53 protein-coding genes and 1 pseudogene (2 of these 54 running past the window's edge) are annotated in these 55,617 nt (G+C 70.4%); 20 read left to right on the forward strand and 34 right to left on the reverse strand.

Annotation, left to right across the window (positions count from 1 at the left end; all coding sequences use genetic code 11):
* Positions 1–99, forward strand: partial view of a helix-turn-helix transcriptional regulator gene (locus ACH4FH_RS28860; RefSeq protein WP_398558863.1) — the 3' end only. The gene continues 792 nt to the left of window position 1, outside the view; only the last 99 of its 891 coding nucleotides appear in the window; its start codon lies beyond the left edge, outside the window; the stop codon is at positions 97–99.
* A gap of 90 nt (positions 100–189) precedes the next feature.
* Positions 190–651, forward strand: coding sequence for a hypothetical protein (locus tag ACH4FH_RS28865; RefSeq protein ID WP_398558864.1), 462 nt, complete (start codon positions 190–192; stop codon positions 649–651).
* A 55-nt stretch (positions 652–706) separates the two neighbouring features.
* Here ACH4FH_RS28865 and ACH4FH_RS28870 read toward each other — a convergent pair whose 3' ends face one another.
* Both ACH4FH_RS28870 and ACH4FH_RS28875 read right to left on the reverse strand, forming a co-directional pair.
* Positions 707–1,096, reverse strand: a complete 390-nt coding sequence (locus ACH4FH_RS28870; protein WP_398558865.1) for a VOC family protein — start codon at positions 1,094–1,096, stop codon at positions 707–709.
* A gap of 162 nt (positions 1,097–1,258) precedes the next feature.
* The gene (locus ACH4FH_RS28875; RefSeq protein WP_398558866.1) at positions 1,259–1,870 is read right to left on the reverse strand and encodes a short chain dehydrogenase; all 612 of its coding nucleotides are present in this window, start codon (positions 1,868–1,870) and stop codon (positions 1,259–1,261) included.
* A gap of 70 nt (positions 1,871–1,940) precedes the next feature.
* Between ACH4FH_RS28875 and ACH4FH_RS28880 the strand changes: the two genes are divergently transcribed.
* On the forward strand, positions 1,941–2,831 hold the full coding sequence (locus ACH4FH_RS28880) for a LysR family transcriptional regulator (protein ID WP_398558867.1): 891 nt from the start codon (positions 1,941–1,943) through the stop codon (positions 2,829–2,831).
* Positions 2,832–2,921: 90 nt separating this feature from the next.
* Here the strand turns inward: ACH4FH_RS28880 and ACH4FH_RS28885 are convergent, their stop codons facing one another.
* The gene (locus tag ACH4FH_RS28885) at positions 2,922–4,535 is read right to left on the reverse strand and encodes an FAD-binding oxidoreductase (RefSeq protein ID WP_398558868.1); all 1,614 of its coding nucleotides are present in this window, start codon (positions 4,533–4,535) and stop codon (positions 2,922–2,924) included.
* Between the two features lie 64 nt (positions 4,536–4,599).
* Between ACH4FH_RS28885 and ACH4FH_RS28890 the strand changes: the two genes are divergently transcribed.
* Entirely contained in the window at positions 4,600–5,241 is a 642-nt protein-coding gene (locus ACH4FH_RS28890) for a TetR/AcrR family transcriptional regulator (RefSeq protein WP_398558869.1), read from the forward strand.
* Positions 5,242–5,307: 66 nt separating this feature from the next.
* On the opposite strand, the gene ACH4FH_RS28895 is transcribed toward ACH4FH_RS28890, so the two are convergent.
* Positions 5,308–6,228: a LysR family transcriptional regulator gene (locus ACH4FH_RS28895; RefSeq protein ID WP_398558870.1), complete on the reverse strand. Its 921-nt coding sequence runs from the start codon at positions 6,226–6,228 to the stop codon at positions 5,308–5,310.
* A 624-nt stretch (positions 6,229–6,852) separates the two neighbouring features.
* On the opposite strand from ACH4FH_RS28895, the gene ACH4FH_RS28900 reads away from it, so the two are divergent.
* The 3 genes from ACH4FH_RS28900 to ACH4FH_RS28910 all read left to right on the forward strand — a co-directional run bounded on the left by ACH4FH_RS28900 (position 6,853) and on the right by ACH4FH_RS28910 (position 8,959).
* Entirely contained in the window at positions 6,853–7,473 is a 621-nt protein-coding gene (locus ACH4FH_RS28900) for a LysE family translocator (RefSeq protein ID WP_398558871.1), read from the forward strand.
* Between the two features lie 138 nt (positions 7,474–7,611).
* Positions 7,612–8,598: a DUF1648 domain-containing protein gene (locus ACH4FH_RS28905; RefSeq protein ID WP_398558872.1), complete on the forward strand. Its 987-nt coding sequence runs from the start codon at positions 7,612–7,614 to the stop codon at positions 8,596–8,598.
* A gap of 1 nt (position 8,599) precedes the next feature.
* The gene (locus ACH4FH_RS28910; RefSeq protein ID WP_398558873.1) at positions 8,600–8,959 is read left to right on the forward strand and encodes a GntR family transcriptional regulator; all 360 of its coding nucleotides are present in this window, start codon (positions 8,600–8,602) and stop codon (positions 8,957–8,959) included.
* Between the two features lie 255 nt (positions 8,960–9,214).
* On the opposite strand, the gene ACH4FH_RS28915 is transcribed toward ACH4FH_RS28910, so the two are convergent.
* Complete coding sequence (locus tag ACH4FH_RS28915) at positions 9,215–10,144, reverse strand: LysR family transcriptional regulator (protein WP_398558874.1); 930 nt, start codon at positions 10,142–10,144, stop codon at positions 9,215–9,217.
* A gap of 141 nt (positions 10,145–10,285) precedes the next feature.
* Here ACH4FH_RS28915 and ACH4FH_RS28920 point away from each other — a divergent pair, with 141 nt between their 5' ends.
* Entirely contained in the window at positions 10,286–11,338 is a 1,053-nt protein-coding gene (locus ACH4FH_RS28920) for a YncE family protein (protein WP_398558875.1), read from the forward strand.
* Between the two features lie 79 nt (positions 11,339–11,417).
* Here ACH4FH_RS28920 and ACH4FH_RS28925 read toward each other — a convergent pair whose 3' ends face one another.
* The 9 genes and pseudogenes from ACH4FH_RS28925 to ACH4FH_RS28965 form a co-directional block, all read right to left on the reverse strand.
* Positions 11,418–13,445, reverse strand: a complete 2,028-nt coding sequence (locus ACH4FH_RS28925) for an FAD-dependent oxidoreductase (RefSeq protein WP_398558970.1) — start codon at positions 13,443–13,445, stop codon at positions 11,418–11,420.
* Positions 13,446–13,765: 320 nt separating this feature from the next.
* A complete protein-coding gene (gene aspA / locus ACH4FH_RS28930; RefSeq protein WP_398558876.1) occupies positions 13,766–15,187 on the reverse strand; it encodes an aspartate ammonia-lyase in 1,422 nt (473 codons plus the stop codon).
* A 148-nt stretch (positions 15,188–15,335) separates the two neighbouring features.
* The gene (locus tag ACH4FH_RS28935) at positions 15,336–16,364 is read right to left on the reverse strand and encodes an asparaginase (RefSeq protein ID WP_398558877.1); all 1,029 of its coding nucleotides are present in this window, start codon (positions 16,362–16,364) and stop codon (positions 15,336–15,338) included.
* A 2-nt stretch (positions 16,365–16,366) separates the two neighbouring features.
* A complete protein-coding gene (locus ACH4FH_RS28940) occupies positions 16,367–17,794 on the reverse strand; it encodes an amino acid permease (protein WP_398558971.1) in 1,428 nt (475 codons plus the stop codon).
* A 152-nt stretch (positions 17,795–17,946) separates the two neighbouring features.
* A complete protein-coding gene (locus tag ACH4FH_RS28945; protein ID WP_398558878.1) occupies positions 17,947–18,687 on the reverse strand; it encodes a FadR/GntR family transcriptional regulator in 741 nt (246 codons plus the stop codon).
* Between the two features lie 315 nt (positions 18,688–19,002).
* Entirely contained in the window at positions 19,003–19,455 is a 453-nt protein-coding gene (locus tag ACH4FH_RS28950; protein ID WP_398558879.1) for a VOC family protein, read from the reverse strand.
* Positions 19,456–19,640: 185 nt separating this feature from the next.
* The gene (locus tag ACH4FH_RS28955; protein WP_398558880.1) at positions 19,641–21,233 is read right to left on the reverse strand and encodes a bifunctional 3-(3-hydroxy-phenyl)propionate/3-hydroxycinnamic acid hydroxylase; all 1,593 of its coding nucleotides are present in this window, start codon (positions 21,231–21,233) and stop codon (positions 19,641–19,643) included.
* A 5-nt stretch (positions 21,234–21,238) separates the two neighbouring features.
* Positions 21,239–22,182 (reverse strand): annotated as a pseudogene (locus ACH4FH_RS28960) (fumarylacetoacetate hydrolase family protein).
* Positions 22,179–23,324: a VOC family protein gene (locus tag ACH4FH_RS28965; RefSeq protein WP_398558881.1), complete on the reverse strand. Its 1,146-nt coding sequence runs from the start codon at positions 23,322–23,324 to the stop codon at positions 22,179–22,181. Before ACH4FH_RS28965 ends, ACH4FH_RS28960 begins: the two are co-directional and overlap by 4 nt.
* Positions 23,325–23,459: 135 nt before the next feature.
* On the opposite strand from ACH4FH_RS28965, the gene ACH4FH_RS28970 reads away from it, so the two are divergent.
* Complete coding sequence (locus tag ACH4FH_RS28970; RefSeq protein ID WP_398558882.1) at positions 23,460–24,095, forward strand: TetR/AcrR family transcriptional regulator; 636 nt, start codon at positions 23,460–23,462, stop codon at positions 24,093–24,095.
* Positions 24,096–24,104: 9 nt separating this feature from the next.
* Here ACH4FH_RS28970 and ACH4FH_RS28975 read toward each other — a convergent pair whose 3' ends face one another.
* Positions 24,105–25,715 (reverse strand): MFS transporter, encoded by a 1,611-nt coding sequence (locus ACH4FH_RS28975; protein ID WP_398558883.1) that lies wholly within the window; start codon positions 25,713–25,715, stop codon positions 24,105–24,107.
* Between the two features lie 109 nt (positions 25,716–25,824).
* On the opposite strand from ACH4FH_RS28975, the gene ACH4FH_RS28980 reads away from it, so the two are divergent.
* A complete protein-coding gene (locus ACH4FH_RS28980; protein WP_398558884.1) occupies positions 25,825–26,508 on the forward strand; it encodes a TetR/AcrR family transcriptional regulator in 684 nt (227 codons plus the stop codon).
* A gap of 113 nt (positions 26,509–26,621) precedes the next feature.
* Here ACH4FH_RS28980 and ACH4FH_RS28985 read toward each other — a convergent pair whose 3' ends face one another.
* On the reverse strand, positions 26,622–27,269 hold the full coding sequence (locus ACH4FH_RS28985; RefSeq protein ID WP_398558885.1) for a TetR/AcrR family transcriptional regulator: 648 nt from the start codon (positions 27,267–27,269) through the stop codon (positions 26,622–26,624).
* Between the two features lie 294 nt (positions 27,270–27,563).
* Here ACH4FH_RS28985 and ACH4FH_RS28990 point away from each other — a divergent pair, with 294 nt between their 5' ends.
* Positions 27,564–28,160, forward strand: a complete 597-nt coding sequence (locus ACH4FH_RS28990; protein ID WP_398558886.1) for a dihydrofolate reductase family protein — start codon at positions 27,564–27,566, stop codon at positions 28,158–28,160.
* A gap of 136 nt (positions 28,161–28,296) precedes the next feature.
* Here ACH4FH_RS28990 and ACH4FH_RS28995 read toward each other — a convergent pair whose 3' ends face one another.
* Positions 28,297–29,583 (reverse strand): YncE family protein, encoded by a 1,287-nt coding sequence (locus ACH4FH_RS28995; RefSeq protein ID WP_398558887.1) that lies wholly within the window; start codon positions 29,581–29,583, stop codon positions 28,297–28,299.
* A gap of 266 nt (positions 29,584–29,849) precedes the next feature.
* Here ACH4FH_RS28995 and ACH4FH_RS29000 point away from each other — a divergent pair, with 266 nt between their 5' ends.
* Complete coding sequence (locus ACH4FH_RS29000; RefSeq protein ID WP_398558888.1) at positions 29,850–30,518, forward strand: TetR/AcrR family transcriptional regulator; 669 nt, start codon at positions 29,850–29,852, stop codon at positions 30,516–30,518.
* A gap of 144 nt (positions 30,519–30,662) precedes the next feature.
* Entirely contained in the window at positions 30,663–31,913 is a 1,251-nt protein-coding gene (locus ACH4FH_RS29005) for an MFS transporter (RefSeq protein WP_398558889.1), read from the forward strand.
* Between the two features lie 180 nt (positions 31,914–32,093).
* On the opposite strand, the gene ACH4FH_RS29010 is transcribed toward ACH4FH_RS29005, so the two are convergent.
* Entirely contained in the window at positions 32,094–33,074 is a 981-nt protein-coding gene (locus ACH4FH_RS29010) for an alpha/beta fold hydrolase (protein ID WP_398558890.1), read from the reverse strand.
* Positions 33,075–33,264: 190 nt separating this feature from the next.
* On the opposite strand from ACH4FH_RS29010, the gene ACH4FH_RS29015 reads away from it, so the two are divergent.
* Positions 33,265–34,716: an FG-GAP repeat domain-containing protein gene (locus tag ACH4FH_RS29015; protein ID WP_398558891.1), complete on the forward strand. Its 1,452-nt coding sequence runs from the start codon at positions 33,265–33,267 to the stop codon at positions 34,714–34,716.
* 233 nt (positions 34,717–34,949) lie between these two features.
* Here ACH4FH_RS29015 and ACH4FH_RS29020 read toward each other — a convergent pair whose 3' ends face one another.
* Together ACH4FH_RS29020 and ACH4FH_RS29025 are read right to left on the reverse strand one after the other, a co-directional pair.
* Positions 34,950–35,444, reverse strand: coding sequence for a DUF3995 domain-containing protein (locus tag ACH4FH_RS29020; protein ID WP_398558892.1), 495 nt, complete (start codon positions 35,442–35,444; stop codon positions 34,950–34,952).
* A 65-nt stretch (positions 35,445–35,509) separates the two neighbouring features.
* A complete protein-coding gene (locus ACH4FH_RS29025; protein WP_398558893.1) occupies positions 35,510–36,226 on the reverse strand; it encodes a TetR/AcrR family transcriptional regulator in 717 nt (238 codons plus the stop codon).
* A gap of 101 nt (positions 36,227–36,327) precedes the next feature.
* On the opposite strand from ACH4FH_RS29025, the gene ACH4FH_RS29030 reads away from it, so the two are divergent.
* The gene (locus tag ACH4FH_RS29030; protein ID WP_398558894.1) at positions 36,328–37,518 is read left to right on the forward strand and encodes an FAD-dependent monooxygenase; all 1,191 of its coding nucleotides are present in this window, start codon (positions 36,328–36,330) and stop codon (positions 37,516–37,518) included.
* A gap of 84 nt (positions 37,519–37,602) precedes the next feature.
* Here the strand turns inward: ACH4FH_RS29030 and ACH4FH_RS29035 are convergent, their stop codons facing one another.
* On the reverse strand, positions 37,603–38,964 hold the full coding sequence (locus tag ACH4FH_RS29035; protein ID WP_398558895.1) for an APC family permease: 1,362 nt from the start codon (positions 38,962–38,964) through the stop codon (positions 37,603–37,605).
* Positions 38,965–39,026: 62 nt separating this feature from the next.
* Positions 39,027–39,911, reverse strand: a complete 885-nt coding sequence (locus ACH4FH_RS29040; RefSeq protein ID WP_398558896.1) for a carbon-nitrogen hydrolase family protein — start codon at positions 39,909–39,911, stop codon at positions 39,027–39,029.
* 223 nt (positions 39,912–40,134) lie between these two features.
* On the opposite strand from ACH4FH_RS29040, the gene ACH4FH_RS29045 reads away from it, so the two are divergent.
* Together ACH4FH_RS29045 and ACH4FH_RS29050 are read left to right on the forward strand one after the other, a co-directional pair.
* Entirely contained in the window at positions 40,135–40,851 is a 717-nt protein-coding gene (locus ACH4FH_RS29045) for a FadR/GntR family transcriptional regulator (RefSeq protein ID WP_398558897.1), read from the forward strand.
* 155 nt (positions 40,852–41,006) lie between these two features.
* A complete protein-coding gene (locus ACH4FH_RS29050; RefSeq protein WP_398558898.1) occupies positions 41,007–41,303 on the forward strand; it encodes a hypothetical protein in 297 nt (98 codons plus the stop codon).
* Positions 41,304–41,392: 89 nt separating this feature from the next.
* On the opposite strand, the gene ACH4FH_RS29055 is transcribed toward ACH4FH_RS29050, so the two are convergent.
* The 3 genes from ACH4FH_RS29055 to ACH4FH_RS29065 all read right to left on the reverse strand — a co-directional run bounded on the left by ACH4FH_RS29055 (position 41,393) and on the right by ACH4FH_RS29065 (position 44,304).
* A complete protein-coding gene (locus ACH4FH_RS29055; protein ID WP_398558899.1) occupies positions 41,393–41,824 on the reverse strand; it encodes a protein phosphatase in 432 nt (143 codons plus the stop codon).
* A 90-nt stretch (positions 41,825–41,914) separates the two neighbouring features.
* Positions 41,915–42,778, reverse strand: a complete 864-nt coding sequence (locus ACH4FH_RS29060) for a carbon-nitrogen hydrolase family protein (protein ID WP_398558900.1) — start codon at positions 42,776–42,778, stop codon at positions 41,915–41,917.
* A gap of 5 nt (positions 42,779–42,783) precedes the next feature.
* Complete coding sequence (locus ACH4FH_RS29065; RefSeq protein ID WP_398558901.1) at positions 42,784–44,304, reverse strand: APC family permease; 1,521 nt, start codon at positions 44,302–44,304, stop codon at positions 42,784–42,786.
* Between the two features lie 133 nt (positions 44,305–44,437).
* On the opposite strand from ACH4FH_RS29065, the gene ACH4FH_RS29070 reads away from it, so the two are divergent.
* A complete protein-coding gene (locus ACH4FH_RS29070) occupies positions 44,438–45,037 on the forward strand; it encodes a TetR/AcrR family transcriptional regulator (RefSeq protein ID WP_398558902.1) in 600 nt (199 codons plus the stop codon).
* Between the two features lie 308 nt (positions 45,038–45,345).
* On the opposite strand, the gene ACH4FH_RS29075 is transcribed toward ACH4FH_RS29070, so the two are convergent.
* The 5 genes from ACH4FH_RS29075 to ACH4FH_RS29095 form a co-directional block, all read right to left on the reverse strand.
* A complete protein-coding gene (locus ACH4FH_RS29075; RefSeq protein ID WP_398558903.1) occupies positions 45,346–45,822 on the reverse strand; it encodes a hypothetical protein in 477 nt (158 codons plus the stop codon).
* Positions 45,823–45,899: 77 nt separating this feature from the next.
* Entirely contained in the window at positions 45,900–47,120 is a 1,221-nt protein-coding gene (locus ACH4FH_RS29080) for an acyl-CoA dehydrogenase family protein (RefSeq protein WP_398558904.1), read from the reverse strand.
* A gap of 29 nt (positions 47,121–47,149) precedes the next feature.
* Positions 47,150–47,803, reverse strand: a complete 654-nt coding sequence (locus tag ACH4FH_RS29085; RefSeq protein ID WP_398558905.1) for an HAD family hydrolase — start codon at positions 47,801–47,803, stop codon at positions 47,150–47,152.
* Complete coding sequence (locus ACH4FH_RS29090; RefSeq protein ID WP_398558906.1) at positions 47,800–48,612, reverse strand: SDR family oxidoreductase; 813 nt, start codon at positions 48,610–48,612, stop codon at positions 47,800–47,802. The genes ACH4FH_RS29085 and ACH4FH_RS29090 overlap by 4 nt, the downstream gene beginning before the upstream one ends.
* 133 nt (positions 48,613–48,745) lie before the next feature.
* Positions 48,746–49,888: an alpha/beta fold hydrolase gene (locus ACH4FH_RS29095; RefSeq protein ID WP_398558907.1), complete on the reverse strand. Its 1,143-nt coding sequence runs from the start codon at positions 49,886–49,888 to the stop codon at positions 48,746–48,748.
* Positions 49,889–49,973: 85 nt separating this feature from the next.
* On the opposite strand from ACH4FH_RS29095, the gene ACH4FH_RS29100 reads away from it, so the two are divergent.
* Positions 49,974–50,963: an ArsR/SmtB family transcription factor gene (locus ACH4FH_RS29100; protein ID WP_398558908.1), complete on the forward strand. Its 990-nt coding sequence runs from the start codon at positions 49,974–49,976 to the stop codon at positions 50,961–50,963.
* A 78-nt stretch (positions 50,964–51,041) separates the two neighbouring features.
* Here the strand turns inward: ACH4FH_RS29100 and ACH4FH_RS29105 are convergent, their stop codons facing one another.
* The 3 genes from ACH4FH_RS29105 to ACH4FH_RS29115 are packed head-to-tail and all read right to left on the reverse strand — an operon-like array spanning position 51,042 to position 54,372.
* The gene (locus ACH4FH_RS29105; protein WP_398558909.1) at positions 51,042–51,929 is read right to left on the reverse strand and encodes a hypothetical protein; all 888 of its coding nucleotides are present in this window, start codon (positions 51,927–51,929) and stop codon (positions 51,042–51,044) included.
* Between the two features lie 4 nt (positions 51,930–51,933).
* A complete protein-coding gene (locus tag ACH4FH_RS29110) occupies positions 51,934–53,526 on the reverse strand; it encodes a long-chain fatty acid--CoA ligase (protein WP_398558910.1) in 1,593 nt (530 codons plus the stop codon).
* An 18-nt stretch (positions 53,527–53,544) separates the two neighbouring features.
* Entirely contained in the window at positions 53,545–54,372 is an 828-nt protein-coding gene (locus tag ACH4FH_RS29115; protein WP_398558911.1) for an enoyl-CoA hydratase-related protein, read from the reverse strand.
* 374 nt (positions 54,373–54,746) lie between these two features.
* Here ACH4FH_RS29115 and ACH4FH_RS29120 point away from each other — a divergent pair, with 374 nt between their 5' ends.
* A complete protein-coding gene (locus ACH4FH_RS29120; RefSeq protein WP_398558912.1) occupies positions 54,747–55,370 on the forward strand; it encodes a TetR/AcrR family transcriptional regulator in 624 nt (207 codons plus the stop codon).
* 81 nt (positions 55,371–55,451) lie between these two features.
* Here the strand turns inward: ACH4FH_RS29120 and ACH4FH_RS29125 are convergent, their stop codons facing one another.
* Positions 55,452–55,617 carry the 3' end of an SGNH/GDSL hydrolase family protein gene (locus ACH4FH_RS29125; protein WP_398558913.1) on the reverse strand. 629 nt of this gene lie beyond the right edge of the window, so only the last 166 of its 795 coding nucleotides appear in the window; its start codon lies off the right edge, out of view; the stop codon is at positions 55,452–55,454.

Consider the following 55,617-nt stretch of genomic DNA (forward strand, 5'->3'; position numbering starts at 1 on the left):
TACCTTGCCGAGCCCGGAACCCCCGACCACGACGCCATGGTCCTACTGGACATGACCGCTTCCGGACAGCCCGCCGCGCGACAGCACCAAGGCCCCTGACACCCGGCAGCAGACGCAAGCGTCAGTTCGTCCACGGATGATCGGCCTCCACCGGCAGCCTGCCGACGACGCCCATGGAAACCTGTCGGCATGGATACGTTCGCGGGCCGACTCGACGGCGCATGGGAGTGGTGGTCCGCCGCCATCGAGGAAGCGCAGGAAGGCCGCTGGACCCGTGATGCCGTGGAACGGCAGGTGATGAAGGACATCAGGGCCGCCACCAACGCACTGCACGGCGGACGAATGGCGCCGTTCACCGAGGACTCGTGGCACGTACGTCTCGGGCGGATCGCCAACTGGGCGGGAGTGCTCAGGTTGGCTGCCCGGGCAGGCGGGTGGCAGCTCCGACCCGTCGTGGGACACAGTCCGCCGCACCCTGCGGGCATGGCCGAGCTACTGTCCGGCATCTACGCGGTCGGCGAGCAGGGCGAGATATGGCAGAAGCAGCTCCGAGAGGGCGGGCCGCCCCCGGAGAAGGAGATCGCCAAGGCCGAGGGCTTCCTGACCGGGCCAGGCTCCATCGAGGATCTCGAGCTGTTCTTCTACGACTGAGAGCCGCCTCCGGGGCCGCACCCCTCGCCGGGGTGCGGCCCCTCAAGACAAGTGCTCAAGAAGGCCGGCCGCCGTACGGCACGGTGATGAGCTCCATGAAGTGACCTGCCGGGTCCATGAAGTACACCCCGCGACCGCCGTCATTGTGGTTGATCACGTCGGGGTGTTGCCGTTGCGGGTCGGCATAGTGCTCGATACCGAGCTTCGTGATCTGTGCGTACGCCGCATCGAACTCCTCCTCGGAGACCAGGAAGGCGTAGTGCTGCGGGGCGATCCGCTCCGCGGGGATCGTGGCGAAGTCCAGCGTGACGCCGTTGCTCAGGTGGACCGCGATGAACGGGCCCCACTCCGCTGTGATCTCAAGACCCAGCAGACCCGCGAAGAATTCGGCGGACTCCCGGTTGTCCCGGGCGTGGACGATCGTGTGGTTCAACTCAACTGACAAGGAATGCCTCCATGGGCATATCCCGACACCTCCATGCCTCACCCAGCCGGTGACCGACACGCGATGCTGCCGCAGATCTTATCGCCACTTCTTTCGGTGCGTCAGGGGTAGCCGAGGAGGTTCCGGCCTTGCCGCCGAAGTCAGTCTCACCTGCCCGCACCGCTACAGCCGGTAGATCTGCCCGGTCTGCGCGCCCTCCACCGACCGCACGTACGCCTGGGCGACGCGCTCCAGCGGCACCGAGCCCATGCCGGGGAAGAAGTCGCCGTAGGTGTCCAGGGACTCGGTGAAGACGTTGGGGGACACGGCGTTCACCCGCTGCGGTGCGAGCTCGACGGCGGCGGCGCGGACGAAGGACTCGACGGCGCCGTTGGCCAGGGAGGCGGCGGCGCCGGTGAGGATGGGCTCGTGCGCGAGGACGCCGGTGATCAGCGTGAAGGAGCCGCGCGCGGCGACGTGGGCGAGGCCCTGACGGACCAGCTCGACCTGGGAGAGGACCTTGCCGGTGAAGGCGGCCTGCCAGTCGTCCGGGCCGAGTTCGGCCAGCGGCTTGTACGGCACCGAGCCGGCCGCGCTGACCACCGCGTCCAGCGGGCCGGCCGCCTCGTAGAGTGCGGTGATCTGCGCCGGATCGCTGATGTCGTGGCGCAGGTCGCCCGAGGTGCGGCCGACGGTGCGGACCTCGTGGCCGCGGGAGGCGAGGGTCTGGTGCACGGCGCGACCGAGGGTGCCGCTCGCGCCGATCAGGAGAATGTTCTGGTGCCGGTTCGTCATGGCGGCCACGCTAAGCGGCGCCCCCTTACTCGGGGAAATGCCTTCTGCGCACCACTTATGCTTGCCAGTTATGAATGTGGAGTTGCGTCATCTGCGGGCTCTGGCGGCGATCGGCGACGAGGGCACTCTGACGGGTGCCGCTCGTGCGCTGCGCATCACCCAGCCCGCTCTCTCGCGGACCCTCACCCAGCTCGAACAGCGCCTCGGCGTGCGCCTGGTGGAGCGTACGACGCGCAGCCTGCACCTGACCGAGCCCGGCAAGCGGCTGTGGGAGAACGCGCACCGCCTTCTCGGCCAGCTCGACGACGCCCTCGCCGACGCGTCCGGGCGCGGCACGCCGCGGCCCCTGCGGCTCGTGTTCGCCTGGGCGGCGCTGGGCGGTCACACGGTGCCGCTGCTGCGCGCGTGGCGCGAGCGGCACCCGGAGGTTCCGGTGCACATCCGCCGGGCCGACGATCCGGCAGCGCTGCTCCGCCGTGGCGAGGCGGATCTGGCGTTCCTCCGGCTGCGCCCGGCGCCGGACGACCCGCATGTGGTCCACCACGCGCTGACCCGCGAGCGTCGGATGGCCGCCGTGCCCGTGAGTCATCCGCTCGCGGACCGCGCGGACGTGGCACTCGCCGAGCTGGATACGGAGACGGTGGCCTTGTGCGCGACGGCGGCGACGACCAGCGCCGAGCTGTGGCCGGCGGGCCGGCGGCCGCGCACGATGACCGTCCCGGGCGTGGACGAGTGGCTGACGACCATCGCGACAGGCGCGGCCGTCGGCGTGACTGCCGAGGGGACCGTGCACCAGCATCCACATCCGGGCGTGCGCTACCTGCCGGTGCGCGACGCCGATCCGGTCACCGTCCACCTGGCCTGGCCCACACGCCCTGCCCACCCGGCGACGGACGCCTTCCGCCGCCACACCGAGCTGCACGTCGCGGAGACCGACCCGCCCGCCCGTTCGGGCTGCTGACGCTGCGCCGACCCAGAACCCCGCGAGGCACCGGCGGAGAAACCCCGCCCGAACGCGCCGGTTAGGGCGCGCACGAGGGGCGGCGCCGCCTCACGCGGTGCGAAGGGGATCGATCACAGCGCCGGGGTTGAGGATCCCCGCGGGGTCGAGTGCCGCCTTGCCTGCCTGGAGGGCAGCGGCGAAGAGTTCGGGACGCTGCTGGTCGTACCACGGCCGGTGGTCGCGCCCCACCGCGTGATGGTGGGTGATGGTGCCTCCGCAGGCGATCAGGGCCTCTGAGACTGCCGCCTTGATCTCGTCCCACTGCTCCACCGTCCGGCCCCAAACGCCGGTGGCGTAGATGCCGAAGTAGGGCGCGGGGCCGTCGGGATAGACGTGGGTGAACCGGCAAGTCACCACGCCCGTGGCACCGGCCTGCCGCATCGCGTCCTGGGCTGCGTCGTTGACGGCTGCGCGAAGACTGTCGAATCGGTCCCACGTGCATGCGGTCTCGAAGGTCTCCACGATCATGCCTTGAGCGGCAAGTGCGTCTCGCTGATACGGCATCCGCAGGAACGAGGAGCGCCAGGAATCCGCCGCTCCGCTGCGCGCGGCCCGGTCGGCGGTATCGGTGTACCGCGGCGGCTCGGGCAGGGTGCCACCGTGATCGCGGCAGAGTTCCAGCGCGCGTTCCATCCAGGTGGTGACGGGGTGATCCGCGGATTCGAAACCGAGCAGGAGGACGGCCGTCGGGGAGTCCGCGTTGAGGAATGCCTCCATGGGGTCCAGGAGACGGCAGTTGGAGGGATGGAGTCCGGATTGGGACAGCGCGCGCACGGCTCGCACACCCGCGTCATGGTCAGCGAAGGCGACCGACGCCCCTGCCCGCCGGCGGGGCCGGTCCTGGAGCCGGACCCATGCTTGCGTGATGACGCCGAGCGACCCCTCGGAGCCGAGGAACATCCGGTCGGGGGACGGACCGGCACCCGAGGCCGGTAGCCGGCGAGACTCGATGACACCGGCGGGGGTGACCACACGGAGCGACTCGGTGAGGTCGTCGATGTGGGTGAGGAGGGTCGCGAAATGGCCCCCCGCCCGAGTGGCCAGCCAGCCGCCGAGGCTGGAGAACTCGAAGGACTGGGGGAAGAACCGGAGCGTGTAACCCCGCGGCCTGAGTTGCTCCTCCAGATGGGGGCCGAGAACCCCGGCCTGGACGAGCGCGGCCCGGCTGGTGTGGTCGACTTCGAGGACCCGGTCCATCGCGGTGAGGTCCAGGCTGACCACCCCGGAATAGTCGCCGCCGACGCGGGGCTCGACGCCTCCCACCACGGAAGAACCGCCCCCGAAGGGAACGACCGCGATGTGGGCGTCGCTGCACCAGTCCAGCACGTGGATGACCTCGGCCTCCGAGGTCGGGCGTACGACGAGGTCGGGCACGTGCGGCAGCTTTCCCAACAGCGCGCGGACGACGTCGCGGAATGCCTGCCCATGGCTGTGCGCCAACCGGTCGCGCACGTCCTCGGAGACGATCGAGGCCAGAGCCGGCGGCGCCTGGACCCTGCTCGCGCCCACTTCGAACGACTCCACCGGTGGAGCCGAGTGCACGGTCAGGTCCGCGTCCGGAAGCAGTTGCGCGACGCGTCGGCTCAGCGCCGCACGCTCCGCGCCGACCACCGCGTCCTCGACATTTCCCCATCCCCACCATGAACGCGTCGTGTGCCGCACTCCCACACCCCGATCTGAACGTTGGGTAAGTTACCGATTGGTCAGCGTGGCATAGGGTGCGGTCATGGGCAAGCAGGAGGACGGCACGCGGGGTGTGGGCACCAAGGGCATGCCCCGCAAGGACCGGGAACGACTGATCTTGGACGCGGCGGCGGAGGAGTTCGGCAGGAAGGGCTACGCGCGCGGGTCGATCGCGGCCGTCGCGGCGCAGGCGGGGATCACCAAGCCCCTGATCTACGAGTACTTCGGGTCCAAGGACGGTCTGTACCTGACCTGCCTCGACCGCGCGGGCTCTCGGCTCGTCGCGGCGGTCTCATCCGCGCAAGCGGGACCGTCCGACATCACGCGCGCCGAACGCACCCTCGGGGCCATCTTCCGGGCGCTCGAATCGCGCCTGCAGGACTGGGAACTCGTCTACGACTCAACGCTTCCGGCCGGCAGTGAGCTCTACGCCGCGGCCGCCGTACACCGCCGAGAACTCAACCGGATGGGAGCGATCGGCGTGGCCGAGTTTCTCGACTCGGCCCGGGCCGCCGATCCGCTCGATGCCGATCTCGTCACGCACCTCTGGTACGGCACCGTGGGCGCTGCGGTCGCCTGGTGGCAGCATCACCCCGAGCAGACCGCCGACGAGATGACCTCGCGATTCGAGCGGATCTTCGCGGCGCTCCTCACCCAGGCTCACCGGCCGGACCATCTCGCGTAACGAGAAGCCGACCGCGCGCGATAGGGACGCCCGACCGACGGCTGACGTGACGGAAGCCGGGCTGCCCTAGGCCCGGTGGGAGTGGAGCGCGGCCGCCCGGTTGAAGGCGTCCCGGCATGCCTGGATGGCAGGGTGCGGGCTGCGGCCGCGGCGCACGACGGTGAAGACGCGGCGTGTGCGCTGACCAGGGGGGAGCTTGCGGAGGGCGACGGTCGGGGGCTGTCCGCGCCAGACGAGGTCGGGCAGGAAGGCGGCGGCGTGTCCCTGCTCGACGAGGCGGAGATGGAGCAGAAGGTCGGTGGTCTCGAACCGCACGTCGGGTTCGAAGCCGGCGTTTCGGCACAGGGTCATGGCCCAGTGCCGGGCGGTGGTGCCTTCGGGTTCCATCACCCAGGGGTGGTCGGCGAGTGAGCGCAGGGCCGTCATCGGGTGCGCGGTATCCGGTCCGTCGGCCGCTTCGGGCAGTGCGAGGTGGAGGCCGTCGTCGAGCAGGTCTTCCTGTTCGAGTTCGGCGGGCCGCGGGTTGGGGTTGCCGGGATATTCCTCGGCAAGGACCAGGTCGAAGTCGCGGGCCTGGAGGGCGGGCAGGGACCGTTCCGGTTCTCTTTGCGTGACGTGGACGCGCAGGTGCGGGTGGCGGTCGCGGAGCAGGTCCAGGGTGGTCGGGACCAGGGCCAGGGCGGCCGTCTGGAACGAGGCGATGCGCAGTGTGCCGGTCAGGTCGGTCAGAGAGGAGGCGATGTCCGCCTCCGCGCGCTCCAGGCGTTCGAGGACCGCTTCGGTGTGGGCGACGAGGATCTCGGCCTGCTCGGTCAGCCGCACCCGCCGCCCCACCGGTTCCAGCAGCCGGACGCCGACTTCGGCTTCCAGCTGGGAGAGCTGCTGGGAGACGGACGAGGGGGCGTAGGACAGGGCCTCGGCGACGGCCGCGAGCGTGCCGCGGTGTTTGAGTTCGCGCAGCAGGCGCAGTCGGTGCAGGTCGAACATCGGCGGGCCGCCCCCCTTCGCCGTCGCGTGGCGACCGCTTCCATGGTCGGTTTTTTCGATGAGTATAGGTCGAAAACATTCGCTGGACCGATGACAGGGGGCGTCGGACCCTGGTCGTGTGACTGAACGCGCTTCCTGCCTCCGCACGCTTCCGTGGTCCGTCCGCACCGGCGCCCGTATCCGGCGGTGTGCACCCCACCGGCCGAAGTACAGGATTTCCATTCCTCGCCGCTGGGCCACTCCCCCACCTCACTCACCGAACTACCGTCGCTGTCAGCGGAGTTGGGGGCGGACGGGCGGACGGGTCTTCGTCAAGGACGAGTCGTCCCGTCTGGGCCTGACCTCGTCTCCGTACCGGTGGCTGTGGGGTCTCTGGCCCAGGCCGTCGTCACTCCCTACCGCAGCCGCCCGTACGGGTGGGCTCCGGCGCTGCGTCCACCATCGTCTGACCTCACCTGCACGGAGGACTGGATGCGGCGGCCGCCATCACCGAGGGCTCAGCCGCCAACTCGTACTCCACCACCGCGCACTGAACACCCAACACTGAAAGGCACCTGCGTTGAACCACCGCGGATTCACCTCGCAGCAGACCGCTCGGCACAGGAGCAGGAGGGGGACGGCAGGGTGCTGACCCACCTCATCGCCGCGGCCGGTGTCCTCGGCCTGCTGACGGTCATGCCCGGACCGGACATGGCGTTGGTGACCCGACGCACCCTCGCGGCCGGCCCCCGGGACGCGCTGCGGACCGTGGGCGGGATAGCGACCGGGCTGCTGATCTGGGGCGCGCTGACCGTGGCCGGGCTCGCGGCCGTGCTGGCCTCCTCGCCCGCGGCCTACCTGGTCGTCAAGCTCCTGGGCGCCGGCTACCTGGTGTTCCTGGGCGCGCAGGCGCTGTGGCAGAACCGCCGGGCCGCACCTGCCCCGACCGATACCGAGACCCACCCCGCTGCGGGGGGCCCGTGGCGGACCGGCCTGGTCAGCAACGCCCTCAACCCGAAGATCGCCGTCTTCTACACCGGTCTGCTCCCCACGCTGGCCCCGCCGCAACTGCCCGCCGCCGGGGCCATGACGCTCCTCGTCCTTCTCCACGCCACGCTCACCCTCGTCTGGCTGGGCAGCTACGTGCTCCTGCTGTCCAAGGCCGGGCGCTTCCTGGCAAAGCCGCGGATCCGCCGCGTTCTCGGCCGGACCACGGGGGTCGCGCTGATCGGCTTCGGTCTCGTGGTCGCGACCGCAGCCGGCTGATCCGCAGGCGACTGATCCGCACTCGTCACGCGCCCCCCGCTGGTGACCGCGACTCGGATGCGAGAGGGATGCGAGAGGGATGCGAAACCTTGAAACCTCCTGTTGTTCTACCACTATACGAACAAGTGGAGGTTGACCATGATCTCGTTCCCGCGTTCCGCCCAGCCCGCAACCGACCCGCAGCGCGCCTGGATTGCCGGAATTCCCTTCGCCGCCGCGATCGCCGCCGTCTTCTTCGTCCATCGCTCGGTCTCCGGCCGGCTACCCGATCCGCTCGCCACCCACTTCCGCCCGGACGGCCGGGCGGACGGCTTCTCCTCCGTCCAGGGCTTTCTGACGGGCACCCTCCTCGCGCTCCTCGTCCTCGGCGCGGGCAGTGTGGTGCTCTCCCTGATCCGGCGCACCAAGCCACCGACGCGCTGGGTGATAGCCGCAGGCTGGGGCATCGCCGTTCTGCTCGCCTGGGTGACCTGCCTGACGCTGCTGGGCAACGCACGGGCCGCCGGCGCGGACGCCGTCCGGCTGCCGATCTGGCAGGTGGCCGTGCCGCTCGGCGGAGCCGTCCTCGCCGGCGCGCTCGGCCTGCTCCTCGCCGGCCGGGACGCCGACCCGTCATCGACGCCGACCGGCGCCGCGCCCCGGCTCGCCCTCGGCGACCGCGAAATGGCGGGCTGGTCACGGACGGTGGGCTCACCCCTGCTGTGGCTGCTGGGCCTGCTGATGGCCGTCGGCGGCCTCGTCGCGGGCTTCCTCGGCACCTGGCTCTCCGGTCTGGTGCTGGTGCTCGGCGGCATGTCGGTCGTCGCGCTCACTTCTGTTCGGGTAACCGTGGACCGGCGCGGCCTGGCCCTCGCGTCGACACTGCTGCCGTACCCCTTCCGGCGTATCGCGCTCGACAAGGTGCGGGAAGCCACCAGCCGGCACATCGCCCCGGCCGCCGAATTCGGCGGCTGGGGCTACCGCGTGCGGCCGGGCCGCAGTGGCCTGGTGCTCCGCTCCGGTGAAGGGCTCGTACTACAGCTGACCAGCGGACGGGAGTTCGTGGTGACCGTCGATGACGCGGCGACCGCGGCCTCGCTGTTCAATGCCTACCTGGACCGCTCGCGTTCCCGGCAAGGAGGCTGAGGTGCTGATCCGAGTCGACCCGGGTTCCGCCGTCCCGCTGGGCGATCAGATCGCGGGATCGGTCCGCGGCGCCATCGCCGACGGCGAGGTGCACGCCGGGGAGCGGCTGCCCGCGGCCCGCGAACTCGCCGCCTCGCTCGGCGTGAACGTCCACACGGTGCTGCGCGGCTACCAGCGCCTGAAGGAGGAGGGGTTGATCGAACTCCGCCGCGGGCGCGGCGCGGTGGTCACCGGCGCCGCGTCCCCCGCCCGCGCCCGCCTCGGTGAGACCGCCGAACGGCTGATCGCCGAGGCCCGCAAGCTTGGACTGTCCGACGACGAGATCGTGACGGTGGTACGGAGGGGGCTGACGGCCCACTGACACACGGGACCCGGGCGACGGGCGACGGACCTGCCGTGGAAGGCGAGGCCCCACGCCGCCCATCCCGGCCCGTAGCCTCCGGGACAGATCAATCAGCGGCCCGGAGCGGGGCGGCAACCGTACGACCGTCGTCGAGACCGAGACCGAGACCGCGCCGCCGAGCCGCAACTCCTCACCCAACGTTCCGGGCGCATGTATCAACTCGCACCCGGCTGCGGCCCGTTGGCGGTGTGCGCCTGCCATCACGCCCTCTGCCTACGATGTCGCGCTCCCCCGAGAACCGTCCTCCCCCGTCGCTGACGGGGCGAGGAGCGCGGCGGCCAAGTGGTCGCGGAACCAGCGGTGCCCCGGGTCGGCTGAGTTGCGGGGGTGCCAGGCCATTCCGAGGTCGAGGGGGGCCAGGTCCAGGGGGACGGGGAAGGTGCGCAGTCCCAGTGCGGAGATGGTGTCGGGGAGCCAGTCGGCCAGGGTGAGCGCGACGAGGTCGGTGTTCCGGGCGAGCATCATCGCGCTCGTGTGGCTGGGCACCACGACGGCGGTCCGGCGCCGCAATCCGAGTTCCGCAAGCGCACCGTCAATGGGACCGAGGCGCTTACCGAGCCGTGAGATGCCGATGTGGTCGGCCGCTGCGAAGCGGCGGGCGTCGATCCGCCCGTCGAAGAGGGGATGACCGCTGCGCGCGACGGCGACCAGCGTCATCCGGGCGAGCCGTTGGGTTCGGATCTCCGGGTCCAGGTGCCCGAGGACGCCCAGTTCGACGTCGACCCAGCCCTGCCGCAGCGCGGGGCCGCCCTCCACCGCCTCCGGCACGAAGTCCACATTCACGTGCGGGGCCTCCGCGCGGATCCGGTCGGTCAGGGTCCCGGCGAGCCCCACCAGAAGCAGGTCGGTGGCCTGCACGGTGAAGGTGCGCTGGAGATGGACGGCGTCGAAACCGGCCCCGGGCCGCAAGACGTTGTCGCAGCTGCGCAGCAAGGCACCCACCTCCCCCCGGAGTTCCAAGGCTCGCGGAGTCGGGACCATCCCCTGGCCGGCGCGGACCAGCAGGGGGTCGCCGACAGCGCGACGGAGCCGGGCCAGGGTGCGGCTGGTTGCCGCGGGTGACGTGCCGAGTCGCTCCGCGGCACGGGTCACACTGTTCTCCTGGAGCAGGGCGTCCAGGGCTCGCAGCAGGTTGAGGTCCATTGATGCTCCTGAGCTGCATTTTTACGCCTGAGTCAATGATTAGCTGCCAATCTTTGCATTGCCGCGCAATCCTCTCGTGCCGAGAGTGGAGGTGTCCGCGAAGACGCGTGACACCCCTTCGCCTCGTCCGAGGAGCCTTCCATGCAGCAATCCCCCCGCGCCGGTCGAGAGGGCGACGTTCTGGCCGTGGTCAGCCAGAGCGGGCCCACGGTCTCGTTCTTCGACGCCGCCTGCGACCGGCACATCGGTACGGTGGAAATCCTCGCCGAGCCGCACGAGTTGTGCTTCGACCCGACGCAGCGCCTGCTGTGGTGCACAACGGCATATCACTCGGGCTACTACCACGCGCACGGCGGCCGACGCACCGAGCTGACCGTCATCGACCCCGACACACTCCGCATCGTCGAGGTCGTCGACCTCGCACCGGAACACGGGCCGCATGGGCTGGCGTTGGACACGGCGCGTCGTCGGCTCTACGTCAGCGTCGAGGGCTCGGAGGATCGGCCCGGCGGCGTCGTGGTGATCGACACCGAGACCCGTCGGCCCCTGGGCAGGATCGACACGGACGCGCCGGGCCCGCACTGGTTCGCCATCGACCCGGCGGGAAGGACGGGTTACGCCACCAACAAGGAGGCGCCGTTCGTGTCGGTCGTCGATCTCGAACGGGGAACTCTCACGGCGAAGGTCGCGGTGCCGGGCAGCGAGGGACTCGCCGTCTCCGCCGACGGTACGCAGGTCTACGTCGCAGGGCCCTATGCCGCCCTCTCCGCCACGGCCGAGGAGCGGCCGGCCACGGGAATCCGGGTCATCGAAGCCCGGACGGCATCCGTCGTCGACATCCTGCCCACGGATGACGTCGTCCTCCCTGTGCACCTGACATCGACGGGCAAGCTGCTCGTGGGCGAACTGCGTATGGAGCCCGACCCGGTGTCCCGACTCGGACGCCACGCGCCGGGTCGCCTCACGGTGTTCTCCGCCGACACCCACAAGCAGCTGGGCGAACTCGAGGTGGGGCTCGCCCCGTTGACGATCACCTCGTCGCCCGACGGCCGCATCGGGTACGTGGCCTGCGTCGCCTCGTCCACCGTGAACATCGTCGACCTGGAGACGCTGCAGGGACTGGCCCGGCTGGACATCGCCAAACTCGGCGAGCCCGGCGCCCACGGCCTGGCCTACATCCCACGGCCGGCCTGAACCCCGTAAGGACGAAGCGCCATGCCGGCCCGTCCGGTGCCACCGGCGACCGGGGCACCGGACGGGTCTCACCGCCGTCTCAGCCCGTGTGCACCTTCAATGCTGTGCGGACGGCGGATTCGAGGGCGCCTTCGATCCACGCGGGCTTGATGGATGTGTGGTCCCCCGCGAAATGCAGCGGCCCTTCGGATGTGGGGACGTCGGGGAACAGTTCCGTGTGCTGGCCGGGGAAGAGCACAGAGGCTTCACCGTAGGCGTAGTGGTCACGCATCCACGACTGGGTCTTGCACTTGTTGGTGAAGAAGACCTCGCAGCGACGGCCAAAGACAGCCTGTACTCCGGCGAGTGCGCGCAGATACCGCTCCTCGTCAGCGAAGGCGTCCCACTTGAGGGCATCGTCGGACCAGCTGTAAGAGGCGAGCATGATGCCTCCGTCGCTGCCCTCCATGGGCCGCGCATGCTCGAAGTACATGAAGCGGTTGGCGTTTTCGCTCACGGTCCCGCCGCCACGGACATGAGCGGCATCCGGTTCGCCTCTCATGACCGGCCGGAAGACGGCGAAGCACTTCTTGAGTTCGTCGGGGACCGTCACCCCCAGGCCCTTCACGGACTTGTGCGCGCCGAGATACTTGCCGTTCTTGACGTGGCCCGCCTTGTACTTGTCGTAGAGCTTGTCCTCGATGGAGTTCAACGCCTCCTTCCACTGAGCCTCGGTGAACTCCCACCAGCGCCGGGAGAATTCCAGCAGCACCTTGGTCGCGGCGTCGTAGTGCAGTTCCGTGATGGCCCGGCGCTTTCCGTAGGTGAGCGGCGGGTCGAAGGTCACGTGGCGCAGTCCGGAGAAGGGGACGGTGATGATCGCCTCGTCGCCTTCGAACACCTCCGTGACACCCCCCTCACCGGTCTGGCAGTCCTCGGAGACGGTGTGCACCCGCACCTTGCCACCGTGCTGTTCGATCCGTACGGCGCGCCTGTCGAGCCGCACTTTCCCCTTCACCGGCGCATACTGCGCGTCCGCGAGCAGCGCGGTGCCGCCCTTGATCTCCCAGAACTTGGTCTCGGGGCGGATCAGCGCGGCGGACAGGAAACTGTGAGTGAAGGAGAGGTGCAGCCGTGAGGTGAGGTTCTGGATGGTGCCGATGAGGTCAATGGTCCTGGTGTCGAGTTTGGCGACTTCGGTGAGATACCGGTACATCGACCAGTGGCCGTACTTCTTGAGGATCTCGGCCCATCCGTTGACGAGGTCTGTCCCTTCCTTGCCCCGGACGAGCTGGTGTGCGGGTTCGAAGGCGTGCGCGAGGATGGTGGCTGCGGTCTTCGCGCGGTTGGGGCCCGTGACGCCGAAGCTGTCGTTGATTCTTTCGGGGTTCTTCTCGTAGTCGGCCCGGCGCATGCGCACGCCATTGACGTGGATCCAGGTGCGGTTGGCCTTCTTCGCCGGGTTGTCGACCTCCACATCGACCAGGTAGAACTCCTGGAGCGTGAGGTCGAGCTTCTTGATCAGCGCCATGAGGAGCGGGTGACTGTCGGGCAGCCGCATGGCCCCGGCTTCGGCGTACTGCTTCGGGTCGGCGAAGGGCTGCTCACCGTCCTCGTGACCGCCCTTGCGGAACGTCTTGATACGGCCACCGACGCGGTTGCCGTTGGCCTCGATCACGACGACATCGTGGCCCGCCCGGTTGAGCAGGTCGGCGGCGAGGAGGCCGGCCGGTCCGGCCCCGACGATCAGGACTCTTTTCGTTGCCTTGGCCCGGCCGGCGGGCAGACCCTTCCGGATGGCCTTCACGTAGGCCGGGACGAGGGACTTGTCGTGCTCGTCGTAGACGGCGATGGCGCGGGCGACCGTGGTGTACGCCTTGGGGTCGGTGCCGGGTGGCGCCGCGGCCGGCACCGTTGAAGGTGCTGTGGCAGGACTCAACGCGGTCGCGGGGGCGACGGAGGCGGCGGTGAGTCCGGCAGCGAGCGCCGAGGCACCAGCTGCCGTGGCGACGGCGCGCCGTGTGGGCTGCCCGTCGTGTGAGCGAGGTAAGTGTGAGGCAGATGAAGCATCCGCCGCGAGTGCTTCTTCGCTCGATGCGTCGGTGTTCTTCGTGCTCGGAATGCTCATGTCCGGAGTGCTCATGTCGTGTGTATTCATCGCGCAATACATTTGGCGTACGAACGACGGTGAGCCAGTGCATTCACGCGGACGGGGACGGTAAACCACTCGAACCGCTACATGACGTGGCTCCCAGGACGCGGCTCCTTTGACGCTGCACCGATGCCAACGTCCGGTCCAGAAGAGGACGTTGGCGCCCTCGCCCCTTGGCGCAGAGCCGTGTCGGGCAAGGGCCACTCGCAGCGGCACCCCGTCCGGCGCAACTCGCAGGCCGGCCCGCCGAACCCGACCTCCCGGCCGGGCCCGGCGTTGCCGTGGCCCGGCGGGGCTCAGGCCGTGGTGAGGTCACCGCCCGTGCCGGCGATTTCCTCCGGGCGCAGCAGGGCCGCGAGCCGGTCGGCGGGGAGCAGGCCGTGTTCCAGGACCAGTTCGGCGACGCCTCGTCCGGTGGCGAGGGCTTCCTTGGCGATCGCGGTGGCGGCGGTGTAGCCGATGTGCGGGTTGAGCGCGGTGACCAGGCCGATGGAGTTCTCGACGCCGGCGCGGAGGGTTTCGGTGTTGGCGGTGATGCCCACCACGCAACGCTCGGCGAGGGTGCGGCAGGCGGCCCCGAGGTGGGTGATGCTCTCCGAGAGGGAGTGCAGGATGATCGGCTCGAAGGCGTTGAGCTGCAGCTGGCCCGCTTCGGCGGCCATGGTGATGGTGACGTCGTTGCCGATGACTTCGAAGGCGACCTGGTTGACGACCTCGGGGATGACCGGGTTGACCTTGCCGGGCATGATGCTCGAACCGGCCTGAACCGGAGGCAGGTTGATCTCGGCGAGGCCCGCGCGCGGACCGGAGGACAGCAGCCGCAGGTCGTTGCAGCTCTTGGAGAGCTTGACGGCGATGCGCTTGAGGACACCCGACAGGTGGACGAAGGCCCCGCAGTCCTGGGTGGCTTCGACGAGGTTGGCAGCGGTGACCAGGGGTAGGCCGGTGAGGGCCGCCAGGTGGGTGCGCGCCGCTTCGGCGTAGCCCCGGGGGGCGTTGAGGCCGGTGCCGATGGCGGTGGCACCGAGGTTGATCTCGTGGATGAGGAGGACGGCCTCAGCCAGCCGGCTCTGGTCCTCCTCCAGCATCACCGCGTAGGTCGAGAACTCCTGGCCGAGGGTCATCGGCACCGCGTCCTGAAGCTGGGTGCGCCCCATTTTGAGGACATCGCGGAACTCCTCGGCCTTGGCCGCGAACGCTTCGCGCAGGATGGTCATCGCGTCGAGCAACTCGCGTACGGCGATGATCGTGGCGACGTTGACGGCTGTCGGGTAGACGTCGTTCGTCGACTGGCTGAGGTTGACGTGTTCGTTGGGGTGCAGGTGGTGGTAGTCGCCCCTGCCGTGGCCCAGGATCTCCAGCGCGCGGTTGGCGATCACCTCGTTGGCGTTCATGTTCGTCGAGGTTCCGGCACCGCCCTGGATGACGTCGACGATGAACTGGTCGTGCAGCCGGCCGCCGGCCCTGATCTCGCGGCAGGCGGCCGCGATGGCGTCGGCCCGCTCGGGATCGAGCAGCGAGAGGTCTTCGTTGGCGCGTGCCGCGGCCTCCTTGACGGCGGCGAGCGCGTTGATCAGGTGCGGGTAGGTGGCGATCGGCGTGCCGGTGATGGGGAAGTTCTCGGCGGCGCGCTGGGTGTGGATGCCCCAGTAGGCGTCGGCGGGTATCTCCCGGTCGCCGAGCAGGTCGTGTTCGCGGCGGTGGCCGGCGGCAGTCATGGTGCGGGGGTCCTTTGTGAGGTGGGGCCGGAGGGAGAGCGGCCGCTGCGAGAGCGGTGACGCAGGGGGTGACGCAGGGGGTGACTCGGGCCGGTGAGGCCGGTCGGTGGGGGTGAGCGGGTGCCCTCACATGACGAATGACGCTCCGTCAGGACGCCTGCGCGGCAAGGGCACCCGCTGCCCGGAGCGTCCCGACCGGAGCGCCGCCGCCCAGGACGGGTGTGGTGGCGAACGCGGCGAGAACCTCGGGGTCGACGCCGCAGAGAGCCAGTGCGGCCGCCGTCACCGGCATGCGGGCGCGGTCGCCGCCGTCGGCAATCTTCACGCCGACCGCCCGCCCGTCCGGCAGTGCCGCGATCTGCACGCCCTCGAAGCCGTCCTTGGCCAGCAGACCAGGCACCGCCCGCACCAGCCGGGCGACATCCCGTCCGCTGCCGGAGACCATCTGCGGATGCTCGCGCATGGCGTGCGCGACGCGGCCCTCATCGGTGCCGGGGGCGGCCGTCGCCAGCCGAGCGGCGGCCCGGGTCAGCCCGTGCAGGGAGACGGAGAACAGCGGGGCGCCGCAGCCGTCGACCGTGACGTGGGCGATGCCCTGGCCGGTGAGGTCCTCGACGGTCGCGGCCAGTTCGTACTGCAACGGATGCCCGGGGTCCAGGTAGTTGTCCAGACGCCACCCGCGGGTGCGGGCGGTCAGCAGCATGGCGGCGTGCTTGCCCGAGCAGTTCTGGGCGAGGCGGCTGGGTCCCAGACCGCGCCGGATCCACTCCTCCCGTACGGCGGAGTCGTAGGGCAGGTCGGGGACGTTGCGCAGGGCGTCCTCGGTCAGTTGGCCGGCGTCCAGGATGCGCCGTGCGGTGGCCAGATGCTGTTCCTCACCGGAGTGGCTGGCCGCGACGAGAGCCAGCGCCGGGTCGTCCAGCGGCAAAAGCCCCGCGCGCAGCAGGCCCACCGCCTGGAGGGGCTTGATCGCCGAGCGCGGGTAGAACGCGGCCTCGATGTCGCCCGCCTGGAACTGCACGCTCCCGTCGGGCGCCAGCACCACGACCGAGCCGTGGTGGACGCCCTCGACGAGTCCTGCGCGCACGACATGGGCGAGGGGAACGTGAGCCGGTTCGCGGACGACGGGCGGCTCCCCCGCGGTGGGGTGCGGCGGCAGGGTGGTGGGCTGCGACATGATCAGTTTTCGGTGCTTTCGGTGCTGTGGGGGTTGGGGTTGTCTTCGGTGTCCCGGGGCGTGGGGACGGCGGCCGGGTGGCTGCCGCTCTCGCGTGCCGCGGCGGCGTCCTGGAGGGTGCTGACCCGGCCCCGTACCAGGAACCAGCCGCCGACCAGCGCGGCCGCGATCAGGGGGAGCGACATGACCGTGGTGCGGCCGGCGCCTCCGTCGGCCCACATCAGCACCAGGACACCCGCCAAGAAGACCAGCGTGATGATCTCGGTCCACGGCGAGCCCGGGAGCCGGTAGCCGGGGCGGACGAGCTGTCCGGCCCTGGTCTTCCGCCAGAAGAGCAGGTGACAGATCATGACCATCGCCCAGGTGCTGAGAATGCCGATCGCCGCGAAATTCAGCACGATCTCGAATGCCTTGCTCGGCACGACATAGTTCAGGCCCACGCCGAGTACGCAGACGCCCGAGGTGAGCAGGATGCCGCCGTAGGGGACCTGGCTGCGGCTCATCACTCCGGTGAATCGCGGCGCGGATCCCGACATCGCCATCGAGCGCAGAATGCGGCCGGTGGAGTAGAGGCCGGAGTTGAGGCTGGACATCGCGGCGGTGAGTACGACGAGATTCATCACGCCACCGGCGGCCGGCACCCCGACATTGGCCAGCACCGTGACAAAGGGGCTCTCGCCGGCCGAATACGCGCTCCAGGGGAGCAGCATCGCCAGGAGGACCACAGAGCCGACATAGAAGACGCCCACCCGCCACATGATGGAGTTGATCGCCCTCGGCATGATCTTCTCCGGCTCAGCCGTCTCACCGGCCGTGACGCCCACCAGCTCGACGGAGGCGTACGCGAACACCACACCCTGGATGACCAGCAGCATCGCCAGCGTCCCGGTCGGGAAGATGCCGCCGTGATCGGTGATCATCGAGGGCCCGGGAGAGTGGCCGGCCACCGGGTGCTGGGTGACGAGCAGGAAGATGCCGATGAGCATGAAGACCACCAGCGCACCGACCTTGACGATCGCGAACCAGAACTCCATCTCCCCGAATATCTTCACTGAAATCAAATTCACCGTCAGTACGACGGCGAGGGCTATCAGAGCGATCACCCACTGCGGGACATCGGAGAACATTCCCCAGTAGTGGGTATAGGTCGCCACCGCCGTGATGTCGGCGATTCCGGTGGTGGCCCAGTTCAGGAAGTACATCCAGCCCGCGACGAATGCGCCCTTCTCGCCGAGGAATTCCCGGGCGTAGGAGACGAATGCTCCCGAGGACGGCCGGTGCAGCACCAGCTCCCCCAGCGCACGCACCACGAGGAAGGCGAACAGGCCGCACAGCGCATACGCCACGGCCAGCGAAGGCCCGGCGTCGGCGAGCCGGCCACCTGCCCCGAGGAAGAGGCCGGTTCCGATGGCCCCGCCAATGGCGATCATGTTGACGTGCCGGGACTTGAGGGACTTCTGGTACCCGGCGTCACCGGCGTCCACGTGCCTGCCGTGCTGCTGCTGAGCGGGTTCGGCTCCTTCCTGCTCCTGCGGTGTTCCTTGTTGCCCGTGCCGTTCCGCCTGCTGGAGGGACTGCTCGCTCACGCGTGATCCTCGTCTTCGGTGGAGGGGTCCGTGCGGTGTTGTTGCGGCCGCACGATGGTGGTCAGCGTCGTTTCGACGCGTGCGAGGTGGTGCTCCATGGCTGCCACCGCGTCGTCCTCGGAGCGGTCGATCAGCGCCTCGACGATCGCCCGGTGTTCACGGTTGGACTGTTCGCGCCGTCCGCCGAGCTCGTTGAGGAAGGCCGACTGACGCGCCAGCGCATCGCGGATCTCTTCGATGACCCTGCGGAAGACCGGGTTACGGGCCGCCTGGGCGATGGCGAGGTGGAAGAGGCTGTCCATCGCCACCCACGCGGTGGTGTCGGTCTCCTGCTCCATCCGCTCCAGCAGATGCGTCAGGTGATCGAGATCCTCCGCCGTGCGGCGGAGCGCGGCGTAACCGGCCACCGGGATTTCCACGTGCCGGCGCACCTCGAGGAGGTCGCTCGCCACATAGTCACCGAAAGTCGGGTCCGCCACGGCGCCGTCGGAGATGACGAAGGTGCCCTTGCCGGTGCGGGAGACCGTCAGCCCCATGGTCTGGAGTGCGCGCAGCGCCTCCCGGAGCACGGGTCGGCTCACTTCCAGCCGCCGGCAGAGCTCCGCCTCGGAGGGGAGCTTGTCCCCGACCGCGTACTCGCCCCGTTCGATGGCGCCGCGCAGATGGTTCAGGACCGCTTCCATCGCGCTGATCCGCCGAGGCACATCGCCAGCTGTCTGGCTGTCTGACAGGTTCACCCCGGGATCGTCGAATCCGACCAGGGGCCATGTCAAGGGTTACGGACAGATGAAATCTCCCGGTGGAGACCGCCCGGCCCGTCCAGCCGCCGATATCCACGGCCCGCATCCACCTCGACGGGCATCATCCACAACCCCCCGGGACAGGCGGAAACATGCAGGTCGCGGGCGGTCCGCCCGGCTCCGGGGCCGCACCGGAGCCGCCCTTCCGCCAGGCAGCAGAAGGGTCACGGACGAGGGGGATCACCGACCGGATGCACGGCCGGCGCGATGGCGGCCAGCCGGCCGCTCCTCCGCAGCGCCCGCGGCCGGGGCCTACGCAGCGCAGAACTCGTTGCCCTCCGGGTCGCGCATGACCCACCAATGTCCGGCAGGTCCCTGGTCCACCTCGCCGACGCGGGTGGCGCCCAGGCCCTCCAGCCGCGCCACCAGCTCGTCGAGACCACCGGGCTCACTGTGGACGTCGATGTGCAGGCGGTTCTTGCCGACCTTGGCCTCGGGTACGTCCTGAAAGAGCAGCCGCCGCCCGCGGCCGACGCCACTGGTCTGGTCGTACGGGTCCTCGGGATGGCGGATCGCGGAGTAGCCGCGGAAGATCTTGTGGCCGCCGTGCTCGGTGATCACTTCCTCGCCGACGTGACCGGCGGCCAGCAGCTGCTCGATGAGCGCGCCGGGATTCTCCACCTCGTAGCCCAGTGCCGCGGCCCAGAAGTCCGCGAGCGCGGGCGCATTCACGCTGTCGATGACCAGTTTCCAGCTCAGTGTCATGTAGTTGGTTGTATGGGTTACTCGGACCGTGTCGCAACCTGACCCACCGGCGGCCCCTGCCCCCTCACCGGCAGGAAGGCGGAGGGCTGTCACCTGATCGGCGTCTCCCGCCCCTGCCCCTCCCCCCCCGGCATCGCCTGGTGTCGCGCGCACGCCCCTACGGCATGGTCATCGCTCGGCGCTTCTCACCTCTGAGACGGGGTGAGGGCCGGGCGGCGGGCGGTGCACAGCAGGGGCGCCCAGGAGGCGGTGTCCGTGAAGTCGTCACCGCCCCTCGGGAGTACGTCCAGGACTACACGGTCGGGTCGTAGCAGGGCCGCGTCCGCACGGCCGCTGCGCAGCCACGCGGCGAGGGTGCCGTCGTCGCCGGTCTTCCGCACATCCACGATCCGCGCGCCGAGCGCCTCGACGAGCGCGCACAGGGAGGGGGCGAGCGGCACCGCGGTCAGGACGGCGAAGGAGTCGCCGAGAACATCGTCCAGGCGCGTCCGGCCGCCGTCGACGGTCACCCAGGGCTGCGGGCAGAGAGTGCCTGCGAGGCGGCTGCGGCGCACCAGCGGGCCCGGGGGCAGGGGCCGGCTGAGGCCGCGGTCCGCCACACCGGCCACACCCGCCACCCCGGCTATGCGGCAGACCGCGCTCACGGCCGCCCGGCGCAGCGCGGCCAGGCGGTCCTGGCCGCCGGTCATGGCCCAGCCGGTCGCGACGGCTAGACGGATGACGTGTCGGGCGTGGGGCTTGCGTTCGTGTTCGTAGGTGTCCAACAGCCGCTCGTCGGAGCCCTGTTGGAGGACGTGGGCCAGCTTCCAGGTCAGGTTGTGGGCGTCGCGCAGGCCCGCGCACAGCCCCTGCCCCACGAACGGCGGTGTGAGATGGGCGGCGTCGCCGAGCAGGAAGACGCGGCCAAGGCGCCAGCGGTCGGCGATACGGGCCCGGAAGGTGTATTGCGCCTGCCGGACCACGTGAAAGTCGTCGCCGGAAGAGATGTCCACCCAGGGGGCGACCAGCTCGCGCAGCCGCTCGAAGTCGAGATCCTCGGCCTCCCGCAGCCGGAACTCCCAGCGGTAGCGGTCCTCGCCGACGCGCATGAAGGTCGCCGGCCTGCGCGGGTCGCAGACCTGGTCGACGCCCTCCCACGAGCGGACATCAGCTCCGGTGCGGACATCGACCACCGTCCAGCGTTCCTCGAAGCGCAGGTCCTCCCAGACGGCGCCGATGGCCCCGCGAGTGAGGCTGTTGGCGCCGTCGCAGCCGAGGACCGCGTCCGCCCACAGGTGTTCCTCGGCGCCGTCCCCGCGGAACGTCACGCGGACCGGGCCGTCCGGAGTCGGGGCGATGCCGGTGACTTCCACCCCGCTCCGCAGCTCGCACTCCGGACGGCGGTCCAGGGCGTCGCGCAGCAGCCGCTCCAGCTCCGGCTGGTCGAACATGCTGGTCTGGGGGAACCCGTGGTGGCCGTGGGAGGACCGCGGGAACTCGGCGATCACGCGGTGCCGGTCGTCCAGCAGGCGCAGCCCCTTGGCGGGGCGGGCGAGGGCCTCGAACTCCTCGTGGATTCCGGCGGCCTGGAGAATTCGGCGGACCTCGTCGTCCGTGGCGACGGCACGCGGGAGAGGGTAGAGGTCCCGGTGGCGTTCGAGAACGACGCTGCCGATTCCGCGCCTGGCGAGCAGGAGTGCGGCGGTCACACCCACGGGTCCGGCTCCGACGATCACGACGGGTACGCGTCGCCCCGATCCGGACGCTGCGTCCCGTGCTCCGGCCTGTTCGGCAGTCATGTGGCTCACCTCGGGGCCCGGTTGGCGTCGGCCACGGGAGTGCGCTGCTCGCCGAGGGTGATCCGCCCGTCCGGCGTGCCGATCGTCGCGGTGATCACGTCCCCTTCGTGCAGGTAGCGCGGGTTCTTGGCCTGACTCTTGAAGAACGCCTTCCACTTCACGGCGGGCGGCAGCAGCGCACCGATCTTCTCCACCGGCCCGGGCGGTGCCTTCAGAGCCGTGCCGCCGGGTGTGCCGGTCAGCAGAAGGTCACCGGGGTCGAGGCTCTGGAAGCGGGACAGCAGGGTCAGTGCCTGCGCCGGGCGGACGATCATGTCGGCGAGGGTGCGGTCCTGGCGCAGGTCACCGTTGACCGACAACTTCAGCCGCAGGTCGAGGAGATGCGCGAAGTCCTCCGGCTCCAGCAGGGTCAGATGGGTGTGAAGGTCGGGTACGACTTGCTCTCGTAGAACTGGGTCTTGGCCAGCTGCACATCACGGGCGCTGATGTCATTGGAGAGGACGAGCCCGGCCACGTAGGCGGGCAGGTCCCGCTCCGCCACCGTGGTGCCCACCGGCAGGGGTGCGCCGATGACCAGGCCGAGTTCGATCTCGTAGTCCAGGAACCTCACGTGGGAGGGGCGGACAATGGTGTCGGTCGGGCCGCTCACCGAGCCGGACGCCTTGCGGAAGAAGGTGGGCGGGATATCGCCGGTGAAGCCGGAATCCCGTGCGTGACTGCGGTAGTTGACCATCTGGGCGACCACCCGGCAAGGGGTGGTGACCGGGGAGAGTGCCGCCAGGTCGGCGACGGCGGTGCCCGCTTCACCGGAGGCGGCGGCCGCCTCCACCGCGGAGCGGTCGGCGAGGAGTTCGGCGGTGGTGGCGGCCGTGGTCTCGACCGGGACGGCTCGGTCGCCGAGGACGACCCACCAGCCTCCCCCATCGGTGCGCAGGACGTTGATGCTCATGAGGTCATCGCTTTCATCAGGCCCAGCAGGCGTGCGGGGTCGAGTTCGTTGTCGCCGCGCAGGGCCGTGAGGACCTCGCGGAGCTTGGCGGGTGACGGATTGGCACCGAAGAAGTCCCGCGTCACCGGCGGGCCCCATTGCGCGAGACCGCTCGCGGACATGGGCGCCCAGCCGGGCTCGGCGTCCCGGGCGAACACGTCGCCGTCGGCGAAGTGCTCCAGCGTGAAGTGGTCCGGGTCGCGCCAGTAGTCGAAGAGCTGGCTGCCCTGGACATGCCGGCCGATGCCCCAGCTGCGCCGGTAGCCGCGCTCGCCCAGATACTCGCCACCGGCGGCGATCGCGTCCAGGTCGGTGACCTGGTAGGCGGAGTGGACGTATCCCGTGCCGGGTCCCAGATGCATCGCGAGGGTGTGGTGGTCCACGGCCCGGCCGCCCTGGTCGCAGCGGATGAAGGCCATGGTCGGGCCGCGCTCGCGTTGCCCGTCCAGGAACAGGAAGTCGGACACGATCATGCCGAGCGTGTCCAGGTACCAGTCCAGGGTGCGGGCGAACACCCGTGTCTCCAGCACGACATGGCCCAGGCGCTGGATTCGGGAGGGCTCGCGCGGCGGGCGCTGCGTGGCGTTCGTACGGCGGTGGGCCGTGCCGAAGTTCAGGATCAGCGGCGGCTGTTCGGGCAGTGCGGGCAGCTCTGCGGCGCAGTGCACGACGCGGACCGGGAAGCCCGAGGGGTCGAGCAGATGGACCTTCTTGCCGCCGCCGGGGACGTCGGCGTCCCGTACGTCCGTACCGGTGGCGGCGGCAAGCCGGTCCAGGTCGGCCCGCTCGGCCGCGCGGAAGGCCGGGCCGGTGAACCGGGATGTGCGCCCCGCGCGGATCACCATGCAGGGCGAGCCGGAGAAGGTGCCGCGCAGCCACAGTTCGCGTGCGGTGCGGGCCGCGACCGCGAAGCCGAAGTCCCGGGCGAAGACCTCGGCCCGGTCCAGGTCGGGCTTCTCGAACTCCAGCCAGGCCAGGTCCGCCACCTTGATCACGGGGTTCCGGGACCGGCCCGGGTGCTCTCCGCGCAGGGCGCCTCGCTCGCTGTGGAGATCCTGGTGAGGCGTGGCGACGGCGTGCCCGTCGACGCGGGTTTCAGACATCGTGCCCTCCGAGCGACATTGTCGTAATGATGAAATCATCAAGTTTGATAGAGTCATCGTCAAGAGCTGAGGGGCGGGAAATGATGGATTCATCAGAACTGCGATCCGCATCGGTGCCGCGGCTAGACTCCGCGTATGCCTACGTCAGCCCCGCCCGCCAACCGCTTCGAGCGCCGTCGCGCCGAGACCCGCCAGGCGCTCGTCCGCGCCGCCCGGCAGATCCTCGCCGAGACCGGCGACACCAGCGCGAGCATCCAGGCGATCGCCGAGCGCGCGGACGTGGGTTTCGGCTCCTTCTACAACCACTTCGAGTCGAAGACGGACCTGTTCGACGCGGCGGTGGTCGACGCGCTGGAAGAGTTCGGCCAGACCTTCGACGAGCGGCTGACCGGGATCGACGACCCGGCGGAACTCGTGGCGGCGGGCTTCCGGCTCAGCGCCCGGATGGCCGACTCCCACCCGGAACTCATGCAGGTGCTCCGCCACCGCGGACTCGGCCACCTCCACGCCGACCGGGGCCTCGCCCCCCGGGCGCTGCGCGATCTGGAGGTCGGCGTCGCCTCCGGCCGCTTCTCCCTGATCGACACGACCGTGGCCCTGTCGGCGCTAGGCGGGTCTCTACTGTCCCTGGTGGAGCTGAGGTTCGCCCGCCCCGACCTCGACGGGGACGAGGCGGCGGCGAACCTGGCCGAGATGGTCCTGCGCATGCTGGGCGTTCCGCCGGACGAGTCCCGCGAGGTCGCCCGGCGCCCGCTGCCCGACCTCGACTGACGCGGGGGCCTACAGGGCGCTCGCGTGGTCCCTGTCCCGGGCCTTGGTCGACTCCTCCGGCCGGCGCTTGCCGGCGCCTCGGCGGCCGGGCAGGACCGCGAGGACGATCATCGTGCCGGCGGCCATGATGATCCCGCCGACCAGGCTTGTTCGGGCGACACCCTGGGCGAACGACTCGTGGACGGCATCGATCAGGACCTGGGCCTGCTGCGCGCCGCCGGCAGGATCCTTCGCGATGCGCTCGGCGACCGCGAGACCACCGCCCACCGAGTCCTCGGCCGCCCGCATGGCCGCGGCCGGCAGCCGGTTGCCCACCAGATCGGTCAGCTCGTCCCGGTAGGCCGTGCCCAGCAGCGAGCCCAGCACCGCGATTCCCAGGGAGCCGCCCAGCTCCAGCGCGGTGTCGTTCGCACCGCCGCCGACGCCCAGCTCCGACTCCGGGAAGGAATCCATGATGGTGTCGGTCGCAGGCGAGACACTCAGGCCGATCGCGAACCCGAGCAGCAGCATCGGCGTCAGGAAGTCGGTGTACGACGAGCCCTTGTCGACCAGCGTGAGCAGAAAGACGCCCGCCGTCCCGATCACCATGCCGGTCACCACCATCGCCTTCATGCCCAGCTTCGGGGTCAGCCGCCCGGTCACCGCGGCGCCGAGGAAGACGGCCCCGGCCAGCGGCAGCAGACGGACCCCGGTCTCCAGCGCGTCGTAGCCGAGGACGAACTGCAGGAACTGGGTGGAGTAGTAGATCGCACCGAACGTGCCGAAGAAGAAGAACAGCACCGCAACCATCGAACCGCTGAAGGGACGGATCCGGAACTTGCGCACGTCAAGCATGGGGTGCGGGTGGCGCAACTCCCAGGCCACGAAGGCCGGTAGACCCACGCCGGCGACGACGGCGGCGGCGACCGGGCCGGCACCCCAGCCGAAGTGCGGGCCCTCGATGGCCGCGTAGACCAGGGAGCCGACCGAGACGATGGAGAGCAGGCCGCCGACGTAGTCGATGCGTCCCATCCCCTGCGCCTTCGACGGCGGAACCAGGAACAGCGCGCCGACGACGGCGACCAGGGCGATGGGGACGTTGATCAGGAAGGTCGAGCCCCAGGAGTGGTCCTCCAGCAGTCGGCCGGCCACCAGCGGGCCGACGGCGATCGCGAGGCCGGAGGTGGCGGTCCAGGCGGTGATGGCCTTGGCCCGCTCGCGCTTCGGGAAGATCGCGACCAGCAGGGAGAGCGTGGCCGGCATGACGACGGCGGCGCCGATGCCCATGATCGCGCGAGCCGCGATGACCAGCTCGGTCCCGTCGACCAGGCTGCCCATCACCGAACCGCCCGCGAAGATCAGCAGGCCCGCGAGGAGGGCGCCGCGGCGGCTGTACTTGTCGCCGATCGACCCCAGCACCAGCATCAGCGCGGCGTACGGGACGGTGTAGCCGTCGATGACCCACTGCAGGTCGCTGCTGGACAGGCCGAGATCCGTCGTCATGGCCGGCGCGGCCACGATCAGGGAGGTGTTCGCCATGACGACGATCAGCAGACTCAGGCACAGCACGAGCAGGGCGGACCAGCGCCGTGCGTACGGCCCGGTCATCCTCTCGACAGGTGTGCGGGCGAGGAAGGGCATCGGGGGCTCCTAGGGGTACGAGTTAATTGCCCGTCGATGTGCAGACTAGTTTGTTGCTCATTGGTGTGCAAATATCGGGGTGGACTCGCCCCCTGCCCGAGGTACCGACGTGACCGGCCGACCAGCCCCCCACCCGTCCCGGAGCCGCAGGGCGCGCGCCACCCGCACCCGCATCCTGGAAGCGGCCCGGCAGGAGCTGGGCCGGAACCCCGACACCGGCCTCGGCGCCATCGCCGAGGCGGCCGGCGTGGCCCGTCGTACCGTGTACGCGCACTTCGCCGGCCGGGCCGCGCTCGTCGAGGGGCTCGCCGCGGATGCCGCGGAAGCGATACGCCTCGCGGTCCCCTTCGCCCGCACTCCGGCCGCGGACCCGGCGACCGAGCTGGCCCGATTCGTCCTCACCCTGTGGCCGGTTGGTGACCGCTACCGCGTGCTCATCAGGCTCGCCCGCCAGGATCCGGGAGCCGGCCGGGCGGACGAACTCCTGGCTCCCGCCCGCGATTCCGCCACCCGGATCCTCACGCTGGGGCAGCGACAGGGCGTCTTCCACTCCGCCCTTCCGCCAGGCCCTCTCAGCAGGACCCTCGAAGCACAACTGCTGGCTCTCCTGGACGGCGTCAACGCCGGCATCTGGGCGGACGACGGCACGAGCGCCGCCACCGCCGCCCTGATCGCCGCGGGTGTCGACAGCGAGGTCGCGACCTCCACGGTCCACCGAGTGCGCAGCACCGGGCCGACGTCACCGACCAAGGGAAGGACGCCACCACCGCCGCGAGAGGAGCGAGGGAGGTAGTTGCGCGCCAGCGGGCAATTATGTTCGCGGCTCGACCACAACAGATCAGAAAGCTCTGGCCAGGCGCGCTACGCCGGCGGCGGTCGAAGCCGTGTGGATGGCCGCGCGTCGACTCAATTGTCGGCAGCGCGCTCGGCGGCCACCGTCAGCGCGACGTCGTCGACCACGACGCGCGCCCGCCTCTCCGGCACGCCGGCCGCGACGAGGGTCGCGACGGCCGTCCGGCTCCCATCGTCCTCCAGCTCCCCGGAGTTGACCTCCTCCAGCAGAGCGACCGTCATCGCTTCGAGTCCGGCGCTCAGGACAGCCGGCGGCAGGAGGGTGTGGAAGACGCCGTCCCGCTGCCCTCGCTCCAGGATGGCCGTGCCCTCGTCGCGGGCCGGCGCCAGGATCTCGGCCACGCGGTCCAACCCCAGGTCCCGCCGGGCCAGCGACAGGAGGAAGCGATAGCGATCGCCCAGGTGCCACATCGAGAACACGAAATGCGCCAGCGCCCGCTCGGCCGGCTCCTCGGGCTTCGCGGCGGTGGCCAAGGTGGCGCGAAGGGCCTCGGAGGCTTCCTCGGCCAGGGCCTCCAGCAGCGCCGTCCGTCCGGGGAAATGACCGTAGAGGGTGCGCCGCACCACTCCCGACGCACGCGCGAGCTCCTCCAGGGTGAGGTCCGGGTTACGTCCGAGCTCATGGCGGGCCGTGGCCAGGATGCGTGCCCGGTTGGACCGCGCGTTGCGTCGCTGGGGAACGCGGGCCACGGGCTTGGTCACGGAAACCTCGGTGCGTCAGTGCGGGGAGGGACGAGCAGGGCGAACGGCGTACCCATTCTGACACGCAGGTCATCCGCACCCTCGGCACCGTGGGCCGCGGCCGCCCACGTCGAAGACGCGGACCGGAGCCCGGGCCCGGGCGACTGCGGCAGGGGCGGCGTCCAGGTCACCGGCGGCGGTCAGGCCGACTCGGCGTCAGATCGCCACCACCCGATCGGCAAGGAGCGATGATTTAGCGACGGCGCCGCAGTCTCCACGGCCGTACACCCGCAATGGAACACAGGAGCACCTCCCATGCGCATCGTGATCAGCGAGTTCATGAGCCTCGACGGTGTCGTGCAGGCACCGGGCGGACCCGATGAGGACACCGACGGCGGCTTCGCCCACGGCGGCTGGTCACATCCCTTCTTCGATCCGGAGGTGGTGGGCGGCGCCTTCGACGACGCGATGTCGAGGGCCGAGGCGCTCCTGTTCGGCCGGCGCACCTGGCAGACCATGGCCGCGGCCTGGCCCGAACGAGCCGGCGACCCCTTCGCCGACCGAATGAACGCCATCCCCAAGCACGTTGTGTCCCGGACGCTCCGCGACGACGAACTGACCTGGGCGAACACCACACGCATCCCCGGTGACCACCCCCTCCCCCGCATCCGGCAGCTGCACGAGACGGACGGGGGCGACCTGCTGGTCATGGGAAGTCCCACCCTCGTACGCACCCTCCTGGGCGAGGGGCTGGTCGACGAGCTTCGCCTCATGATCATGCCGGTCCTCCTCGGCGGCGGAAAAACGATCTTTCCCGACGACAGAGCACGCCGCGCACTCGAACTCGTCTCCACGGCCACCAGCCCCACCGGCGTCCACGTATCCACGTACCGGCCGGTCGCCAAGCAGTAAGGCCCCCGGGGCGGCCCACCTCTTCACGGCTCACCTGGCCGCCCCCGGCCGCGGCCGGGTATCCCGCATCGCATACGTACACGAGAGTGTTGTCGGCAAGTGGGTCACCGTTCGCGCTCGCCGGTGCGTCGCACCGTCAATGAGCGGCTGGGCCGGTCCAGTCGGTCGGCACATGGGCGATGCGGACGCGCTGCGGGTGGTCTCCGACGGGCACGGAGACGGTCTTCTTCCCCGTGGCGAAGTCGACAGCGGTGACCTGGTCGGTTCCGCTCTCCGAGATGACGCAGGACCGGCCGTCGCCGCTGACGGTGGCCCAGTAGGGCTTGGAGGCGCTGACCAGGGGGCCTTCCTGCAGGGTGCGGCGGTCGACGACGGTGACGTAGTCGTCCATGGTTCCGGCGATGCAGAGTTTGTCTCCGTCGGGGCTCATCGACATGCCGTGGTGGCGCGAGTCGTTGACCCAGGTGGTGCGGTTCTCGTCGGTGTCGGGGTTCTTCGGGAGTGTCTTGACCCGAGTGATCCTGTCCCCGGCGACGTCGTACTCCAGGAAGCCGTTGAAGAAGGACACCTGGAAGTAGAGCTTGGATTCGTCGGGGGTGAGGGCCACCGGACGGATGGCGTCGGAGAGGTCCTTGCGCCCGAAGGCGTCGAGCCTGTCACGCATGTCGATGACCTTGACCGGCTCGAAAGTGGTGGCGTCGACGATGGTGATCTTGCGGTCGCCCTTCGTCCAGTCCATGCCGGGGGCGTCGAGGTCGGTGTTGACGTCGCCGATGGCCATGTTCCAGAGGTACTTGCCGCCCTCGGCGAAGACGTTCTCGTGCGGCTTGTCACCGGTCTTGAACGAGCCCGCCTGCGCACCCGTGGTGATGTCCAGGACGTGCACGGTGTTGGAGGTGGAGGCGGATACGGCAATTCGCTTCCCGTCAGGGGACACGGCCATGTGGTCGGAGCGGAAGCCGGAGACGGGGAAACGCCAGTTGATCTTCCCGGTCGCCACATCGATGGAGACCACATCCGCGAAACTCGGGCGCGACACCACCATGGCCTTGCCGTCGGGGGTGGAGTACATGTCGTCGACGAACTGGTCGTGACCCTCCCCCGGGCCGTTCCGGATGCCCAGGAAGAACACGAGCTTGAGGGGGTTGAGGTAGATCTCCCGCAGGCGCTCGTCCTTGTCCGGGATCACGTTGATCCGCCCCAGCTTCGCGAAGGAGCCCGCGGACCTGATCACGTCCGCGGTGCCGTCCCAGTTGTTGCCGACGAACATCACCTCCTGGAGAGCCTCAGGACCGCTCCCCGGCTCGGGGCTCCGGCCGGCGTCGGCTGCCGAGGCGGCGGTCACCCCGCCCACGACCGTGAGCGCCACCGCGAGGGCCAGGGGAAGTGACGAGCGGCGGCGCGTGCGAAACGTACGCCGCACAGGGGCCGTTGCCTCGCTCGTGCGTGATCGGTGCAAGGTCATCTTCTACCTCCGAGGACGGACTGTGCGCCATGGCAGGCGCATGACATGTCGTTCACGGAAGAGCGGCCCTGGCAATGCCGGACCTTCCGCAGGTCGGACGTACTACGGACGAGATCTGAAAACGCGCGAGTTCAGATTCGGCTACGCGAAAGTAACCACGCCCGGGTGCTTCTTCAAGACGTGCGACAGGAGAGGATGGCGGGAGAACCGTCGAGGGAGGTCCGGTGGAGGGCAGGCTCAAGCAGCCGACCGGCCGGTACGCAGGGAAGTCCGCGAGCGAACGGAAGGCGGAGCGGCGCCGGAAATTTCTCGACGCGGGACTGCGGCTCTTCGGCGACAGCCCCGGCTACCGCGCGACCACCGTCGCGGCGCTGAGCGAGGCAGCCGGTCTCTCGACGCGTCAGTTCTACGAAGAGTTCCGCGGCCTCGAAGACGTACTCGCCGCTCTCCATCTCCAGGTCAACGACCTGGCGGAGGAGGCTGCCACGGAAGCGCTCGCCCGGAACGCCGCTCAACTGCCACTGCCGGAGCGCGTTGCCGCCGTCTTCCGCGCCTACGCGACCAGCGTCACCACCGATCCGCGCCGCCTGCGGATCACCTTCACCGAGATCATCGGCGTCAGCGCCCGCATGGACCGGCAGCGCCTCGCCCGCCGCTCCCGGTGGATAGAGCTGCTGTGCGCCGAGGCGGCCGCCGCGGCGGCCAGGGGAGAGATCGCCGATCGCGACTTCCGCATCACCGCGGCCGCCTTCATCGGCAGCGTCAACGGCCTTCTCCACGACTGGGCCGCCGGCTGGGTCGACGCCACGCTCGACGAGGTCATCGAAGAGCTCACCCATCTCCTGCTCGCCGGGTTCGCCGCACCCCGTTCCGGCGGCGATCCCCGTCCGTGAAGGGCGCGCACGCTGATCGCGGACCATCTCACCGGCACCAACGGTCATTTTGACCAGCTGGTGCGCTGCACGCTTTGATCTCGCTGGACCGACGCGAAGCGGGACGACGAGAGGGCGAGGGCGCGCCGCGCATGGTGGCTACGGGTGGGTAGAAGATCGCTGGGGCGGCGGTTCGAGTGGCTCTGGGCTGCGTACGCGGTCAGCACGTTCGGGACGTGGCTCGCGCTCGACGCGTTCCCGTTGATCGCGCTGCTCGTGCTGGATGCCGGGCCGACCGAGGTGTCGGTGCTGGCGGCTGCGGGTCTGGCGGTAGGGGCGGCGGTCGCGGTGCCGCTCGGTCCCTGGGTGGAGTTCCGGCGCAAGCGGCCGGTGATGGTCGCGATGGATCTGACCCGGTTCGCCGCGTTGATCAGCGTCCCCGTCGCCTTCGCGCTCGGCCGGCTCGGCTTCGCCCAGCTCCTGGTGGTGTCGGTCATCGTCGCCGCGGCGAACATCAGCTTCAAGGCGGCGAGCGGCGCGTACCTGAAAGCGCTCGTGCCGCCGCAGGACCTGCTCGTCGCGAACGGGCGGTTCGAGGCCACCACCTGGACGGCCACCGCGCTCGGCCCGCCGCTCGGCGGCGCCGCGATCGGATTGTTCGGCCCGGTGACGACTGTGCTGGCCGACGCGGTCAGCTTCCTGCTGTCGGCAGCGGGGATCCGCGCGATCGGCGGGCGGGAGCCGCACCCGGCGCGACCCGACGTACCACGGCGCCGGGCGGGCGACCTGCTCGAAGGGTGGCGCTACGTCCTTGCCCACCCGGCCCTCCGCCCCCTGTTCTTCAACACGGTGCTGGTCAACAGCCTGATCATGGCTGCCGCGCCGGTGCTCGCCGTCCTCATGCTCGACCGCCTGGGGTTCGCACCCTGGCAGTACGGCCTGGCGTTCGGCGTGCCCTGCATCGGCGGCCTCCTCGGCGCACGGCTGGCCCCCCGGCTCGTCGCGCGCTTCGGGCAGCACAAGGTAATGCTCATCTCCGGTGCGCTGCGCGCGTGCTGGCTGCCCGGGTTGGCGTTCATCCGCCCCGGCGTTGCCGGGCTCGTGCTCGTCATCGCCATCGAGTTCGGGCTGATCACCTGCATGGGCGTGTTCAACCCGGTGTTCGCCACCTACCGGCTCGACCGCATCGCGACGGACCGCATCGCCCGTACGCTCTCGGCGTGGTCGGTCACCAGCAACGCCACCATCGCCGCCATGACCGCCCTGTGGGGTCTGCTGGCCGGCATCACCGGCCCCCGCACAGCGATCGTCATCGCCGGCCTCCTCATGCTGGCAACCCCCCTCCTCCTCCCCCGGCACGCTCACACGCCGCAGCAGGGGGAACAGGAGGGAGATCCGGCCCGGAGCGCCGCATGACGCATCGCTGCTCGCCTGCTGGCCGCTGACAGCGAAAGCGGGCCGTGGCTGGTTCGCCGATGCTGGCGCCGTACGAGGCGCCGTACGAGGCGCCGTACGAGGCGCCGTAGCCGCGCTTCAACTCGCCGTGTGCGGCGGCATGTTGGTCGCAAACCCCCGGCCCGTGCTCTCCGCGAGGCTTCAAGCGGGCAGCGAGGCCAGCCAGTCGATCAGGAGCTGGTTGACCTCTTCGGGGCGCTCCTGCTGGGTCCAGTGGCCACAGCCGTCGAGGATGTGGGAGGAGACAAGGCCGGGCAGCGTGGTGGGGTAGGCCGCGATGGCCTCCGACATCCAGGTGGTGGAGGCATCCAGGCTGCCGCCGATGAACAGAGAAGGCTGGGTGAGCGGGGCGCCGTCGAAGCCGGTGAGGTCTTCCCAGTCCCGGTCCATGTTCCGGTAGCGGTTGAGCGGCCCGCTCATGCCGGTCCGCTCGAACTCCCCGACGTAGACGTCGAGATCCAGCTCACTGAGCCATCCGGGCCGCGAACCGGTCGGGAACCGGTCGCGCAGCCTCCCGCCCCGGCTGACGAAGTGCGGACCCGGCACATCGGGGGCCGGCATGGTGTCGGCGGACAGGGCGGCGTAGAAGCCCGCGAGCCAGCCACGTACGTCGGGCTCGATCTCGGCCTCGGCGCGACCGGGCTCCTGGAAGTACGAGACGTAGAACTCCTCCTCCCCACCCATCTGCGCGAAGACCTGACCGGGCCTCGGGCCGCCGGGTGGGGCGTAGGGAACGCTGATCAGTCCCACCGCGTGGAAGACCTCCGGCCTGACCAGGGCGGAGGTGGCGGCGATGGTGGACCCCCAGTCATGGCCGACGATCACCGCTGCCTGCTCGCCCAGGGCCTCCACCACCGCGGCGTTGTCGTCCACCAGGTTGAGCATCCGGTACGCGGCGACGTCCCCGGGCTTGGAGGAACGGCCGTAGCCGCGGACGTCGAGGGCGACCGCACGGTACCCGGCAGCGGCCAACGCCGACAGTTGGTGCCGCCAGGAGTACCAGGACTCCGGAAATCCGTGCACGAGCAGCACCAGGGGCCCGGTGCCCTTCTCGACCAGGTGGATCCGGCCTGCGGGCCCGGGGACCGAGCGGTGAACGATGTCCGTGGCCTGCTGCGACATGGAGCCTCCTGAGCCCGTGATCCGCCGTGCGCAATGATCGGTGCCCCGATCCTCCGGGAGCGTGTCGGACCGGGGCGAGTTTTGTTGCCGCTTCGGCAAAGCAGTGCCGTCGGGCGGTCGCGCCTCCTGAATCGCCCTGTTCACTCGAGAAACCGGTCGCCTGACCGGGACATGACGCATAATCGGCCGGATGAGATCGATCAGAGCGGCCGCCATAGGTGCCGCGCTCGTGCTCACCGTCTCCTCCTGCGGAACCGACGGCGATTCCGAGAATGCCGGCACCGGGTGCCCGTCGAGCGCCGAGTCCCGCAAACCCTCGAAGAGTTGGGACCGGCCGGCGGACTTCGACAACGACGGCTATCCCGATGCGGTGGATGTGGTGACCGGCGACCCGGCCACCGTCGACGGCACTCCGCCCGCCGTACTGAGCCGAGGCCGCATCGGACCGCTCGCGGTCTTCATGGGTGGCAAGGACGGACTGCGTCCCACCGGCCGTCCGCTGGCCGACGGCGTGGTCCCGCCGGGCGCGGGCGGCAAGTGGAAGGAGGGTTTCGGCCGCACCTACACCGCCGATCTGGACGCCGACGGCTATACCGATGTGCTCGCCGCGCAGCTGATCCCGAAGGACGAGTACGTCAACAAGTCCACCAGATCGATGGTGCTCTTCCGGGGCGGCCCGAAGGGGCTGAGCGCCGAACCGGTCACCGTCCCCTACCCGTCGGGCCCTGCCCACACCGAGTCCCCGCCCACCGCGATCGGTGACTTCAACGGGGACGACCGGGCCGATGTGCTCGCCCCGGTCCCGGGGAAGGCACCGGGTGCGATCGGCCAGATCCTCTACGGGCCGTTCGGCTCCGACGGCCGCCCCGCCTCGACCCGCACCGTCACCGTACGAGGCCCCGCCCCCGACCTCAGCTACTACTCCTCGCTGGAGTCCGCCGACATCGACGCCGACGGCCGGACCGATCTGCTGCTCACTCTTGAGACGAACGATCCCGAGGACGACTTCGAGGGCGGCACCTACCACCCTCTGCGCTGGTTCCGCGGCAGCGCCGAGGACGGCATGGTGGAGGCCGAGTCGCCCCCGGGGAAATACAGCGCGGACATCATGACCGGCACGGACTTCGACGTGGACGGCTACCCCGACACCCTGCTGCCCGGCCCCAGCCCCAAGAGCGGTGGCGCGCCCATGCTGCGCGGGGGCCCGGACGGATTCCGCCCGGGCGTACGGAGCCTGCATTCCGACGGCCTGGGCGGGCCGCTGGTCACGGGCGACATCACCGGGGACGGGCGGGCCGAGAGCGTGTCCACCATCGGGACCGGGAAGTACGCGACCACGAAGAAGATCCTGGTGTCGGAGCTCATGGCGACGAAGGACGGCGCCCGGATGCGCTCCCTGCAGCGCATCTCGCACAACGACAACGCCCTTGCGGGTACGGCCTCCAGGACCGAGTTCGGCGGCACACTGCAACTCCTCGACGCAGAGCAGGACGGCTGCAGCGACCTGCTGGCCGGCTCCACCTTCACCGGCCCCTCCTACCGGCGCGGCGGCTACTGGGTGCTCCGCGGCGGCGCGGACAGGCTGCGCACCGACGGCATCCGCCACTACGGACTGCGGGAGCTGGGCCTGCTGAAGAAGTGAACGACGGTGCCCACCAAGGCCGGTGGACACACTCGTACGGTTGTCTGCCCTGATCGCCTGTGACCCGTGGCCGGCGTCATGAGCCCCCGCCCCGCGATCGCCATCGCGGTGCGGGGGTTCCGCAATTGGCCGGCCCACTGGCCCCGTACCACCAACGCTGCGGCTTACGAGACGGCGAGTAAGAGGCTGGTGTCGGCCAAAGGGCGTTGTCCAGCCTCAGCGCGAGCCGTGTCTCAGTGCGGGGCTGCCTGAAGCACCAGGGAGTGTTCGCGCCTGCGGGCGTCGAGTGCGGACATGCCGAATGCCAGTCCACCTACGACGAACCAGGGATTCCACAGCACCAGGCTCCAGAACCGTTGCCCCGCACTCACGCTGGTGTCCAGGTGGGTCACATTCGTCATGAGCAGGAACTCAACAGCGATGCCTCTCATCGTCAGGATGAAGCCGACGATCCACCCCAGATACACCAGGATGCGCCGAGCGGCCCCACCTGGACGTGGTTGCGCGAGCAGCCATGCCAGCAGTGCGCCGACGAGGCAGAGCAGCCCCACGCCCCAGAGACCTGCCAGCACGAACCACAGCGGGCGTGTCGTGGCGAGCTGCTGCCCTGCCGACACGCTCAATCCCACATCGCCGCCGACAGCCCAGTAGAAATGCGCCCCGGCGAAGACGATCGCCCACAAGCACGCGACGTACCCCCACAGCGAGACCGACCTCGTCCTCAACACCACGCGCTCCTCATCAGCCGAACTACCAGGGCGACATGCCCCTGACTCATTCGCTCACCACCTGGCTAGTCCGAGCGCCGGGCGATGAACATGCCCAAGCCGTCCAGGATGCGTTCCAGCCCGAACTCCGCTGCCTGGTCCTGCCCACCGTGCCGGGCCGCCGAGTCCAGGGCGGCGGTGAGGGCGGGGTAGTGCTCGCCGTGCACCTCCATGAGCTCCCCTAGAGTGACGCTGAGCTGCGCTTCGGGGTTGCCCATCGGCCCCGCGGCATGGGCCTGCTGGGCGATTCCGCGCACATGGCCGACCAGCAGGACCACCGCGTCCATCCGTTCCGCTCCCGACAGACCGGTCCCCTCCAGCGCGGCGATGGCGCGTTCCGTCCAGGCCAGCTCCCTGGGCCCCAGGATCCTCGGGCCGACGGTGGCGTCCAGCAGCCAGGGGTGCCGGTGAAAGACGGCTGCCAGTTGGCGGGCCCACGCGCCGAGTTGCTCCCGCCAGCCGGCGCGGGGTTCATTCGACGGCGGGGCCTCACCGATCGCGGCCTCCACCATCAGTGCGACCAGCTCGGCCTTGCCGGGCACGTACCGGTAGAGCGCCATTTTGGTGACGTCGAGCAGCCCGGCAACCCGTTGCATGGATACGGCGGCAAGCCCCTCCGCGTCGGCGATATCGGCGCCGGCTCGCGCGATGCGGTCCAGGCTGAGCGTCGGCTTGGGCCCCCGGGAGGGCTTCGCGTGCGGGCCCCACAGCAACCGCGCCCCCTCGCTGCGCTCGTCGCCCATGTCTCCGCTCCCGTCTTCGGTCTTGCAAGGCAGCAAAACTGCGTCTACGGTACACATAAAAATTAGTGTCCATCAGACACAGTTATAGGGGAGTGGCATCCATGGGGAAGAACGTCCTGATCTCCGGAGCGAGCATCGCCGGGCCGGCGCTGGCCTATTGGCTCGGTCGCTACGGGTTCGCGCCCACGGTGGTCGAGCTGGCACCTGCCTTACGCGGCGGCGGGCAGGCCGTCGACTTCCGCAGCGAGACGCACCTGACCGTGCTGGAGCAGATGGGCGTGCTCGCGCAGCTGCGCCGGATCCAGACCGGAGGCACGCCGATGCGCTTCGTCGACGAACGCGGCCGTCAACTGCTGAGCCTGCCGGCCGAGTTCGCCGGCGGCGACGTGGAGGTGCCCCGCGGCGACCTGGCCCGGGTCCTCTACGAGCACAGCCTCCCGCACACCGAATACCTCTTCGGCGACTCCATCAGCGGCCTTACCGAGACCACTGATGGTGTACAGGTCACCTTCCGCAACAGCGCGCCCCGGGAGTTCGACCTCGTGATCGGCGCGGACGGGTTGCACTCCCATGTGCGCCGACTCACCTTCGGTCCGGAGGAGAAGTTCGTCCGTCACCTCGGCTACTACGCGGCCACCTGGCAGCTGCCCAACTATCTGAACCTTGAGCGAGGTTCGGTCGGGTTCAACACGCCCGGCCGACTCGCGAGCGTGGGCAGGGACCACCGGGACGCGGCGAAGGCCGGCGCCTTCTTCCTCTTCGCCGCCCCTCAACTCACCTACGACCGCCATGACCCCGCACAGCAGAAAGCCCTGATCGGCGACGCCTTCGCCGGGCTCGGCTGGGAGGTGCCACGACTCCTCGACTCCCTCCGGCAGGCACCGGAGATCTACTTCGACTCGATCAGCCGGGCCGACGTGCGGAATTGGTCCAAGGGGCGGATCTGCCTCGTCGGAGATGCCGCCTGCGGCGCGACCATCGGCGGCATGGGCACCGGGACCGGCGTGGTGGCCGGCTACGTCCTGGCCGGCGAACTCGCGCTGGCCGGTGGCGACCACCGCGCGGCCTTCACCCGGTACGAGAACACGATGCGCGCCTACGCCCAGGGCTGCCAGAAGGGTGGCGACCGCACGGGAAAGTTCCTCGCCCCCGGCACCGCGACCGGTATCCGTATCCGCAACGGACTGCTGGGCAGGCGCGCACTCCTGAACCGGATGCTCAAGGAAGGGCAGAAGGTCAGCACGCTCGCCCTCCCCGACTACCGATCCGCGCTCATCGCCGCGTCCGAGTGAGGAGCCCGCGCGGTGCGGGACAACGAACGTCTCCCTCCGCCGGCACACCCCCGCCGGTGGACCCGGCGGGGCGTACTCCCCCGCTCACCCGGCCTTGGCGACGGGCTCCTCCTCCGTGAAGGCCATCTCCGGGGGCGCGGCGCGGAAACCCTTGGTGAGGTAGGCGAGGTAACCGATGCCCAGGGCCAGCCAGATGGCACCGAGGGTGAGGGCCTTGCCGTCGAGATGGACGAGGAGCCAGACATCGACCGCGGCACCGATGGCGGGGGCGACCACGTAGCCGAGGGGGTGGGGACGCTCGCCGGCACGTCGGCGCTTCAGGTAGGTGGCGATGACGCTCACGTTCACGAAGGTGAAGGCCGTGAAGGCACCGAAGTTGATGAAAGAGGTGGAGGTCGCCACGTCCATCCGCACCGCGATCAGCCCCACGACTCCGGTGAGCAGGATGTTCAGGGCGGGGGTGCGGTAGCGGGGGTGCAGGTACCCGAAGACGCGGCGCGGCAGCACGGAGTCCCGGCCCATCGCGTACAGCAGCCGTGAGGCGCTGGCCTGGGCGGCGATCCCGGAGGCGAATTGGGCCACGACCAGGCCGGCGAGGAAGACGGACGAGAACACGTCGCCACCGATGGTCTTGGCGATCTCGAACGCCGCCGAGCTGGGATCGTCGAAGTCGCTGCCCGGGTGCACCAGTTGCGTGGCGTAGGCGACGGCCACGAAGACGGCGCCGCCGATGAGTGCCGTCAGCATGATCGCTCGCGGCATGGTCCGCTTCGGGTCGACGGTCTCCTCGGTGAGGGTGGTGACGGCGTCGAACCCCAGGAAGGAGTACGCGGCGAGGGCGGCGCCGGCGGAGATGCCGGCCAGGGTCGTGGCGTTGTTGGCGAAGGGTGCGGTGGAGGCGAGCGCACCGGCTCCGCCGAGGTGGAAGACGTGCCGCAGCGAGAGCAGGACGAATATCCCGATCACCAGCAGCTGAAAGATCATCAGCAGGTCGTTGGCCCGCTCCGCGGTCTTGATGCCGCGCAGATTCAGCCCCGTGGTCACCCCGATGAAGCCGATGATCCACACCCAGAGCGGGACACCCGGGAACTGCGCCTGCAGGTAGGCGCCGCCAATCAGCCAGATGACCATGGGGAGGAAGAAGTAGTCCAACAGCGTCGCCCAGCCGACCAGGAAGCCCACCCGGGAGTCGATGGCCCGCCGGACGTAGGTGTACGCGGAGCCCGCCACGGGGTGGGCGGCGGCCATCTTGCCGTAGCTGTGCGCGGTGAAGAGCATCGCGAGCAGAGCCAGCAGATAGGCCATGGGCACCGCGCCACCTGTGTCGGCGGCGACCACGCCGAAGGTGCCGAGCACGATCATCGGCGTCATGTACGCCAGGCCGAACAGGACGACACTTCTGAGCGTGAGCTCCCGTGCCAGCTGCGGGGCGGGGAGGTGATCCATTCGAGGCTCCGGGGACGAGAAGGGAACGGGGAAGGGGCGAGAAAGACGGGTGGCGGCGCGCCTCAGGAGGGGGTCCGGCCTCCCTGTCCGGGGTGCCAGCGCCGGGGATCGATCCGGCCGCCGTACAGAGGGAGGTCGATCGGGGCGTCGGCGTCCGTGAACTGCGCCCACATGCGGCTGAGCCCGGCCGTGCCGTAGGTCCGCGCCCGGGTCACATGGTCCAGGTCGAGCACGTCGGTCAGCACGGTGGCGCCCTCGCCCGGTGCTTCGGTTCGGACCAGACCCTCGGGGTCGACGACGAGGCTGCGGCCGGTGCCGAGCGGACCCGCGGTGTTCACACTCACCACGAAGACCTGATTGACGATGGCATTGGCCCTGGCGAGGACCAGCTCCTGGGCACGGTCGGAGGTGGTGGTCATGACCGGGTTGACGATGACCTCCGCGCCCATCCACGCCAGGTGACGTGCGACTTCCGGGAACCAGGCGTCGTAGCAGATGGAGAATCCGACCCGCCCCGTTCCCGGGATGTCGAAGACCACGAAGCGGTCACCGGGGACGTACGGCTCGCGCGGGCGCCACGGGAAGACCTTCCGGTAGAACGCCGCCGGCTCGCCGTCCGGGGAGAATGCCAACGCGGTGTTGAACAGCTCCCCCTCCGGCCCCCGCTCGCAGATGCTGCCGGGCAGCAGCCAGACGCCGAGATCGCGGGCGAGCCGGCCCAGCTCGGCGACGCGACGGCCGTCCAGCGGTTCCGCGGCGTCCTGGAGCTGCCGGTCCGCGTCCTCCCCCTCGTCGACCCCGCACAGGTGCAGCTCGGGGAAGACGATCAGCCGGGTCTGCGGAAAACGCCGCATCACGGCCTCCACCTCCTCGGCGAAGCCGGACACGGGCGCCCCTGCCGGGCGCGGAGGCGCCTGGACGAGGGCGATGGGGAGCGGACGGGACACGGGCAGCCACCTGCTTCATATCGGGTGCACCGAAATTAGAGCAGGATGAGCAGTTAAACAAGAGTGCTCAAGATGAGCTGTTTTCCTGAGCAGCGACTAGAGTGGCGTCATGCCTGGACCCAGCGACCAGCCCACGCCGGGCACGGCTCCCTCTCCGACGCCTTCGGCAGCTGCCGCTCCCGCGCCTCCCCCGGCCCCGTCGGACGCCGGGACCGGGAGCCCGATGGCCCTCAACGCGCCGCCCCTGAAGGGCATTCGGCAGCTGTCGGCCCTGGAGACGGTGCGCGCCCGGATAGCCCTGGCCGTCGACCTCGGGCTGCTGGCGCCGGGCGAGCGATTGCCGGCCACGGGGCAGATCGCCGAGGCCCTGGGCGTCAGCGAGATCACGGTCCGCCGCGCGCTGGTCTCCCTGGACAAAGAGGGCGTGCTGGAACGCCGCCGGGGCCGCAACGGCGGGACCCTCGTCGCCCTCCGGCCTCCCAAGGGCACGGTCGACGCGACCGCCGCCTACCGGTCGGACGCCACCGCCGCCACGGTTCACCAATTGATCGACCACCGGCTCGCCCTCGAATGCGGCATCGCGCACCTGGCCTCCGGCCACGCCGACGACGCGGCTCTAGGAAGCCTGGAGGCCCTGGTCGAGGAGATGGACGGCATTGTCGGGTGGGCGGAGTTCCACCGTTGCGACGAGCGGTTCCACCTCGCCCTGGCCGCCGCCACCGGCCTCTCGTCGATCGTGGAGCCCTACACCGCGGTGCTCCACGACCTCTACCGCTATTACCTGCCGTACCCGGTGGAGACCCTCCGCGACTCCAACGGCGAACACCGCGAGTTGATCGCCGCCCTCCGCGGGCGCGACGCCACCGCCGCCGCCCACATCGCGAAACGCCACGTCGAGGTCCTGCACCGGACCATGTTCGTCGGCCTCATGGGCAACTGAGCGGGCCGCCTTCCAGGACGGACAGATCACGGACCGCCGGAATCGACGCGCACCAGGGCGCGCATCCGGCAGATCTTGGGCGGGGTGGAGGCTTTACGGAGCCCAACACTCCTCGTGGCGGGTTTCGATCGGCCGGAAACGGCAATCCGCTTGTCATGTCCAGACGTACTCGTAGTGGCAAAGGCGAAGCAGCGAAGGTCATCGTCGTCATCGCGGACCTCACCGCGGTGATCCTCGGGCTCTGGATCCTCTTCGCGCTCCTCGACGCAAACCGCGCAAACGACCTGGTCGGTTGGGTGCAGTCGGCGGCCGGTTGGCTGGCCGGATGGTCCCACGACCTGTTCACGATGGACCCGGACTGGCTTCGGACCGTGCTCAACTACGGTCTGCCCGCCGTGGTCTACGTCCTCATCGGACACGCCCTCGCCGCCCGGGTCCGCGCCGCGGCCTGAGCCGAGCCGGCAGGGCGGCTCTCGCAGGTGGCAATGCCTTCCTTGCCCCTGCGCGGGCAGCCGCCCGGTCCGGCCTCGGGCTGCCGGGGTCAGGTCGTGAAGTGGCGGACGTACCGCCGCTGCCAGGGGGTTTCGACGGCGCGAGGGTGGTAGTTCTCGCGTACGAACTCCACGGCCCGGTCGGCCGGTACGCCGTCCAGCAGGGCGAGACAGGCCAGGGCCGTGCCGGTCCGGCCTCGGCCGCCGGCGCAGGCGATCTCGACACGCTCGGCATCGGCCCGCTCCCACGCCTCGCGGAAAACGGCGTCGGCCTCATCCCGGCTGCTGGGCAGCCAGAAATCCGGCCAGCGCAACCATCGGGCCTCCCAAGAGACTTCGGGAGGCTGCCCACCGAGCAGATGGACGGCGAAGGTGGGCATCGGCCCCTCCGGCAGCGGTCGGCGCAGCCCCCGCCCCCTCACGAGACGCCCGGAGGGCAGCCGCAGGACACCGGCGTCGGTCGCCTTCCATGGATCGGTCATCCACACACCGTAGCCACAGCGGACCGGAAGGGCCGTCTCTTCGGCGGGGTCGGGTGGAGCCTCAAAAAACGAGCCCTCCCGCGTCCCGGCTCAGCCGCCCCACGACGTCGGCCGGAACGTCCCTCCGTACATGGGCAGTTCGATCCGGTCGCCGTAGCGGGCGAGCTGGGACCAGGGACGGTTGATGCCGGCGGATCCGTACGTGCGGACGCGGGTGACTGTTTCGAGGTCGAGGACGTCGACCAGCACCTCCTCGCCGGAGCCCGCCTGCTGACGGACGGTCCCCTCGGGGTCGACGATGACGCTTTCGCCGACGCCGGCCGGGTCTGCGGCGTTGAGGTTGACGATGTAGAGCTGGTTGGTCCAGGCGTTGGCGCGCGCACAGACCAGTTCCATCTCCCGGTCGCGGGTGGTGGTGAGGGTCGGCTGGATGATGACCTCGGCGCCCAGCCAGGCCAGTTGCCTCGCCGTCTCCGGGAACGATCCGTCGTAGCAGATCGCGAGGCCCGCGCGACCGATGCCGGGCAGCTCGAACACCACGAACTCACTGCCGGGGGTGGTCTGTTCGTAGGGCTGCCACGGAAAGATCTTGCGGTATCGGGCCGCGATCTCACCCTCCGGGGAGATCGCGAGGGCGGTGTTGTAGGTGAGCCCGTCGTCGGCCTGCTCGTAGAGGCTGCCGGGGACCAGCCACAGCCCGGTCTCGCGGGCCAGGGCGCAGATCCGGTCGCTGAGCGGGCCCGGGACGGTGACCGCCGCCTTCCGCATCCAGTCGGAGCGCGCCTGCAGCAGCGGCGCTTCGGCGGCGAGCATCAGCTCGGGTACGACGACCAGCTGGACGTGCGGGAAGGTCTCACGCACCGCCCGCACCCGGTCGGCGAAGCGTTCCCAGGTGGCGTGCAGGTCGTGCGGGACGGGAGTGGTCTGGATGGCGGCGATGGCGAGTGTGCGCATGGTGATCAGTTCTCCGGGAGGGGCGGGGTGGTGACGGCGGAGGTGGTGACGGACGTGCGGCCGTCGCGGAAGAAGCGGGCGTGGCGGGAGCGGACGAGGAGCATCACGGCGCCGCCGAGCACGATCGAGCCGACGCCGAGCAGGAAGACGCCGCCGACCCCGCCGAGGGAGGTGTAGCCATAGGCGGGGTCGAACATGTCGTAGGCGCTGCGCACGAAGGCCGCCAGCATCATCAGGCCGCCCGCCACCGGCATGACGCCCTTGACCAGCAGGTCGCGCGGTGAGCGGCGCAGGTGCCCGCGGAAGTACCAGGCGCAGGCGAAGCCGGTGACGCCGTAGTAGAAGGCGATCAGCAGGCCGACGGAGAGGATGGCGTCGCCGAGGAAGTCGGTGGAGACCAGCGTGAGCAGGGACAGCACGACGGCCGCCGCGGTACCGAAGAACACCGTGCCGAAGGCAGGGGTGCGAAAGCGTGGGTGGATGCGTCCGAAGGCGGCGGGCAAGGCGCCGTGCGCGCTCATCGACAAGGTGGTGCGCGGGGTCGAGACGGTGCAGGTCAGCAGGGCGCCGATGGCGGAGACACCGATGGCGAGCTGGACGAGCTTCGCCGGGACGTCGCCGAGGACGGCGGGCGCGAGGTTGCTGAGGACGTCGGCGGCGGTCTCCTCGTCGCCGAGTCCGAGGCCGGTGGTGCCGGTGCCGGCGAAGGAGAGGGCGGCGAAGGCGGTGAACAGGTAAGTGACGACAAGGATCAGGGTGGAGGTCACGGCGGCCCTGCCGGGTGTGCGTCCGCTGTCGACCGTTTCCTCGTTGAAGGTGATCAGCGCGTCCCAGCCCCAGTAGATGAACAGGCACAGCAGCACCGCCTCGGCGAAGGCGCCGAAGCTGTCGAAGCCGAAGGGATTGAGCCAGCTCAGGGACGGGGTCGCCGCGCCGTCGTGGGCGAAGGCCGCGATGCCGAAGGCGAGCAGTGCGACGAGTTGCAGGCCGAGCATCGCGTACTGCACATGAGCCGCGAGCTGAACGCCTCGGTAGGCGACCGTGACGGCCAGTGCGAGCAGCAGCACGGCGGCGCCGGTGACAGCGAGGCCGCTGTCCGTCGCCTCGGTGAGGCCCAGCAGGCCCAGGAGCGCCGAGGCACCGACCTGAGCGAGCGCGGTCATGGCGATGACGGTGGCGACGAGGACCGTCCAGCCGCCCGCGAGCCAGCCGGCGGCGGGGCCGAAGACGCGGGTGTTCCACACGAAGGTGGTGCCGCAGTCGGGCATCTCCCGGTTCAGCTCCCGGAAGGCGAAGGCGGTGAGCAGGATCGGCACGAAGCCGAGCAGCAGGGCGGCCGGCGCGAGGTCGCCGGCCACCAAGGTCACCAGTCCCAGGGTGATGGCGATGCTGTAGGCGGGCGCGACGGAGGCGAGTCCCAGGGCGACCGTGGCGAGCAGGCCCACGGAGTCGCCGCGCAGGCCCTTGGCGGTGAGTGGTGATGCGGTGGTGGGCCTGGGGCCGGCCCTGGTGTCGTCCGTGATCATGACGGCCTCCAAGAGGGGAGTGTAAGCACCCGGATTCATTAAAGAGCGATTTAATGAAACGCCTGTGGGCCGGTCAAGTCCTGGGGAGGTATCTTTTCGGTTCGGTTCAGTCTTTGAGGGATGAGGGAACGCGGTGGCACGGACCAAGGACCAGGAGGCGCGGCGGGCTCAGCTGAGCGAGGCCGCCGGGCGGGCACTGCTCAGCAGGGGCCTCGAAGGGCTGCGGCTGCGGGACGTGGCAGAGGAGGCGGGGGTCACCCCTGCGGCGGTCCTCTACTACTACGAAGACCTCGACGCCCTGATGTACGAGACCTTCCAGCAGGCCATCGAGCGTTTCTGCCGGGACCGCGAGTCGGCGGCGGAACGCCACACGGACGCGCGGGAACGGCTGCGCAGCTGCATCGCCGCCGGAGTGGCGGACGGCCCGCACGACCGGCTGCCCCGCCTCCTCTTCGAGTACTGGCCCCGCACCCTCCGCGACCCGAAGGCCGCGGCTCTCGACAGCGCTTTGACGGAACGTCAAATCAGCGTCTACCAGGGAATTCTGGTCCTCGGCGAGGCCCAGGGCCACTTCGCCCTGACGGACGCACCCCGCATGATCGCCGCCAACTTCGTGGCGATGGAGGACGGTTACCAGATGGACGTCCTCGCCGGTCGCCGCACACAACTCGAGGTCATCACGGCGCTGCACTCGTATGGTCGAGCGGCTACGGGGGATCAGTTGGAGGGCTAGGTTGTGTCCGCAAAGTCCCTTCGTCCGCCCGGTGGGCGGGGCTCGCGGTGTCTGGTGCACTGCACTCGCTGCGCTCGCTCCGTCTCCGCTCCTCATTCAGCTGGTGGATGCCGAGCGCCCTCGCAAGGCGGAGGGGCTTCCCGGTACTGGGCGTACCGGGAAGATCCCGACAACGCAGCGAGGGTGCGTGCCAGGCGCCGCGAACCAGAAGGGACCTTGCGGACACAACCTAGGGCGCTGCGGGGCGAGACCGAGTCCCTCGGGCGGTGGCACAGCGGCACCCCGAGGGACGGGGCCCGGGCAGCTCATCAGTCCCAGGCGTTGAAGAGCACGCCGCCCAACGTGGTTGCGTCGTGGAGGCGAACCGCGCTCCATTCGCTCTGGGTGAGTGCTGAGGTGTCCACGTCGGAGAGAGGCGTGGCGAGCGTCTCGGCGCTGAGGACCACAAATCCCGCTTGGGCGAAGGTGGAGGACCACCAGGGCGGGGCGAGGAACTCCTGGCCGTACCCATGCCGCCGTTCCTGGGCGAAGGCGATCCAGGGGTGATGGGCGTGACACAGGATGACGCTCTCGCCTGCGTCGTCGATGACCGACGCGGTGTGGAAGGTGCGGGGGTATGCCCTGTCCTCCACCTCCCCCACCGTGCCTCCGGCGAGGCGGGCGGCCGCGTACAGCCCGGCGCGGAAGGCCCGCCGGTCAGTCTCCGGCAGCGAGCTGTCCTCGGGTCGGAAGAAGCCTGTCGCACCCCGCGGCAGGGAGAAGCTGCTGTTCTCGTCCATGGCCATGAGCTCATCCTGCCCAGCGCCGGAGCGCTGGGCAGGTGGGTATGGGCTATGGCCTCTCAGCCCTCCTCAAGGGCTGGTCATCCCTTCCCCCAGTTCGCGTCGCGCCGGCGCAGTTCGCGTAGCGCGATGGTGCGCTTGTGGACCTCGTCCGGGCCGTCGGCCAGGCGCAGGGTGCGCAGGTGGGCGTACATGCTGGCGAGCGGGAAGTCGTCGGAGACGCCGCCGCCCCCGTGGACCTGGATGGCGCGGTCGATCACCTTCAGCGCGACCTGGGGCGCGGCGACCTTGATCGCGGCGATCTCGGTGCGGGCCTCCTTGTTGCCGACGGTGTCCATCAAGTAGGCGGCCTTGAGGGTCAGCAGGCGCGCCATGTCGATCTCGATACGGGCTTCGGCGATCCAGTCCTGGATGTTGGCCCGGTCGGCGAGGGGTGCGCCGAACGTCGTGCGTGCCTGTGCGCGGTCGATCATGAGGTCGAGGGCTCGTTCAGCCATGCCGATGGAACGCATGCAGTGGTGGATGCGCCCCGGTCCGAGCCGCGCCTGGCTGATCATGAAGCCGTCGCCCTCGCCGGCGAGCAGGGCGGTGCGCGGCACACGGACGTTCTCGAAGAGGACCTCGGCGTGGCCCTCGCGGTCCATGTAGCCGAACACCGGCAGATTGCGCAGGACGGTGACGCCCGGGGTGTCGAGCGGTACCACCATCATGCTCTGCTGCCGGTGGCTCGGGCCGTCGGGGTCGGTCTTGCCCATGACGATGAGGACCTTGCAGTTCTTGTGGAGGGCGTTGGAGGTCCACCACTTGCGCCCGTTGAGGACGTACTCGTCGCCGTCGCGCTCCATCCGCATCTGGATGTTGCGGGCATCGGAACTGGCCGCCGCCGGCTCGGTCATGGCGAACGCCGAGGCGATCTCACCCGCGAGCAGGGGCTTCAGCCACTTCTCCTTGTGCTCCTCGGTGCCGAAGAGGGTGAGGACCTCCATGTTGCCGGTGTCGGGAGCGTTGCAGTTGGTGGCCTCGGGAGCCAGGTGCGCACTGCGTCCCATGATCTCGGCGAGCGGTGCGTATTCGAGGTTGGTGAGCCCGGGGCCCCACTCGGAGTGCGGATGGAAGAGGTTCCACAGTCCCTGCTTGCGCGCCTCGGTCTTGAGCTCTTCGAGGACCGGCGGGTGGAAGTGCGGGTCCCCCGACTCCGCCATCTGCGCCTCGTAGAGGGGCTCGGCGGGGTAGATGTGCCCGTCCATGAAGGCGAGCAGCTTGTCCTGGTACTCCTTGGCCCTGTCGGACGTTTCGAACACGGGTCCTCCCACAGTCGCGGATCGCTGTTTCACTGGTCGGTCGAAGACACCGGCCGAGGGCCCGCCGGTGCCAGCAGTTCTCGCAACTCGCGTGCGGTCGTGGCCGCTTCCCGGTGGACGACTCCCGCGAGGCCGATGCGGTGTGCGGCGGCGATGTTCTGCTGGAGGTCGTCGACCATCACGGTGTCCTCGGGCCGTACGCCGAGCCGCTCGCAGGCCGCCTGGTACGCGCGGCGCGACGGCTTGCGCACACCGATGTCGCGGGAGACGGTCACGGCGTCGAACATGGCGGGCAGGTCGAAGCCCCGATAGCAGTCGTCACCGAGGGAGTTGGAGAGCAGACCGACGCGGTGGCCTTCGGCCCGGAGCTCCGCCACCAGGGCGATCATGTCGGCGTCGGGGCTCAGCAGCGCCTGCATCCGGCTCACCAGGCCCTCGCCCTCGACCGACACGCCGTGCGCCCGCAGGCGCGCGGCGAACCCGTCCTCGAACTCCCGCTCCCCGATGCGGCCTTCTTCGTGCGCAACGAGGAGCGCGCTGCACTGCTCATCCGTTCCCAGCAACCGCAGTGGCAGCCGAGGGTCGGCGCCGAGTTCCTTCCCGAGCCCCTCGAAGGCGTCGACCACGCTGGTGGTCAGGACGCCGCCGAAGTCGAAGAGGACGGCGGTGCGGGTGCTGTTCACTTCACTGCCTCCTGGTAGCGCCGCATGCCGCGTATCCATCGGTCGTAGTCGCTGCCTTTGCGGCGGTAGAAGTCGAGCACCTGCGAGTGCGGCAGGACGAGGAACCGCTCGTCGCCGACGGCGGCCATCACGCGGTCGGCGACATCGAGCGGTTGGAGCAGGTCCCCCGAGTCCAGTACGGCGCGCGCACCTGCACGTTCGGCGGGGTCGGCCGAACGCGTCCCCGCCATGAGGAGTTCGGTCTCGACGCCCTGCGGGCAGAGGCAGCTGACGCGCACGCCCTGGTCCCCGTACGTCACCGAGAGCCACTCGGCGAACGCGACCGCGGCGTGCTTGCTGACGGAGTACGTGGCCGAGCCGATCTGCGTGAGCAGTCCCGCGGCCGACGCGGTACTGAAGAAGTAGCCTCCGCCGCGCTCGATCCAGCCCGGTACGAGCAGCCGCGCCGCACGCACATGCGCCATGACGTTGACGTCGAGCGCACTGGACCACGCGTCCTCGCTCGCGTCGAGCCCGGAGCCGCCACCCACGCCGGCATTGGCGAAGTAGAGGTCGACCGGGCCGAACTCCGACTCGGCCGCGCCGATCAGGCGCCCCAGGTCCTCGGCCGACGAGGCGTCGGCGGCCACTCCCCTGGCCCGCCCGGCATGGGCGTCGGCGAGTTGCTTCGTCGTCGCGTCGAGGCGCGCGGCGTCCAGGTCCGTCAACAGGACGCCGCGCGCGCCGTGTTCGAGGAGGCGCTGCGCGATCGCGGCGCCGATGCCGCCCGCCGCTCCCGTGACGATCGCGACCTTGCCGTTGATCTGCACGAAGTCTCCGTCCCACACATCCCGCACGGCTGCTTGACGACCGCATCGGCGGCCGTCTCCCGAGCACCGTATTTGAATCTGAGTTCAACTTCAATGGGTGGCATGGCGACGAACCGTCAGTGGCCGGGGGCCCTCACCTCCGCGGGTGACCGGCGAAGAACGACCGTACGAGGTCGCGTACGGCGGACACGGTGAGGCGCGGGCCGGCCCGGCCGACCATCGCGGCGCGCCCGGCGGCGGTCATCAGGCCGGCCCCCTGGAGCTGAGGGACGAGGGACGCGTAGTCGGTGAAGACCCAGTGCGCGGCGTCATCGAGCTGCCGCCGGACAACGGGGCCCCCATGGGCGAGGAGCGCTGCCCAGGACCGGTCCAGCCGGGCATCGCGGAAGCCGTCGGTGCCGGCCAGGAGCATCGGCCGGTCCGTCCCCTGCCGGGCCACCGGCAGGAGTTCGCCGTCCATCTGGTCGAGATACCCCTCCAGGTTGACGGCGGTGGCGATCCGCCGGTCCTCGTGGAGCGCCTGCGCGGCCGCGGTGCCGCCCGCGGAGTGCCCGTAGACGCCGACCCGGTCGAGGCCGAGGACGTCGAGGACGAAGCGGAGGTCGGCGACCCGGGTGTCGATCATGGTGCGGAAGGTGGCCGCGTCGGGCGGGCCGTGCAGGGCGGTGGGCCGGACCCGTTCGCGGCCGGGCCGCTCGTCGGGGAACTCCACCTGGCTCGCGTCCCCGGGGTGGTCGACGGTGAGGACCGTCCAGCCGTGTGAGGCGAGGTCCACCGCGAGGGAGCTGCCCGTCGTACGGGCGTCGCCGCCGCCGGGGCTGTAGAGCAGCACGGGGCGCCGGCCGGGCAGGGGCGGGGCGCCGGTCCGGGCATGCGTGAGGGTGGCCGCCCAGTCGACTCCGGACCCCGGGAGCTGTGGGTGGATCCGCTGGGCGATGTCGGCGAAGCGCGCGGCGGCGCCCGGGGTCAGCTGCGGAGCACGCGGGAAGCCGTGGCCGGGGGCAGCCGGCCGCAGGACGGTGACCATGAGTTCGCGTACGCCGATCTTGGGCTCCCAGGGGTCGTCGCGGGAGGGGTCGACGAGGTGAAGCGTGGCGGCACCGACGGGGCAGGGCCCGTCCGGTGCCGGCAGACGCAGAATCGGCGCGGTGGCGCGGTCGAGGGCGGAGGCACCGTCGGCGGCGGAGGCACGGTCGGTGCCGAGCAGCAGCGTGGCGGCCCCGGCGAGGGCGCCCTTGGCCAGGGAACGGCGACCGGGTGTGAAGGAGGAGATCATGGACGGCATCCTGGGGGCGGACACCGTATCGGGGCCAAGCTTGCGGCCTGGCCCGAAAGGCCGGCGCGGAGCGGGGGAAACGCACATGATCCGGATCCACTTCACGGCGGATGATCTCGCCCGCGTACGGTTCGCGCCGCGGCCCTCGCCCTTACCCGAACTGCAAGCGGCCCTGATGATGTTGGGCGCCCCCCACGAGGGGCTGCTGTTCGGGCGCTGGCGGGGCAGGCTGCTGCGGGCCCTGCCGAGCGTGGTTGAGCCGCTCGCGGACCTGGTGCCGGACGGGGTGCCCCCCGCCTTCCTCGACGTTCTCGGCGACACGCCGGAAGAGGGGTTCGCTCTGGTCAGGGCGGCCCGCCCGGAGGTCGTGCGGGCCGGGATCGAGGAGGTGTACGCGCGACGGCCGGCCCCGCCGTGGATCCGCGCCCTGCACTACGGGGACGCCGGTGCCTGGCGGACACTCGGGCGGGCGCAGCGGGCGGCGTACGAGTCAGTACTCGCGCCGGTGTGGCCCCAGGTCCAGGACCTGCACCGGGCGGAGTTCGCCGGCCATGCCCTCACGGTCTCCGAACAGGGTCTCGCCGTCGCCCTGGCCTCCCTGGCCCCCGGGTCACGACTGCGCGACGGGGTCTGGGAATGGCCCCTGCCGGGCGTCCCGGGTGGGCGGGAGGTACGACTCCGCGGGCGCGGGCTGGTCCTGCGGCCGACCTTCCACTGGCGGCGTGGCCCGCTCGTCCAGGATCTGCCGGACCGCCCGGTGGCACTCGCCTACCCGGCGGTCAGCCCCACGCCGGTGGGGATGCCGATCGTCCCGGACGGGGCCGCCCCGGCGGGCGAGCCTCTCGCGGACGTCCTCGGGCGCACCCGGCTCGCCCTGCTGCGCTGCTTGGACGAGGCCCTGACGACCACGGGCCTGGCGCGCCGCGCCGGCGTCAGCAACGCGACGGCTTCCGCCCATGCCTCGGCTCTGCGCGCCGCTGGTCTTCTCACCACCACCCGCACGGGCCGCTCGGTGCACCACCGGCGTACGCCCTTGGCGGAGCTGCTGCTGACCGGCAGCGCGGCCGGCGGCTGACCCGGCCGTCCGGCGCTCGAATCGGCCATCGACGTCCCCACGGCCGGCGGCGCCACCGAGCATCGGTTCGGCTCAGGCTCAGCGGGAACGGTCAAGACGCTCCACAGCCCACGGCATCAAGTCCTGGGCCAGCGCCCGGCTGTACGGGCGGGCCAGGTCGCGCAGTTCCTCGCACGCGTCGGGCCCCAGCGAGGTGTAGGGCTCGGCCGCGAGCCGGTCGGTGACCCGTTCGACGGTGGCTCGACGCTCTCGACCCTCGGCAGTGAGGACGAGATCGGCATCGTCGGTGAGCCATCCCCGCTCACGCAGGCCGTCTGTCGCGCGGGCCCAGTCCTGCGGCGACCAGGACCGGGTGGTGCGCAGGGTCTCGGCCGGGACCGCACCCGTCGCGGCGTGCGTGACCAGCGCTTCGAGGCCGTTCAACGCTGCGCCGAGCAACGCCTGGATGTGGCCGTCGCCGCGGAATTCACGGAGCAGGGTCTGCGCGTGCCACAGCACCAGATGAGGCTCGTCCGGCCACGGGAGCGCGGCGTGCGCGGCGAACAGCGGCCGTCCCTGGAGGAGTGGCTGCGCGGCTTCGGCAGCCCGTCGGGCCAGTTCGGCGGCTCTGCGCAGGCGCGTGGACGCGATGTCCTCGCCGAGGACTCGGCGCAGCGTCGCGTCGATGCCCCGCAATCGTGCGGCCAGGAACGCCGCCGGCGGAGCCGTTTCCCACGCCGCCGGAAGTGCCGCGCGTACGGCCACGGGGTTGAAGTTGTAGAAGGTGGCGATCACGAGTTCCGCGGGGGCCGGGCCGAGCGCCGCGGCGCGCGAGGCGAAGTACGCAGCCTGGCCTGACGACCCCAGCTCGCCGTAGCGTGCCTGGGCTTCGGGCGAGAAGTAGACGGCTCCGTGGTACGGCTCAAGGGTCTGCCATGTCTGGCGCGCATAGGGCGGCGTGGCGTCGGCCGCAGGTTCGGGCTTCATGGGTTCAGCGGCCTCCAGGGGCGGAGTTGCCCGGGTCCGCGGTGTCCGCGGGCGGGAACGCCGCTTCGGTCGTCTCCGGCTTCAGCGAGGCCGGGTCGATGGCCCGCTTGAGGATCTTTCCGGTCGGCCCTTTCGGGAGTGCGTCGACCACCGCCACCAGGTGCGGCACCTTGTAGGCGGAGAGGCGTTCCTTGGCCCAGTGGCGGAGATCTGCCGTGTCGAGGCGGGCGCCGGGCCGTAGGGCGACGACCGCTGCCACCTCCTCTCCGTAGTGGGCGTCCGGGACACCGATGACCGCGGCCTCGACGATGTCGGGATGCTCGTAGAGCACCTCCTCGACCTCGCGCGGGTAGACGTTGTAGCCACCCCGGATGACCAGATCCTTCTTGCGGTCGACGATGCGGAGGTCGCCGTCGGCGTCGATCGTGCCGAGGTCCCCGGTCGCCAGCCGGCCGTCGCGCAGCACCTCAGCGGTGGCATCCGGCCGGTTCCAGTACCCCTTCATCACGACGGGGCCTTTGATGTGCACCTCACCGATCCGGCCGGGCGGCAACTCCGCGCCGTCGTCACCGCGTACGGAAACCTCACAGCCGGGCAGGGCCCGGCCGACGCAGCCGGGTTTCCGGGGGCGTCGCGGGTCCTGGAACGTGGCGGCGCCTGCCGTCTCGGTGAGCCCGTACCCCTCGACGATGGCGCAGCCGAAGCGCTCCTCGAAGGCGCGCATCACCTCGACGGGCAGCGAGGCGCCGCCGGACGAGGCCAGGCGCAGGCCGGTGAAGTCCGCGGCGCCGGCGTCGTCTGCGGCACGCAGCAAGGCGTTCCACATGGTGGGTACGCCCGCGGTGAAGGTCGGACGGTCCCGGCGGAGCATGGCCAGCATGGAGGGCGCGTCGAAGCGTTCAAGCAGGGACAGGCCGGCGCCCGCGCGCATCGTGGTGGCCATGACGCATACCTGGCCGAAGACGTGAAACAACGGCAGTCCCGTCACGGCCCGGTCCTCGGCGGTGATGTCGTACACCTCGCAGAAGATCGCGGCGCAGGCGACCAGGTTGCCGTGGGTCAGCTGGGCGCCCTTGGGCCGGCCGGTGGTGCCGGAGGTGTAGAGCAGGACGGCCGTGTCGTCGTCCTCGGTGGGGTGGGGCGCGCTGTTCGCGCGGTGCGCGGAGCCGGCGTCGAGGTCGACGCGGCGGGTGAGCCGGGCGAGGTCGGAGTCCAACTCTTCGTAGGGGATGGACAGTTCGGCTGCGACCTGCTCGGGAGCCGGTGTGCTCGCGTGCCGGCCCAGGACGAGCGAGACGCCCGCGTCCGCACCGATGTACGCCAACTCCCGTTTCGGCGCCATGGTGTTGGCCGTGACGACGATGGCTCCGGCGGAGAGGGTGCCGTAGTAGGCCGCGGCGAATTCGGGGACGGAGGGGGCGACGAGCAGCACCCGATCACCGGGCCGTATGCCGTGCTCACGCAACCGGCAGGCGACGGCGGTGGCCCGGGCGCGCAGCGTCCCGTACGTCCACGGCTCGCCGGTGTCACCGCGCAGGGCGATGCGTTCGGGGGCGGCCCAGGCGTGTTCCCAGATGGCTTCAGCAGCGTTCGACATGCGCGCGCCTCCCGGGCGTCATTTGGGGTCGAGGGGGCGGAAGACGGGTGGGCGACCCTCCAGATAGCTGGCGACACCCTCCGCGGCATCGGGCTGCCGAAACGCCTCCGGCATCAGCGCGTCCGCCCGTTCGACCGCCGCGGCAAAGTCGGTGTCCAGGCCGCGGTACACCTGATCCTTGATGACGCTCATGGCCGTCGGGGAGCACCAGGTCGCCAGGTCGGTGGCGTACGCCACTGCCTCGTCGAGGATCCGGTCCGCCTCGACGAGTTTGTTGACCAGGCCCATCTCGTGGGCTTCCGCACCTCTGATCACCCGCGCCGACAGCAGCAGGTCCAGTGCTCTGCTCGGCCCCACGAGGCGCGGCAGGAGCCAGGCGATGCCGTACTCGGCGATCAGGCCGCGCCGGGCGAACGCCGTCGTGAACTTGGCGTCCGGTGTGCTGAACCGGACATCGCAGTACAACGCCTCGACGAGTCCGAGGCCGGCCACGGCGCCGTTGACCGCGGCCACCATCGGCTTGCGGACGGTCAGCGGGAACCACCGGGGCCGGCCCCGGTCGAAGCGGTCCGCCGCCTCCGCCGCCGTCAACTCCGCTGCTGCACCGGCCTGTTGCAGATCCGCCATGTCCGCGCCCGCGCAGAATCCGCGGCCCGCGCCGGTGAGGACGATCGCGCGTACGTCGGGGTCCGCCTCCGCTTCGTCGAGCGACGCGAAGTAGCGGCCCTCCAGCTCGTCGTTCCAGGCGTTGAGCCGGTCCGGTCTGTTCAGTGTGATCACCATGACCGCGCCGCGCCGCTCGACGAGAACCGTCTCCCCCACCTGCACCTGAGCACCCTGAGTCACTCGCGTGACCTCCCCAGCTCGTCCCGTTGCCCGGATCCGGATCGTGCGGTGTCCGCCGCGCATCCTGCGGGGCGGTGTGCGCCGCGCAACCCGCGGCGACGAGCCGGACACTACTGTGAAGGTGAAGCCATCTTCAATATTCATGCAAGCCCCGACTCGGGCCGTCGATGTCGGCCGGTTGGCTCCCCTCGCCACCGTGAATGAGGCGGTCAACGCCCTGCGGAGGTGCAACGCCCGAGGTCAGACGGCCACCAGCTGGTAGCATCCGCTGCCACCCGTACGTGCTCGAACGACAGGGACGGACCATCTTGGCTGCCCAGGCCCCGGCCGCAGACGGCCGGAAGCAACCGATCACCCCGCGGAGCAGGCGCGGCATGCGGACGCGCAACGCGCTCATCACCGCGGCGCGTGAAGTCTTCGAGCGCGACGGCTATCTCGATGCGCGGATCACGGACATCACCCAGGCCGCGAACGTCGCGTCGGGGTCGTTCTACACGTACTTCAACAGCAAGGAAGAGATCTTCCAGGCGCTCGTCGAGATGGTGCAGGAGGAAATGCTCCACCCGCACCTGCGCGAGCGCACCGGCATCACCGACACCCGGCAGCTCATCGACGCCGCCAACCGCGAGTATCTGCGCGCGTACCGGCGCAATGCCCGCCTCATGGCGCTCTTCGAGCAGGTCGCGCAGATCGACGAGAACTTCCTGGCGCTGCGCGTGGAGCGCGGGAACGCCTTCGCCCGGCGCAACGCCAAGATGATCCGCGCCCTCCAGCACGACGGCGAGGCCGATCCGAGCCTCGATCCGCTGGTCACCGCGCACGCGTTGTCCGTCATGGTGAGCCGCATGGCGTACATGGTGTTCGTCTTGGAGCACCGCATCCCGTTCGAGCGTCTCGTGACGACCCTCAACAAGATCTGGGAGAACGGCCTTCAGTTGAAGGAGGCGCCCCAGGAGGGCAACCGAGAGCTCCCCGCGGAGCCACCGGCCGACGCCTGACGAGGGCGGCCGAGGCGGCCGAGCGCACGGGGGTAGCCCGGCATGCGCCCCGCTCAAGGACGCACAAGGCGATCAAGGCCGTCAAGGCACTGGACGGGCCTGCACGGCGGCCAGTTGCGGACGCTTGGCGCTGCGGCCGTCGCCGGAGGAGCGGCCCCGTATGCGCCTGCCGATCCAGGGGCCCAGGAAAGCGGCCGCCCAGCGCGCCTCGGCTGCCGCGGCGCGCCACCCTGCCGGTACCGGGGTG

Origin of the sequence: Streptomyces sp. NPDC017993 (genome assembly GCF_044328065.1) — a bacterium.
In the GTDB taxonomy this organism is placed as follows: Bacteria; Actinomycetota; Actinomycetes; order Streptomycetales; family Streptomycetaceae; genus Streptomyces.

Coding starts and splice junctions, on each gene's coding strand:
- ACH4FH_RS28865 (WP_398558864.1), top strand. CDS start 190: ATGGATACGTTCGCGGGCCGACTCGACGGCGCATGGGAGTGGTGGTCC.
- ACH4FH_RS28875 (WP_398558866.1), bottom strand. CDS start 1,870: ATGACGAACCGGCACCAGAACATTCTCCTGATCGGCGCGAGCGGCACC.
- ACH4FH_RS28880 (WP_398558867.1), top strand. CDS start 1,941: ATGAATGTGGAGTTGCGTCATCTGCGGGCTCTGGCGGCGATCGGCGAC.
- ACH4FH_RS28890 (WP_398558869.1), top strand. CDS start 4,600: ATGGGCAAGCAGGAGGACGGCACGCGGGGTGTGGGCACCAAGGGCATG.
- ACH4FH_RS28895 (WP_398558870.1), bottom strand. CDS start 6,228: ATGTTCGACCTGCACCGACTGCGCCTGCTGCGCGAACTCAAACACCGC.
- ACH4FH_RS28905 (WP_398558872.1), top strand. CDS start 7,612: ATGATCTCGTTCCCGCGTTCCGCCCAGCCCGCAACCGACCCGCAGCGC.
- ACH4FH_RS28915 (WP_398558874.1), bottom strand. CDS start 10,144: ATGGACCTCAACCTGCTGCGAGCCCTGGACGCCCTGCTCCAGGAGAAC.
- ACH4FH_RS28920 (WP_398558875.1), top strand. CDS start 10,286: ATGCAGCAATCCCCCCGCGCCGGTCGAGAGGGCGACGTTCTGGCCGTG.
- ACH4FH_RS28925 (WP_398558970.1), bottom strand. CDS start 13,445: ATGAGCATTCCGAGCACGAAGAACACCGACGCATCGAGCGAAGAAGCA.
- aspA (WP_398558876.1), bottom strand. CDS start 15,187: ATGACTGCCGCCGGCCACCGCCGCGAACACGACCTGCTCGGCGACCGG.
- ACH4FH_RS28935 (WP_398558877.1), bottom strand. CDS start 16,364: ATGTCGCAGCCCACCACCCTGCCGCCGCACCCCACCGCGGGGGAGCCG.
- ACH4FH_RS28940 (WP_398558971.1), bottom strand. CDS start 17,794: ATGATCGCCATTGGCGGGGCCATCGGAACCGGCCTCTTCCTCGGGGCA.
- ACH4FH_RS28950 (WP_398558879.1), bottom strand. CDS start 19,455: ATGACACTGAGCTGGAAACTGGTCATCGACAGCGTGAATGCGCCCGCG.
- ACH4FH_RS28955 (WP_398558880.1), bottom strand. CDS start 21,233: ATGACTGCCGAACAGGCCGGAGCACGGGACGCAGCGTCCGGATCGGGG.
- ACH4FH_RS28965 (WP_398558881.1), bottom strand. CDS start 23,324: ATGTCTGAAACCCGCGTCGACGGGCACGCCGTCGCCACGCCTCACCAG.
- ACH4FH_RS28970 (WP_398558882.1), top strand. CDS start 23,460: ATGCCTACGTCAGCCCCGCCCGCCAACCGCTTCGAGCGCCGTCGCGCC.
- ACH4FH_RS28975 (WP_398558883.1), bottom strand. CDS start 25,715: ATGCCCTTCCTCGCCCGCACACCTGTCGAGAGGATGACCGGGCCGTAC.
- ACH4FH_RS28990 (WP_398558886.1), top strand. CDS start 27,564: ATGCGCATCGTGATCAGCGAGTTCATGAGCCTCGACGGTGTCGTGCAG.
- ACH4FH_RS29010 (WP_398558890.1), bottom strand. CDS start 33,074: ATGTCGCAGCAGGCCACGGACATCGTTCACCGCTCGGTCCCCGGGCCC.
- ACH4FH_RS29015 (WP_398558891.1), top strand. CDS start 33,265: ATGAGATCGATCAGAGCGGCCGCCATAGGTGCCGCGCTCGTGCTCACC.
- ACH4FH_RS29025 (WP_398558893.1), bottom strand. CDS start 36,226: ATGGGCGACGAGCGCAGCGAGGGGGCGCGGTTGCTGTGGGGCCCGCAC.
- ACH4FH_RS29030 (WP_398558894.1), top strand. CDS start 36,328: ATGGGGAAGAACGTCCTGATCTCCGGAGCGAGCATCGCCGGGCCGGCG.
- ACH4FH_RS29035 (WP_398558895.1), bottom strand. CDS start 38,964: ATGGATCACCTCCCCGCCCCGCAGCTGGCACGGGAGCTCACGCTCAGA.
- ACH4FH_RS29045 (WP_398558897.1), top strand. CDS start 40,135: ATGGCCCTCAACGCGCCGCCCCTGAAGGGCATTCGGCAGCTGTCGGCC.
- ACH4FH_RS29050 (WP_398558898.1), top strand. CDS start 41,007: ATGTCCAGACGTACTCGTAGTGGCAAAGGCGAAGCAGCGAAGGTCATC.
- ACH4FH_RS29055 (WP_398558899.1), bottom strand. CDS start 41,824: ATGACCGATCCATGGAAGGCGACCGACGCCGGTGTCCTGCGGCTGCCC.
- ACH4FH_RS29060 (WP_398558900.1), bottom strand. CDS start 42,778: ATGCGCACACTCGCCATCGCCGCCATCCAGACCACTCCCGTCCCGCAC.
- ACH4FH_RS29065 (WP_398558901.1), bottom strand. CDS start 44,304: ATGATCACGGACGACACCAGGGCCGGCCCCAGGCCCACCACCGCATCA.
- ACH4FH_RS29075 (WP_398558903.1), bottom strand. CDS start 45,822: ATGGCCATGGACGAGAACAGCAGCTTCTCCCTGCCGCGGGGTGCGACA.
- ACH4FH_RS29095 (WP_398558907.1), bottom strand. CDS start 49,888: ATGATCTCCTCCTTCACACCCGGTCGCCGTTCCCTGGCCAAGGGCGCC.
- ACH4FH_RS29100 (WP_398558908.1), top strand. CDS start 49,974: ATGATCCGGATCCACTTCACGGCGGATGATCTCGCCCGCGTACGGTTC.
- ACH4FH_RS29105 (WP_398558909.1), bottom strand. CDS start 51,929: ATGAAGCCCGAACCTGCGGCCGACGCCACGCCGCCCTATGCGCGCCAG.
- ACH4FH_RS29110 (WP_398558910.1), bottom strand. CDS start 53,526: ATGTCGAACGCTGCTGAAGCCATCTGGGAACACGCCTGGGCCGCCCCC.
- ACH4FH_RS29120 (WP_398558912.1), top strand. CDS start 54,747: ATGCGGACGCGCAACGCGCTCATCACCGCGGCGCGTGAAGTCTTCGAG.